General features: G+C 58.4%; 55 protein-coding genes (2 of these 55 cut by a window edge). 29 read left to right on the plus strand and 26 right to left on the minus strand.

Annotated elements, in window-relative coordinates; genetic code table 11:
- The 4 genes from G6L97_RS14650 to G6L97_RS14665 form a co-directional block, all read right to left on the minus strand.
- Window positions 1-1,474, minus strand: partial view of a sigma-54-dependent Fis family transcriptional regulator gene (locus tag G6L97_RS14650; RefSeq protein WP_174003157.1) — the 5' portion only. Its footprint begins 401 nt before the window's first position; 1,474 of the gene's 1,875 nt are visible here — the first part of the coding sequence; the start codon lies at window positions 1,472-1,474; its stop codon lies beyond the left edge, outside the window.
- 109 nt (window positions 1,475-1,583) lie between these two features.
- Entirely contained in the window at window positions 1,584-1,997 is a 414-nt protein-coding gene (locus G6L97_RS14655; protein WP_127966347.1) for a hypothetical protein, read from the minus strand.
- Between the two features lie 147 nt (window positions 1,998-2,144).
- The gene (locus G6L97_RS14660; protein ID WP_174003189.1) at window positions 2,145-3,038 is read right to left on the minus strand and encodes a lytic transglycosylase domain-containing protein; all 894 of its coding nucleotides are present in this window, start codon (window positions 3,036-3,038) and stop codon (window positions 2,145-2,147) included.
- Window positions 3,039-3,234: 196 nt separating this feature from the next.
- Entirely contained in the window at window positions 3,235-5,019 is a 1,785-nt protein-coding gene (locus G6L97_RS14665; RefSeq protein WP_003517811.1) for a methyl-accepting chemotaxis protein, read from the minus strand.
- A 444-nt stretch (window positions 5,020-5,463) separates the two neighbouring features.
- On the opposite strand from G6L97_RS14665, the gene G6L97_RS14670 reads away from it, so the two are divergent.
- The 9 genes from G6L97_RS14670 (at window position 5,464) to G6L97_RS14710 (ending at window position 15,092) form a co-directional block, all read left to right on the plus strand.
- Window positions 5,464-5,937, plus strand: coding sequence for a VOC family protein (locus tag G6L97_RS14670; RefSeq protein ID WP_025595986.1), 474 nt, complete (start codon window positions 5,464-5,466; stop codon window positions 5,935-5,937).
- 260 nt (window positions 5,938-6,197) lie between these two features.
- Window positions 6,198-7,541: an extracellular solute-binding protein gene (locus tag G6L97_RS14675; RefSeq protein WP_003517816.1), complete on the plus strand. Its 1,344-nt coding sequence runs from the start codon at window positions 6,198-6,200 to the stop codon at window positions 7,539-7,541.
- Between the two features lie 75 nt (window positions 7,542-7,616).
- On the plus strand, window positions 7,617-8,507 hold the full coding sequence (locus G6L97_RS14680) for a carbohydrate ABC transporter permease (RefSeq protein ID WP_003517818.1): 891 nt from the start codon (window positions 7,617-7,619) through the stop codon (window positions 8,505-8,507).
- A gap of 10 nt (window positions 8,508-8,517) precedes the next feature.
- Complete coding sequence (locus tag G6L97_RS14685; RefSeq protein WP_003517820.1) at window positions 8,518-9,405, plus strand: ABC transporter permease subunit; 888 nt, start codon at window positions 8,518-8,520, stop codon at window positions 9,403-9,405.
- A 41-nt stretch (window positions 9,406-9,446) separates the two neighbouring features.
- Window positions 9,447-10,568: a sn-glycerol-3-phosphate import ATP-binding protein UgpC gene (locus G6L97_RS14690; protein WP_025595982.1), complete on the plus strand. Its 1,122-nt coding sequence runs from the start codon at window positions 9,447-9,449 to the stop codon at window positions 10,566-10,568.
- 453 nt (window positions 10,569-11,021) lie between these two features.
- Window positions 11,022-12,350 (plus strand): LLM class flavin-dependent oxidoreductase, encoded by a 1,329-nt coding sequence (locus G6L97_RS14695; protein WP_003517825.1) that lies wholly within the window; start codon window positions 11,022-11,024, stop codon window positions 12,348-12,350.
- Between the two features lie 149 nt (window positions 12,351-12,499).
- A complete protein-coding gene (locus G6L97_RS14700; RefSeq protein ID WP_174003192.1) occupies window positions 12,500-13,495 on the plus strand; it encodes an aliphatic sulfonate ABC transporter substrate-binding protein in 996 nt (331 codons plus the stop codon).
- Window positions 13,492-14,361: an ABC transporter permease gene (locus tag G6L97_RS14705; RefSeq protein ID WP_003517829.1), complete on the plus strand. Its 870-nt coding sequence runs from the start codon at window positions 13,492-13,494 to the stop codon at window positions 14,359-14,361. The genes G6L97_RS14700 and G6L97_RS14705 overlap by 4 nt, the downstream gene beginning before the upstream one ends.
- Window positions 14,358-15,092 (plus strand): ABC transporter ATP-binding protein, encoded by a 735-nt coding sequence (locus G6L97_RS14710; protein ID WP_019566446.1) that lies wholly within the window; start codon window positions 14,358-14,360, stop codon window positions 15,090-15,092. Before G6L97_RS14705 ends, G6L97_RS14710 begins: the two co-directional genes overlap by 4 nt.
- A 25-nt stretch (window positions 15,093-15,117) precedes the next feature.
- On the opposite strand, the gene G6L97_RS14715 is transcribed toward G6L97_RS14710, so the two are convergent.
- The 7 genes from G6L97_RS14715 to G6L97_RS14745 all read right to left on the minus strand — a co-directional run bounded on the left by G6L97_RS14715 (window position 15,118) and on the right by G6L97_RS14745 (window position 23,353).
- Window positions 15,118-15,945: a carbohydrate ABC transporter permease gene (locus G6L97_RS14715; RefSeq protein ID WP_019566447.1), complete on the minus strand. Its 828-nt coding sequence runs from the start codon at window positions 15,943-15,945 to the stop codon at window positions 15,118-15,120.
- Window positions 15,942-16,826 carry a carbohydrate ABC transporter permease gene (locus tag G6L97_RS14720; protein WP_003517835.1) on the minus strand — a complete coding sequence of 295 codons (885 nt, stop codon included), beginning with the start codon at window positions 16,824-16,826 and terminating at the stop codon, window positions 15,942-15,944. Before G6L97_RS14720 ends, G6L97_RS14715 begins: the two co-directional genes overlap by 4 nt.
- 67 nt (window positions 16,827-16,893) lie before the next feature.
- Entirely contained in the window at window positions 16,894-18,168 is a 1,275-nt protein-coding gene (locus tag G6L97_RS14725) for an extracellular solute-binding protein (protein WP_019566448.1), read from the minus strand.
- A gap of 78 nt (window positions 18,169-18,246) precedes the next feature.
- Complete coding sequence (locus tag G6L97_RS14730; protein WP_019566449.1) at window positions 18,247-19,320, minus strand: ABC transporter ATP-binding protein; 1,074 nt, start codon at window positions 19,318-19,320, stop codon at window positions 18,247-18,249.
- A 7-nt stretch (window positions 19,321-19,327) separates the two neighbouring features.
- Window positions 19,328-20,839 (minus strand): arabinosylfuranosidase ArfA, encoded by a 1,512-nt coding sequence (gene arfA, locus G6L97_RS14735; protein ID WP_013761387.1) that lies wholly within the window; start codon window positions 20,837-20,839, stop codon window positions 19,328-19,330.
- 122 nt (window positions 20,840-20,961) lie between these two features.
- Window positions 20,962-21,891: an ArsR/SmtB family transcription factor gene (locus G6L97_RS14740; RefSeq protein WP_019566450.1), complete on the minus strand. Its 930-nt coding sequence runs from the start codon at window positions 21,889-21,891 to the stop codon at window positions 20,962-20,964.
- A gap of 169 nt (window positions 21,892-22,060) precedes the next feature.
- Window positions 22,061-23,353, minus strand: coding sequence for an ABC transporter substrate-binding protein (locus G6L97_RS14745; protein WP_019566451.1), 1,293 nt, complete (start codon window positions 23,351-23,353; stop codon window positions 22,061-22,063).
- Between the two features lie 112 nt (window positions 23,354-23,465).
- On the opposite strand from G6L97_RS14745, the gene G6L97_RS14750 reads away from it, so the two are divergent.
- Genes G6L97_RS14750 through G6L97_RS14765 form a run of 4 tightly spaced genes read left to right on the plus strand, consistent with a single transcriptional unit; the run spans window position 23,466 to window position 28,186 of the window.
- Window positions 23,466-24,530: a LacI family DNA-binding transcriptional regulator gene (locus G6L97_RS14750; RefSeq protein WP_003517845.1), complete on the plus strand. Its 1,065-nt coding sequence runs from the start codon at window positions 23,466-23,468 to the stop codon at window positions 24,528-24,530.
- Window positions 24,523-26,400 (plus strand): DUF2264 domain-containing protein, encoded by a 1,878-nt coding sequence (locus G6L97_RS14755; RefSeq protein WP_019566452.1) that lies wholly within the window; start codon window positions 24,523-24,525, stop codon window positions 26,398-26,400. Before G6L97_RS14750 ends, G6L97_RS14755 begins: the two co-directional genes overlap by 8 nt.
- On the plus strand, window positions 26,397-27,413 hold the full coding sequence (locus tag G6L97_RS14760; RefSeq protein ID WP_038493786.1) for a hydroxyacid dehydrogenase: 1,017 nt from the start codon (window positions 26,397-26,399) through the stop codon (window positions 27,411-27,413). Before G6L97_RS14755 ends, G6L97_RS14760 begins: the two co-directional genes overlap by 4 nt.
- Window positions 27,410-28,186, plus strand: a complete 777-nt coding sequence (locus tag G6L97_RS14765) for a sugar phosphate isomerase/epimerase family protein (RefSeq protein WP_038493790.1) — start codon at window positions 27,410-27,412, stop codon at window positions 28,184-28,186. The genes G6L97_RS14760 and G6L97_RS14765 overlap by 4 nt, the downstream gene beginning before the upstream one ends.
- Window positions 28,187-28,400: 214 nt before the next feature.
- Here the strand turns inward: G6L97_RS14765 and G6L97_RS14770 are convergent, their stop codons facing one another.
- The 4 genes from G6L97_RS14770 to G6L97_RS14785 all read right to left on the minus strand — a co-directional run bounded on the left by G6L97_RS14770 (window position 28,401) and on the right by G6L97_RS14785 (window position 32,683).
- Complete coding sequence (locus tag G6L97_RS14770) at window positions 28,401-29,477, minus strand: ABC transporter ATP-binding protein (protein WP_003517850.1); 1,077 nt, start codon at window positions 29,475-29,477, stop codon at window positions 28,401-28,403.
- An 88-nt stretch (window positions 29,478-29,565) separates the two neighbouring features.
- Window positions 29,566-30,441 carry a carbohydrate ABC transporter permease gene (locus G6L97_RS14775; protein ID WP_025595962.1) on the minus strand — a complete coding sequence of 292 codons (876 nt, stop codon included), beginning with the start codon at window positions 30,439-30,441 and terminating at the stop codon, window positions 29,566-29,568.
- On the minus strand, window positions 30,434-31,387 hold the full coding sequence (locus G6L97_RS14780) for a carbohydrate ABC transporter permease (RefSeq protein ID WP_003517854.1): 954 nt from the start codon (window positions 31,385-31,387) through the stop codon (window positions 30,434-30,436). Before G6L97_RS14780 ends, G6L97_RS14775 begins: the two co-directional genes overlap by 8 nt.
- Window positions 31,388-31,393: 6 nt before the next feature.
- Window positions 31,394-32,683: an ABC transporter substrate-binding protein gene (locus tag G6L97_RS14785; RefSeq protein WP_174003194.1), complete on the minus strand. Its 1,290-nt coding sequence runs from the start codon at window positions 32,681-32,683 to the stop codon at window positions 31,394-31,396.
- Window positions 32,684-32,802: 119 nt separating this feature from the next.
- On the opposite strand from G6L97_RS14785, the gene G6L97_RS14790 reads away from it, so the two are divergent.
- From G6L97_RS14790 to G6L97_RS14850, 13 genes are all read left to right on the plus strand, one after another.
- Window positions 32,803-33,501, plus strand: coding sequence for a TetR/AcrR family transcriptional regulator (locus G6L97_RS14790; RefSeq protein WP_003517856.1), 699 nt, complete (start codon window positions 32,803-32,805; stop codon window positions 33,499-33,501).
- 245 nt (window positions 33,502-33,746) lie between these two features.
- Window positions 33,747-34,889, plus strand: coding sequence for a Gfo/Idh/MocA family protein (locus G6L97_RS14795; RefSeq protein ID WP_003517858.1), 1,143 nt, complete (start codon window positions 33,747-33,749; stop codon window positions 34,887-34,889).
- A gap of 10 nt (window positions 34,890-34,899) precedes the next feature.
- Window positions 34,900-36,063 (plus strand): dihydrodipicolinate synthase family protein, encoded by a 1,164-nt coding sequence (locus G6L97_RS14800; protein ID WP_019566457.1) that lies wholly within the window; start codon window positions 34,900-34,902, stop codon window positions 36,061-36,063.
- A gap of 51 nt (window positions 36,064-36,114) precedes the next feature.
- A complete protein-coding gene (locus G6L97_RS14805; RefSeq protein ID WP_013761396.1) occupies window positions 36,115-36,936 on the plus strand; it encodes a sugar phosphate isomerase/epimerase family protein in 822 nt (273 codons plus the stop codon).
- 20 nt (window positions 36,937-36,956) lie between these two features.
- Window positions 36,957-38,192 carry a Gfo/Idh/MocA family protein gene (locus G6L97_RS14810; protein ID WP_019566458.1) on the plus strand — a complete coding sequence of 412 codons (1,236 nt, stop codon included), beginning with the start codon at window positions 36,957-36,959 and terminating at the stop codon, window positions 38,190-38,192.
- Between the two features lie 479 nt (window positions 38,193-38,671).
- Window positions 38,672-38,881 (plus strand): cold-shock protein, encoded by a 210-nt coding sequence (locus G6L97_RS14815; RefSeq protein WP_003517872.1) that lies wholly within the window; start codon window positions 38,672-38,674, stop codon window positions 38,879-38,881.
- Between the two features lie 109 nt (window positions 38,882-38,990).
- Entirely contained in the window at window positions 38,991-39,281 is a 291-nt protein-coding gene (locus tag G6L97_RS14820) for a hypothetical protein (protein WP_003517874.1), read from the plus strand.
- 27 nt (window positions 39,282-39,308) lie between these two features.
- Window positions 39,309-39,545 (plus strand): 30S ribosomal protein S21, encoded by a 237-nt coding sequence (gene rpsU / locus G6L97_RS14825; protein WP_003517876.1) that lies wholly within the window; start codon window positions 39,309-39,311, stop codon window positions 39,543-39,545.
- 30 nt (window positions 39,546-39,575) lie between these two features.
- Window positions 39,576-39,791: a hypothetical protein gene (locus tag G6L97_RS14830; protein WP_003517878.1), complete on the plus strand. Its 216-nt coding sequence runs from the start codon at window positions 39,576-39,578 to the stop codon at window positions 39,789-39,791.
- A gap of 147 nt (window positions 39,792-39,938) precedes the next feature.
- The gene (locus G6L97_RS14835; RefSeq protein ID WP_003517879.1) at window positions 39,939-40,223 is read left to right on the plus strand and encodes a hypothetical protein; all 285 of its coding nucleotides are present in this window, start codon (window positions 39,939-39,941) and stop codon (window positions 40,221-40,223) included.
- Window positions 40,224-40,313: 90 nt separating this feature from the next.
- On the plus strand, window positions 40,314-40,454 hold the full coding sequence (locus G6L97_RS14840) for a hypothetical protein (protein ID WP_003517881.1): 141 nt from the start codon (window positions 40,314-40,316) through the stop codon (window positions 40,452-40,454).
- Window positions 40,455-41,093: 639 nt separating this feature from the next.
- Window positions 41,094-41,387, plus strand: coding sequence for a hypothetical protein (locus G6L97_RS14845; protein WP_013761399.1), 294 nt, complete (start codon window positions 41,094-41,096; stop codon window positions 41,385-41,387).
- A gap of 13 nt (window positions 41,388-41,400) precedes the next feature.
- Window positions 41,401-41,712 (plus strand): hypothetical protein, encoded by a 312-nt coding sequence (locus G6L97_RS14850; protein WP_003517885.1) that lies wholly within the window; start codon window positions 41,401-41,403, stop codon window positions 41,710-41,712.
- 268 nt (window positions 41,713-41,980) lie between these two features.
- Here G6L97_RS14850 and G6L97_RS14855 read toward each other — a convergent pair whose 3' ends face one another.
- Entirely contained in the window at window positions 41,981-43,078 is a 1,098-nt protein-coding gene (locus tag G6L97_RS14855; RefSeq protein ID WP_041694625.1) for an acyltransferase family protein, read from the minus strand.
- A gap of 309 nt (window positions 43,079-43,387) precedes the next feature.
- Between G6L97_RS14855 and G6L97_RS14860 the strand changes: the two genes are divergently transcribed.
- On the plus strand, window positions 43,388-43,624 hold the full coding sequence (locus G6L97_RS14860; RefSeq protein ID WP_003517889.1) for an acyl carrier protein: 237 nt from the start codon (window positions 43,388-43,390) through the stop codon (window positions 43,622-43,624).
- 17 nt (window positions 43,625-43,641) lie between these two features.
- Here G6L97_RS14860 and G6L97_RS14865 read toward each other — a convergent pair whose 3' ends face one another.
- The 4 genes from G6L97_RS14865 to G6L97_RS14880 all read right to left on the minus strand — a co-directional run bounded on the left by G6L97_RS14865 (window position 43,642) and on the right by G6L97_RS14880 (window position 47,938).
- Complete coding sequence (locus tag G6L97_RS14865; protein ID WP_174003197.1) at window positions 43,642-45,600, minus strand: MacB family efflux pump subunit; 1,959 nt, start codon at window positions 45,598-45,600, stop codon at window positions 43,642-43,644.
- A 3-nt stretch (window positions 45,601-45,603) separates the two neighbouring features.
- Complete coding sequence (locus tag G6L97_RS14870) at window positions 45,604-46,827, minus strand: efflux RND transporter periplasmic adaptor subunit (RefSeq protein ID WP_127966341.1); 1,224 nt, start codon at window positions 46,825-46,827, stop codon at window positions 45,604-45,606.
- Between the two features lie 22 nt (window positions 46,828-46,849).
- The gene (locus G6L97_RS14875; RefSeq protein WP_127966340.1) at window positions 46,850-47,146 is read right to left on the minus strand and encodes a hypothetical protein; all 297 of its coding nucleotides are present in this window, start codon (window positions 47,144-47,146) and stop codon (window positions 46,850-46,852) included.
- 126 nt (window positions 47,147-47,272) lie between these two features.
- Window positions 47,273-47,938, minus strand: coding sequence for a hypothetical protein (locus G6L97_RS14880; RefSeq protein ID WP_174003200.1), 666 nt, complete (start codon window positions 47,936-47,938; stop codon window positions 47,273-47,275).
- Window positions 47,939-48,141: 203 nt separating this feature from the next.
- On the opposite strand from G6L97_RS14880, the gene G6L97_RS14885 reads away from it, so the two are divergent.
- Window positions 48,142-48,873, plus strand: coding sequence for a response regulator (locus tag G6L97_RS14885; protein WP_211391350.1), 732 nt, complete (start codon window positions 48,142-48,144; stop codon window positions 48,871-48,873).
- Window positions 48,870-50,132, plus strand: a complete 1,263-nt coding sequence (locus G6L97_RS14890; RefSeq protein WP_111789576.1) for an ATP-binding protein — start codon at window positions 48,870-48,872, stop codon at window positions 50,130-50,132. The genes G6L97_RS14885 and G6L97_RS14890 overlap by 4 nt, the downstream gene beginning before the upstream one ends.
- Before the next feature lie 45 nt (window positions 50,133-50,177).
- On the opposite strand, the gene G6L97_RS14895 is transcribed toward G6L97_RS14890, so the two are convergent.
- The 6 genes from G6L97_RS14895 to G6L97_RS14920 all read right to left on the minus strand — a co-directional run.
- Window positions 50,178-51,272, minus strand: coding sequence for a glycoside hydrolase family 88/105 protein (locus tag G6L97_RS14895; protein WP_112153402.1), 1,095 nt, complete (start codon window positions 51,270-51,272; stop codon window positions 50,178-50,180).
- Window positions 51,259-52,830 (minus strand): polygalacturonase PglA, encoded by a 1,572-nt coding sequence (gene pglA / locus G6L97_RS14900; RefSeq protein ID WP_174003202.1) that lies wholly within the window; start codon window positions 52,828-52,830, stop codon window positions 51,259-51,261. Before pglA ends, G6L97_RS14895 begins: the two co-directional genes overlap by 14 nt.
- Before the next feature lie 112 nt (window positions 52,831-52,942).
- Window positions 52,943-54,208: an ABC transporter substrate-binding protein gene (locus G6L97_RS14905; RefSeq protein ID WP_112154410.1), complete on the minus strand. Its 1,266-nt coding sequence runs from the start codon at window positions 54,206-54,208 to the stop codon at window positions 52,943-52,945.
- A gap of 43 nt (window positions 54,209-54,251) precedes the next feature.
- The gene (locus G6L97_RS14910) at window positions 54,252-55,352 is read right to left on the minus strand and encodes an ABC transporter ATP-binding protein (protein ID WP_035199333.1); all 1,101 of its coding nucleotides are present in this window, start codon (window positions 55,350-55,352) and stop codon (window positions 54,252-54,254) included.
- A 2-nt stretch (window positions 55,353-55,354) separates the two neighbouring features.
- Complete coding sequence (locus tag G6L97_RS14915; protein ID WP_019566471.1) at window positions 55,355-56,239, minus strand: carbohydrate ABC transporter permease; 885 nt, start codon at window positions 56,237-56,239, stop codon at window positions 55,355-55,357.
- Window positions 56,240-56,243: 4 nt separating this feature from the next.
- On the minus strand, window positions 56,244-56,736 hold the 3' portion of the coding sequence (locus G6L97_RS14920; protein ID WP_003517909.1) for a carbohydrate ABC transporter permease. It continues 389 nt past the right edge of the window; 493 of the gene's 882 nt are visible here — the last part of the coding sequence; its start codon lies off the right edge, out of view — the gene reads right to left on this strand; its stop codon occupies window positions 56,244-56,246.

The following is a 56,736-nucleotide window of genomic DNA, read 5'->3' on the forward strand; positions in this document are numbered from 1 at the left end:
GATAATAGAGGTCCTGCCGGAAACGGCCTTCCTTCACCAGTTCGGCAAGATCGCGGTGCGATGCGGACAGTACTCTCAGACGCACCGGCTTGGCTTTCAATGCGCCAACCGGCTGCACCTCGTTTTCCGAAAGCACGCGCAGCAGGCGGCTTTGAAGAGAAAGCGGCATGTCGCCAATCTCATCCAGGAACAAAGTGCCGCCACTTGCCTCCTCGATGAGACCGCGCTTGCCTTTCTGGCTGGCGCCGGTGAAGGCACCGGGCGTATAGCCGAACAATTCGGATTCGATCAGATGCTCCGGGATTGCCGCACAATTGACGGCGACGAAATTACCGTCGCTGTTGCAGCTGTCATGGATCGCCCGTGCCAGATATTCCTTGCCGCTGCCCGTCTCACCCTGAATGAGGATGGGAATATCGCGGGCGGCAAGCTTTGCTGCCCGCGCCTGCACCTTTTCCATCGCCGGATCGCCGTTGCTCATGTCCCTCAGCGCTCGCGGCAAGCGTGGCTCAGGCTTGACAGGAGCGCGAATGCTGACGGCGGGCGCGATCGCGCTGGCAAAAAGCACCAGACCGTTGCGGGCGCGCAAAAGCCGCTCGCCATTCGGCCGCCCGCGCATGAAGCGCGGCAGGTCGTCCACATCGATATCGAAGACCGAGGAAATCGGCTGGCCGAGAAAATCGCGGGTGGCAAGCCCGTGCATGTTCATGGAGCGCGCCAGCGCGCCGAAGCCACCATGGGTCATGCCGGTGATACGTCCGCTGCCATCAAGGGCGATCGCCGCATCGGGATCGACGTCAAGAAACTCAGGTGAACGGGCAAGACGCAACACCCAGTCATTGCGGGTGCGGGTCATGAGATTGGCAAGCTCGATGCGCCGCGCGGTGGAGGCAACGAGATGCAGCGCCAGTTGCTGGCTGGCCTTGGCCGTCGGCGAGCGCAGCTGGGAAATGTCGAGCACGGCGGTGAGATCGCCGAGCGTATCGAAGACGGGCGCCGCAGTGCAGGTCAGCCCGATATGGCTGGTATCGAAATGGTCATCCTGATGGATGATCACCGGCTCGCCGGAAACGAGGCAGGCGCCAACGGCGCAGGTACCGGCCCGGTTTTCCGACCATTCCGAGCCAAGGTAAAGCCCCGCCCTCCGCAACTGGTTGTCGAAGGTCGGGTCGCCCATGAAATCGACGGTAACGCCGCGCGCATCCGACAGCAGCAGGACGTAATTCTGCTCGGCAATCTGGTTGAACAGGGCTTCGAGACCGGAGCGGCCGATACGGATGAGCTCCTCGGCCTGCTCGCGATGCTCCCGAAGCTTCAGCTCGGGCACGATATAGGCTTCCTGCGCAATCGTTGGGTCGAGCTTGTAGTCATTGAGGCAGCGCAGCCAGGACTGGATGACCGGCGTATCACGCGGGCTGACCGCGCCCATGCCGACAAGTTCGATCTCCCGTATATGCGACAGCGTCGATACCATGCACGCATCCTCCGGCACGGATGGTCGCATATTAGGAGATCGCCCACAATCCACCTCTTACGGTGGTTCGGTCGTTCGAAGCGATGTAACAGTCTCGAATGCGACCGCCTCAGGTGTTTGGGCGATTGATAATGTTCTCGCAATTGGCCGGATTGCCGATGATTTCGCTGGTCTTGATGGTGGAAGCGGGATCCGCGGTGATCTTGATGATGCAGTCGCGGCGATGCTCCTTGATCTTCATGCCTTCCGTTTCCGATATCCGCACCTGCCCGTTCAAGGTGCGGATTTCCCGCTTGTTGGAGAGGCCGGCATAGGTCTCAACATCCACCTTCAGCCAATAGGATTCCGTCGCACCCTTTTCGATGATCACCTTGTTAGGACGGCCGAGTCTGGCGATAGCCGCATCCAGGGGCTGGCCCACGAGGCTCGCCACCGTTCGCGATGCGTCCGTCTGCCCGGTCGTGGCGCAACCAGAAATAGCGGCCAGCACGCCGACCAGACATCCCGTTTCAAGCCATCTCATTTTCAGTTTTCTTCCCTCACAGAATACCATCAGCCGACACGTTCCGTCGTCAGCGTTGCAATCTAGGCTCCATAATTTTGCTCTGAAAGGAGGTGCGACCCAGATGCTGATCAACTTGTTATGATCGACAGGGTCATACAGGTGTTCTCATCTGTTGCGGAACACGGTGCAGGGAATGCCGGCCTGGCGGATTTCGCCGCAAAGCTCGTTGGCCTGGCCGCGTGTATCGCGGCCGATGCGGGCGGCATAACGCGGGCGCGAACCGAAATTGCCGCCTCGCTGCCGCACGATCAAAGCCCGCTCGGCATTAAGCGGCCCGGATAGTTGGCCAATGGCACGGGTAAAAAGCCGGTTCGCCACCGCCGGATTATAATGCGCGGCAAGCTGCACGCCCCAGGGCGCCCAGTCGGCCGACGAGATGAGGACAGGATCGTTCATCGTTCGCGTATCGGCCAGACGCAGACAGGCATCGATGAAGGAGCGGGTCTCATCCAATGCCGGGGCCGCCTTTTCCGGCGGATTGTCCTTCCATTTCTCAACCGGATATCCCGTTATCGCAAACACATAATCCCGGGTTTCCGTCGGCAGCCGACCGGTCGCGATAAAATTCCGCAATCCCGCCTCGCCCGCATTATAAGCTGCGGCGGCGAGACCGAAATTGCCAAACTGCTTATTCAACTCGGACAGATACCGGGAAGAGGCCTCGAGTGCGGCGATTATGTTGAAGCTGTCTTTGAGACCACGCAGCTTTGCGGTTCCAGGCATGAACTGTGCTATGCCTTCCGCGCCCTTCGGGCTGACCGCATTGGCCCGGAACAGGCTTTCCCGCCAGATGAGCCGGGCGAAGTAATCCGGCGGAACGGCGTGGCGCCCGGCCAGAACCTCGATGGCGTGACAGAGGTCGTTATTGTAGCTTTCGACACGGATGCACAATTCCGGCGCGACATCATGGGTGTAGGCGCAGGAGACTTTGCCATCGGCCTTCTCCTCGGCCCCGGTCGTGCCACTGGCAAGCGCCAGCAACCACAGAGCAAGACTCACGCAGCGTGTCGATATCCCCGCCAAGCAAAACTCCCCGCAAATCCCACGCCCGATACGCCGATTATCAGGCATTCTGCAAGATATGCCCAGACCTATGGCTCTTCTTCAATGGAAGCTTCGGTTTGGGCCTTGCCGAGGCTTCCATGCGTCCAGAATAAAGGTCGCATTTCCGCGTCGGCAAGGCCATCTTGTGTGCTTAGAAGTCCTGCCAATCCTCATGTTCGACGGCAACTGCAGCGGAACCGCGCACCGCAAGCGGGCGGGATGCCGGGCGACGCGGAGTGGCAAAGGTAGCCTGCTGCTCGAAGCCGCTCCGCGACGACGATGTCGAGTGCGATGCGTCATCGAACCGGAATTGCCCTAAAAGCTCAAACAACGCTGCCGCTTCCCGTGCAAGGCTGTGGCTGGCAGCCGTCTGCTCCTCAACCATCGCGGCGTTCTGCTGCGTTCCCTGGTCAACGGTGTTGACCGCCTGATTTATCTCGGCGAGCGCGGTCGACTGTTCGCGCGCGGCATCGACGATCGCTACGACATTTGTGTTGATGTCGCGCACCTGTTCCGCGATTTCCTGCAAGGCAGAGCCCGCTTTGGTAACAAGGCCAACGCCGTTTTCAACCTGCGTACCAGACGCGTTGATCAGGCTCTTGATTTCCTTTGCGGCCGTCGCCGAGCGTTGCGCAAGTTCGCGAACTTCCTGCGCGACCACGGCAAAACCCTTGCCTGCTTCGCCTGCGCGGGCAGCTTCCACGCCTGCATTCAGCGCAAGCAGATTGGTCTGAAAGGCAATCTCGTCGATAACGCCGATAATATTCGAAATCTCACGCGACGATTTTTCGATCTGGTCCATGGCACTGATCGCATCGCGCACAACCTGACCTGAATGTTCGGCGTGGTCGCGGGCACGGCCGACGATTTTTCCAGCCTCTTCCGCCCGGCGGCTTGAATCATTGACGGTGGTGGTGATCTCCTCGAGGGCCGCAGCCGTCTCCTCGATAGAGGCGGCCTGCTGTTCCGTACGTCTGGCGAGATCGTCGGCCGCGGATCTTATTTCATTCGACCCCGAAGAAATGGCGCCGGCATTTTCAGAGACCAGCGTCATGGCCTTCTTGAGCTTTTTCGAGGCTGCGTTGAAGTCGGACCGCAATCTTTCAAGCGAGGGGATAAAGGGTTTGTCGATGCTCTGCGAAAGATCACCGTCAGCCAGATTGGTCAGGGACTGCGCGAGCTTTTCGACATTTTCAACACGTCCGGTCACGTCGGTGGCAAATTTGACGACCTTGAACACCTTGCCGGACAAATCGAAGATCGGATTATAGGAGGCCTGAATGAAAACCTTGCGACCGCCCTTGCCAAGCCGCATGAATTCATCTGCCACCAGATCGCCGCCGGCAAGCCTTTTCCAGAATTGCGCATATTGCGGGGACTGTGTGTAGGCGGGTTCGCAGAACATCGAATGATGCCTTCCCTGCACCTCGGCGAGCGAATAGCCGAGCGCCGCCAGAAAATTCTCGTTGGCCGTCAGGACCTCGCCGTTCGGAGAGAACTCGATGATGGCCTGCGCCCGCGACAGGGCGTCGATCTTGCCCGCATCTTCCGCCGCCTTCAGCTTGCGCTCGGTAATATCCGTGGCGATCTTGACCACTTTCACCGGCTTGCCGCGACGATACACCGGATTATAGGAGGCCTCGATCCAGACTTCCCTGCCACCCTTGCCAATGCGCTTGTACTGCCGCTGATCGAACTGGCCGGCCGAAAGCTTTGACCAGAAGGCCTTGTAGTCCTGCGATGACACGACTTCAGGTTCAACGAACATGCTGTGATGTCTGCCGACTATTTCCGCCAGCTCGTAACCGAGCGCACGACAGAAATTCTCGTTGGCGGCGAGAATCTTTCCGGCCATATCAAACTCGATGATGGCTTGAGATTTGGAGAGAGCGGCAAGAACCGCGAAAGCATTGGCACCACGATCAAGAAAACTCACGCGCGATCCTCCGATGGCAGCTGGACAGTTTCTACTGAAAATCGTTTACCAACAATATGATTACATTATTAAATAATATTTAAGGATAATCTTGACGTTGATCACGCGAGTTGATGGTACGGGCGAAATTTGGGCAATACGCGTCTTCCTGCCGCAAAAATCTGCACATTAGATCAAGCACGCGCTTCACGTTACAAAGAGACATTGTTTCATATTTATTCTTCAGAACGGGCGCTGCTGGGCCCGGCATATGATGCCTATCGCCGAAGGGTGAGGCGCTGGATTTAAATATCCATGCGCGTCGTGTTTGATCATCGCGCCGGCACCGTCATGACGCACAACCTTTATTCCTTTGCAAAATTGCACCTTCCCCCTCCTTTCGGAACGATCGGCGCATGGCGACATTGTTTACCGAATGGGGCTTTCTTTTGGGAGGAACACGCCGTGAAGAAGAACATGATCTGCATCTGGTACGATAGGGATGCCGAGGCCGCAGCCAGATTTTATGCCGAGACCTTTCCCGACAGCACCGTCAATTCCGTCTATCGGGCGCCGGGCGATTACCCCTCCGGAAAGGAGGGGGACGTGCTGATGGTGGAATTCACGGTGGCAGGCGTCTCCTGTATCGGCCTTAACGGTGGACCGACATTCAAGCACACCGAGGCTTTCTCGTTCCAGATTTCTACTGAGGACCAGGAAGAAACGGACCGATACTGGAATGCCATCGTCGGTAACGGCGGAGAAGAAAGTGCCTGCGGATGGTGCAAGGACCGATGGGGCATCTCCTGGCAGATCACCCCGCGGGTGCTGATGGAAGCAATGTCCGCCGGCGGCGCCGAGGCCAAACGTGCCTTCGCGGCAATGATGGATATGAAGAAAATCGACGTCGCCACCATCGAGGCGGCACGTCGGGGTTGATGCTAACAGATCATTCAGCGACAAGTAGCGAAGAAAGACATTTCAAGTAAAGAACTGAAAAACCACGGAAAATCAGATAAAACCCGTTTATCTGATTTTCCCTGGACGCCTATGCGTGCCTGTACCTTCACTCATCACAAAACGTTCAACAAAGTGTAAGCGATCCGTCAAAGACGGCTGCTAGCAGAGCCCGTGGCTTCGTGTTGGGGACGTGACGTCCTCGCCGGTCATGCCATTACTCCATCAACGGGGCTCAACTTATGAAATCTTCCGCTCTGACCTCTTTCGTGGCAGGCGTTGCCATTGCCGCCGCCTTCGGCGCCACGGCTGCCCACGCAGAAAAGACCAAATTCGAATTCTGGCACGGCCTTTCCGGCGATCTCGGCGACCGCGTTCAGGAAACCTGCAAGAAGTTCAACGACTCCCAGGCTGAATTCGAAATCGTCTGCACGTCGCAGAACGACTACGACGCCACGCTGCAGAACACCATTGCCGCCTACCGCGCCAAGAAGCAGCCCGCCATTACCCAGATCTACGATGCCGGCACGCTGGACATGATGTTGTCCAAGGCTTTCGTTCCCGCCAAGAAGCTGATGGCCGACAACGGCTACAAGATCGACTGGAACAACTATTTCCCCGGCATTGCCAATTATTATGCAACGGCTGACGGCGAGCTGAACTCCTTCCCCTATAATTCCTCCACCGCGGTCTTCTATTACAATGTCACCGCTTTCGAAAAAGCCGGCATCACCTTCAAGCCCGACACATGGGAACAGGTTGAAGAAGCCGCCCGGAAGCTCAAGACGGCCGGTTTCGAATGCCCGCTGGCCTTTAATTTCGACACCTGGATGCTGATGGAACAGTTCTCTGCCATCCACAACCAGCCAATCGCCACCAAGGGCAACGGTTATCAGGGCCTCGACGCCGAACTGACGATCAACAAGACGAAGTTCGTTGATCAGGTCAAATTCTTCAAGAAGATGCAGGACGAGAAGCTGTTCGTCGTCAAGACCAAGCAGCTCGGCATGGACATCCTGCCCGCTTTCACCTCGCAGACCTGCCAGATGTTCATGTCCTCGATTGCGGGCCACGGGACCGTCGGCAAGACCATGCCTGAGGGCGTGAAGTGGGACGTCGCCATGCTGCCGATCTGGAAGGGCACCGAGCGCCACAACTCGCTGGTTGGCGGCGCTTCGCTCTGGGTCATGGCTGGTCGTCCGGAAGCTGAATACAAGGGTGCGGCCGCATTCCTGAACTTCATCGCGCAGCCTGATATGGTTGAGTGGTGGTCGACCGTTACCGGCTACATCCCGGTCACCAAGACCGGCTTCGACGCCATGAAGGCCAACGGCTTCTACGACAAGGCGCCCTACAAGGGCCGTGAAAAGGCAATCGAAAGCCTCACGTTTACGCCGCCGTCCGAATATACCCGCGGCATCCGCCTCGGCGGCTTCACGCAGATCCGCAAGGAAGTCTCGACCTCGCTCGAAGCCATCTTCATGCAGAACGCCGATATTCAGACCGAACTCGACAAGGCTGTCGAGCGCTCGAATGCCGGCCTGCGCCGCTTCGAAAAGACCTATGCCGGCGCCAAGCTGAACTAAGCGGTCCTTTTCGCCTGGGTTTGCCCGTCTCCGCGCGGGCAAACCCTTAATGCCATTTTCTGTTTCGGATATTTCATGGAAAAGCGCGCCGTTTTCAAAAGCACATGGTTGCCGCTGCTGTTCGCATTGCCGCAGCTGGCACTGATCCTCCTGTTCTTCTACTGGCCCGTGGCGGCGGTGATCAACTGGGCCTTCACCCTCCAGCCGCCCTTCGGCGGCGCGGCAGAATTCGTTGGTTTCGCCAATTTCCAGGAAGTCTTTTCTGATCCATTCTACTGGCATTCCGTTACCGTCAGCCTGATCTTCGCGACCGTCGGCCCCTTCGTCGCCATCCTCATCGGCCTCACCCTGGCGCTCTCCGTCGACCGCCAGCTTCCCGGCTCCGGATTTTTCCGGGTTCTGTATATCCTGCCCTTCGCCATCGCAGGTCCCGCCGCAGGCATGGCCTTCCGCTTCATCCTGTCGCCGGAACGCGGGTTGGCCGCTTCACTCAACGCCGCCTGGCCAGATATCTGGAACCCGGCGAAATACGGCGAACATGCACTGGCGCTCGTCATCGCCATCTTTATCTGGAAATGGGCGGGCTACACCTTCATCTTCCTGTTTGCCGGCCTGCAATCCGTGCCCCGTTCGCTGACGGAAGCTGCGGCGATGGATGGCTCCGGCCCGATCCGCCGCGCCATAGACATTCAGGTGCCGTTGCTCGCACCCACGCTGTTCTTCCTGATGGTGACGATGATGACCGAGGGTTTCGTCGGCCAGGACACGTTCGGCATCGTGCATTCGCTGACAGCGGGCGGCCCCAACCGCGCCACCGATGTGATGGTTTACCGCATCGTCACCGAGGCCTTCGAAGGGCTGAACTATTCCGGCGCCTCGGCACAAACCATCGTCCTCATCGGCCTCATCATGGTCTTCACCTTCATCCAGTTCCGCTTCATCGAGCGGCGCGTCCATTACAAGTGAGGCCTGAGAGATGATACAGCGCACGCCCTATGCCGACGCCTTTACCTATGTGGTCATGGTCGCGGGACTTCTGCTTCTTATCGGCCCCTTCATCGTGGTATTGGCAGGCGCCAGCCAGACGGTGCAGCAGGTGAACCACACGCCCTTCAGCTTCATGCCGCAGGGCGAGCTTTTCAAAAATCTCAGCACCGCCTGGAACCGCGCCAATCTGGGCAACGCCATGTTCAACAGCCTGGTGATGGCCTCGCTCGTCACAGCGGGCAAGGTAGCCCTTTCCGCTCTGACCGCCTTCGCCATCGTGTTTTTCCGCTCGCCGCTGAAACACCTGTTTTTCTGGTCCGTCTTCATCACGCTGATGCTGCCGCTCGAAATTCGCGCCGTTCCGACCTATGCCGTGGCAGCGGATGTGTTCCAGCCGTTCCGTTACCTTATAGCGCTGGTGAGCGGTGTCGAAGTCAACATCGAATGGAACCTGCTGAATTCCTATGCGGGCCTGTCGCTGCCGCTTGTCGCCACGGCCACCGGCACCTTTCTCTACCGGCAGTTTTTCATGACCCTGCCTGATGAACTTGCGGAGGCGGCGCGCATGGATGGCTCCGGCCCCGTGCGTTTCTTTTTCGACGTGCTGCTGCCGCTCTCGCGCACCAACATGCTGGCCCTCACCACCATTCTCTTCGTCTCCTCGTGGAACCAGTATCTGTGGCCGCTGCTGATGGTCACCGATCCCTCCTACAAGACGGTGATGATGTCGTTGCGTGCCCTTTTGCCTTCGGAGGACGGCACGCCGGACTGGAACGTCACGCTTGCCGGTTCCCTAATCATCATCATGCCGCCGCTTCTCGTCGTGGCGTTCCTGCAACGCTGGTTCGTGCGCGGTCTCGTGTCATCCGACAAGTGACGACGCGACGCGTGGCTCTCAACAACAAGGTTATTAATATCATGGCTCAGATCGATATTCGGCAGGTCCGCAAATCCTATGGCAAGACCCCGACCCTGCACGGCGTGGATCTCACTTTCGAAACCGGCGAATTCGTCGTCATCCTCGGCCCCTCGGGCTGCGGCAAGTCCACACTTCTGCGAATGATCGCCGGGCTGGAGGATATCACGTCGGGTGAAATCGCCATTGGCGGGCGCGTCGTCAACACGCTGGAGCCGCGCGAGCGCGGTTGCGCCATGGTGTTCCAGAACTACGCGCTTTATCCGCATATGACGGTATCAGGCAATATCGGTTATGCGCTGAAGGTCGCAGGCGTTCCCAAGGCTGAACGCCTGCGCCGCATCGAGGAAACGGCCAAGATCGTTGGCCTTTCCGACTATCTCGAACGCAAGCCTGCCGCCCTTTCCGGTGGCCAGCGCCAGCGCGTGGCCATGGCCCGCGCAATCATCCGCGAACCGCAGGTATTCCTGTTCGATGAACCGCTGTCCAACCTCGATGCAAAGCTGCGTGTGACGATGCGCGCCGAAATCCGCAAACTGCACCAGCGCCTGTCGGCCACCTCCGTCTTCGTCACCCATGATCAGGTGGAAGCCATGACGCTGGCCGACCGGCTGGTGGTGATGAACAAGGGCAATGTGGAGCAGGTCGGTCATCCGCTCGATATCTATCACCGCCCCGCCAGCACCTTCGTAGCCTCCTTCATCGGCTCACCGGCGATGAACCTGTTCAACACGCGGGTGGAGGTCGAATCTCCATCCGTCATGCTGGGCGGCCAGCCGGTGAAACTCTTCCCCGAGACCGCGCTGGAGCTGCGCGGGCGCGACGTGACAGTCGGCATTCGCCCTGAACAATGCCTGGTCAGCATCGAGGGTGCGGGCGTGCCCGCAACCGTGGACTTTGTAGAAGAGCTGGGTTCCGGCCGCATCGTACATGCGGAAATCGCCGGCGAAACTTTCTCCGCAGCCATCGGCGAAGATCTGTTGGTCAAACCCGGCCAGCGCATCCACTTCGAACTGCCCCCGGCCCATCTCCACTTTTTCGATCCGGCCACCGGCAAGCGCATCGAAACGGAGGGTGCCATTGAGACAACCCGCATCGGCAACGAAAAGCTGCTGGCAGTTTGATGGCGGACGTTTGAGCACGGATCAGTCCGGCGCGGTTTGGGGGTGTCCCAACCACGCCGGATTTCCAAACGACGTTTTCGATCTCGAACTACGATTTCGAAATCATCCAATACATTAGCTATATCGACCAATATTCTGAATTTGCGCCATTTTCTCACTAGAATAATTGCGCGAAATACGTCGAAATTTGCTTGGCGATCACCACGGGAAGCACATCGCCTGCCGGATATTACGTCAACACGATGAGGCAAACCCGTTGCAGGCAAAGCGATCTTGCGAAATGAATGATTTCAGGAAAAATCTTTCTGTTTGGAAATCATAATCGCAATAGTCTTTGCCGCACAGAGCCGCCAGCAAGGCTATCGTCGCGATGAGGACCGAGCCGGTCTTCGATCCTTGGCGGCCGACAGACAAAACGCTCGGGTCAAAACTTCAACGAAAGAGTGAAGCCCAATGGCAAACGATCGCAAACTGCACCTCGGCGCCTTCATGCGGCCCGTCAGTCTTCACACGGGTGCGTGGCGTTATCCCGGATCCTTCCCGGACGCGAACTTCAATTTCGGCCATCTGGCGCGATTTGCGCAACAGCTTGAAGCCGCGAAATTCGATGCATTTTTCATGGCCGATCATCTGGCGGTGCTGAACATGCCGACGGAAGCACTGCGCCGCAGCCATACCGTCACGTCTTTCGAACCCTTCACCCTGCTTTCGGCGCTCGCCGCCGTCACCTCCCGCATCGGGCTGGTTGCCACCGCTTCCACAACATTCGATGAACCCTACCACGTAGCGCGGCGTTTCGCCTCACTCGATCACCTCAGCAATGGTCGCGCCGGCTGGAACATCGTCACCACAGCAAATCCGGATGCGGCGCTTAATTTCGGCCGGGACGAACAGCCTGACCACACGGAGCGTTATGGAAGAGCGCGGGAATTTTACGACGTCGTTACCGGGCTGTGGGATTCCTTTTCCGATGATGCCTTTCTCCGGGATGTCGATAGCGGGTTGTTCTTTGACCCTGAAAAAATGCATGTGCTTAATCACAAGGGACCGGAATTTTCCGTGCGCGGTCCGCTCAATATAGCGCGTCCGGTGCAGGGCTGGCCCGTCATCGTTCAGGCCGGGGCTTCAGAGCCGGGGCGCCAGCTTGCAGCCGAAACTGCCGAGGTCGTTTTTGCGGCAACACCCACGCTTGCGGCGGGAAAAGCGTTCTACAGGGACGTCAAGGACAGAACCGTTGCGGCAGGCCGTTCCCGCGACGGCATTGTCATCCTGCCGGGCGCTTTCGTTCTGGTCGGCGATAGCGTGGAAGAAGCCAAGGCCAAACGCGCCAGGCTCGACAGCCTCGTCCATTATGAAAGCGCGATAGCCTCGCTTTCGATTGCGCTCGGCCACGATGCTTCGAGTTTCGATCCCGATGGCCCCTTGCCTGACATTCCCGAAACCAATGCAAGCAAATCCAGCCGCGAGAGGGTGATCGAACTTGCAAGGAGCGAGGGGCTGACGGTGCGCCAGCTGGCGCAGCGGCTGGGTGGCTATGGGGGTCTCGCATTTGTCGGCACGGCAAAAACCATCGCTGACGAGATGGAACAATGGCTATACGAAGAGGGGTCGGATGGCTTCAACGTCACCTTCCCGTTCCTGCCTGCCGGACTTGACGATTTCACGACCCTGCTTGTGCCCGAACTGCAAAGGCGCGGCCTGTTCCGAAAGGACTATGAGGGAACGACATTGCGCGATCATCTCGGTTTGCAACGTCCGGCCAATCGTTTTTTCCCTGAATAACGCGCCGTCGCGCCGATCCGGCCAGCGGTAGGGAGATTTTCCACGCCCGCCCTGAAGTTTGGGATGAGGTTCCAGAAGGCTGGATTGACCTCATAAACGCCGGCCCATACCATTTAAATACACAAATTACATAAATTAGGTACACTATTATGAAGGCTAAACATTCTCGCCGCCAGATCCTGAAACTCAGCATTGCCGGGGCTCTCGCAGCACCCTTTGCCACGGGCAGCGCGCTGGCCCAGAGCTCACATGAGTTTCCTGCTGAGCTGAAGCTGGATTGGGGATTTTACTCCTCACACACGCTGCTGATAAAGAACAAGGGCTGGCTTGAGGAAGCGTTCAAGGATGTCGGCACCAAGATCACCTGGGTACAATCCCGCGGAAGCAACAATTCGCTCGAATTCCTGAAGGTCGGCTCGACGGATTTTGCCGGTTCGGCAGCACTTTCCGCATTTCTGGCCCGCGCCAATGGTGTGCCGCTGAAGGTGATCTATGTGGCAAGCTGGGGCGGTTCTTCCATCATACAGGTTCGCCCGGATTCGCCGGTCAAGACCGTCGCCGATCTCAAGGGCAAAACCATTGCGGTCACCAAGGGTACCGCGCCTTATTTCACCCTCCTGCGCGCCCTTGCCCAAAACAAGCTTTCGATCAATGACCTCAAGGTCGTGAACCTGCAGCATCCGGAAGGATTCAACGCGCTTCAGCAGGGACAGGTTGATGCATGGGTCGGCATCGATCCACACACATCCCAGGCAGAACTTGCCGGCGACAGGGCGATTTTCGATGAGCGTAGCTGGCGCGACGGCAGCGTCTTCAGCGTTTCCGAGGAGTTTCTGGCGAAATACCCGAAAGCGGTCGAACGCCTCCTCGGTGTCTGGGTCGAGACACAAAGATGGATCCGTGAAAACAACGGCGAATTCATCGATTTCGTCACGAAGGTCACCGGCAACGATCCCCAGATCACCAAGCTGACGATCGAAAAGCGCGACTGGAAGGATCCTGTTCCAGGCGAGGAACTGCTGAACTCGATCCGTATCGTGACCCCGTTGCTCGGCGACGATGTGCTGCGTCCTGGCGTCAATGTCGACAGCGTCCTTTCGTCGCTGATCGATCCGGCACCGGCGAAAAAGGCGCTGGGAGCATGAATTCTCATCCGCGCGAATTTCAGCGCGTGAAGCAGACTGCGAAACAACTCCCTTCCCGACTGCCGTTGGTGCAAAGAGTGGGGAATTTCCTGGGAAGGTTCGACCTGCGCGGCGCGATAGTGCCGGTCGGCTCATTGTTGCTGCTGGAATTCTTTGTGCGCGTGGGCTGGGTAAGCCCCTATGTGCTGCCGCCGCCCTCCGAGCTTTACGACACGTTTCTAAGGCTCGCCGAGGGTCCTTTGTGGACGAATGTCGCAGCCAGTACCGCCCGTGTCTTTGTCGGCTTCGTCATTGGCTCCCTTCTTGCAATCGTCGTCGGTTCGCTGGTCGGGCTGGTCGTTGCCGCCGAGCGTTACCTTGAACCGACGTTTCAGGCGCTACGCGCGGTTCCGAGCCTCGCCTGGGTGCCGCTGCTGATGATCTGGTTCGGCATTGGCGAAACCTCGAAAATCGTACTGATCGCCAAAAGCGCGTTTTTCCCTGTTTATCTCAACCTCTTCTCCGGCATCAGGAATGTCGACCGCAAGTTGGTGGAAGTGGGCGAGATGTATCGCCAGCCGTTGCCGGTGCTGGTTTGGCGGATTTTCATTCCCGCCTCCTTGCCTCATCTGTTCACGGGCTTGCGTTACGGCCTGTCGCTGGCCTGGCTAAGCGTTGTCGCAGCGGAACTTCTGGCGGCTTCCGAGGGCATCGGCTACATGCTATCCGATGGGCGGGAACTCTCCCGACCCGATCTGGTGATGATAGCGATTATCTGCCTTGCCGTCCTCGGCAAGATTTCCGACAGCCTTTTCAAGATAGTCGAGGAACGTTGCCTCAGATGGCGCGACACTTACCCCCTTCAGCAAGGAGGGCGCCTGCGATGAGTTTGCTCAATGTCGATGTTCGCGAAAAAGCCTTCGGAGACACGGTTGTCCTTCAGGATATTCACCTGACGCTCGGCGATGGTGAAGCGGCGGTTCTTCTCGGACCAAGTGGGTGCGGGAAAAGCACCTTGCTGCGCATCGCCGCCGGCCTCGACCGGCATTTCTCAGGCGCTGTGAAGGTTCAGCAGGCAAAGGAAGTTCAGGCATCGGACTCACCGCCCATCGCCTTTGTCTTTCAGGAACCCCGCCTGATGCCGTGGCTGACAGTTGCCGAAAACATCGGTTATGCGGCCGGCAAGAAATATGATGTCGAGCGGGTAGAAGGACTGATCAACGATGTGGGCTTGAGCGGCCATGGCGACGCGCTACCGAAAGCCCTTTCAGGCGGCATGGCGCAGCGTGTCGCCATAGCAAGAGCGCTCTATACCCGGCCGCGCATCTTGCTGCTCGACGAACCCTTCAGCGCGGTCGATGCTTTCACGCGGATGAAATTGCAGGACCTTGTCCTGAAACTCGTCGAACAGCGCGGCATTTCCTTCCTGCTCGTCACCCACGATATTGACGAGGCGCTTTATCTCGGTGACCGCATTTACATGATGGGTGCCCATGACGGCCGTATCCAGCAGCGGATAGAAGTGGACGAGCCGCGCCCGCGCGACAGAAGGTCGCCGCAACTCGCCACCCTCAAGAACGAGGTGCTGACTGCCCTGCACAACGCCCACGTCATCTGACTGGCACCGGCATCTTTCTCCGCCCTCACCCTTTCACGCCGGACGAAATCATGATGGCTTCCGTCACGCGCCGCTGGAAGATGACGTAGGCGACGATGACCGGCAGAGCCGCCAGCATGGCAATCGCCATCAGGCGTGCATAAACGATGCCGAAGGTGTCGTTGACCTGCGTGATGCCGACGGGGATCGTCATCATGTTTTCGGACGTGATGACGAGGAAAGGCCAGAAGAAGGCATTCCACACCGTAATGAAGGTCACGATCGCCATGGCGGTCGTAATGCCCCAGTTCAGCGGCAGAAACACCTTGAACAGGATCGTGTATTCGCCGCCACCATCCAGAACCACCGCCTCCCGCATCTCCTTGGGCACGCTGTCGAAGAACTGCTTGTAGACGATGATGACGATTGGCGTGATCAGCTGCGGCAGGATGATGCCCGCCCAGGTATTGATGAGGTTGAGGTTCTTCATCAGGATGAACTGTGTCACGACAAGCGTCTGCGCGGGCACCATGAAACTCGCGAGCACGATGCCATAGAGCAGTCGCCGTCCCGGAAAGCGGATCTGCGACAGCGCATAGGCGCATAACATCGAAATGATGAGCACAGAGACCGTGACGATCGCGGCGGTGCCAATGGAATTCACGTACCAGGTCAACAGCCGCGTATTGAAGATGGCATTCACATAGGCACCAAGCTGGAACTCATCAGGCAGTAGCGACGTGTTGCCCGCAACATTCTCGTCCGAGCGCAACGACGTCACGAACCCCCAGTAAAGCGGGAAAATCCATACCAGTGCTGCCGAAAATGTCAGCAGGGTCAGGATGACGTTCTCAAGTCTTTTGGTCAGGCTCATGAATTCCTCCGGATGCGTAGCAACTGGAACTGGAGAACGGATACGATGACGATCAACAGGAAAAGCACGGTCGCCACGGCCGATGCATAACCGCCATTGTTCATCTGGAAGGCTTCCCGGTAGACCTTAAGGAGAAGCACGAAACTGGAATTGAAGGGTCCGCCGCCGCTCAAGAGGTAGATCTGGTCGAATATCTTCAGTTGCAGGATCAATTGCAGCGTCAGGATCAGCGCGGTCACCGGCCACAGAAGCGGCCATGTGACGCGCCGGAACTTTTGCCATGTCGTTGCGCCATCAAGAGCTGCGGCCTCATAAAGCTCGGTCGGAATGTTTCGCAAGCCGGCAATGAAGAGCAGAACGTTAAAACCGTTCGTCCACCAGATGGTGACGACAGCGACCATCGGCATGACCCAATTGGGGTTCTTGAAAACCGCGACCGGTTTGCCCGCCAGCAACGAAATGACCGGTTGGAGAATGCCGAACTGCAGGTCGAGCATCCAGGCCCAGATTTCGGTGACGACCGAAACCGGCAGGACATAAGGCAGGAAAAACAGGCTCATGGCGATTGTCTGCTTGATGCCGGACAATCGGCTGACCGCAAGCGCAATCAACAGGGCGATGACCGTTGTTGGCACCACCGTCAGCAGCACGAAATAGCCGTTATTCTTGAGCGAGGTGACGAACAGGCGGTCGCTCAGCAATTTTATGTAGTTCTGCAGGCCGACCCAGTTGCCATCGCCGATCAGCGGCGCATCCGTGAAGCTGATGCGTATCATCTCGATCAGGGGGTAAAGAAAGAACGTGGCGAAGACCACGATGAATGGCGTCACCATCGACAGTGCGATCAGCGACTTCTTGCGCCGGTTTTCAATCATAGCCATGGAATGCCTCCGGGACCTCCCGCATTGCACGCTGCCCTCCGGCTGACAGCCAGAGGGCAGTCTCGGATTACTTGAGCTTGCCCTGAAGCTCGGACTTGATCTGCTCGACCGCATCCGCGCCGCTCATGTAGCCCTGGATGGCCGGAGCGATGATATTAAGCGCCGCATCGTAAGCGGGTGAGGCAACTCCGGTAATCGTGGTCTTCGGATCGAACACTGCCGCCTCCGCCAGCGAGGCATATGTGGCATTCGGCTGCATCGCCTTGTATTCACTGCTTTCGGTGATCGATTTATAGGCCGGAATATGCCCCGCATCGGCCCAGCTGATGGCGTGTTTTTCCATCCAGCCAATAACCGTCATGACAGCGGCGCGTTTCTCGCCGGAAACGGTCTTGTCACCCTGGTTGGGGATCGCAAAGGCGTGCGAATCCGCCCAGGTGGCGCGCTTGCCCATGAAAGGCGGAACTTCCACAGCGCTCCATTTGAAGCCGAGCTTGCCGTTCTTTTCCAGATCCTTGTAGGTCGGAACTTCCCAGACGCCATTAAGCTGGAAGGCGGATTTGCCAGCGGAGAAGAGTGCAACGGACGCAGGATATTCCGCCTGCTCGGGCGCCCATCCGTTTTCCCGCCATTTCGACATGGTATCGATCGCTTTGGCAGCCTTTTCGGCATTGTCGCCGGCAAGCACCTCGTTATTGGTGACCAGCTCGCCGCCCTGTTGTGAGAACAGTGTATAAAAGACACGCCAGACACCGGCTTCGCCACCCGACTGATAGGTAACCGGCGTCTGAACGCCCTTGTCCTTCGCCCAGGCCAGCGCCTTTTCGAAATCCTCCATCGTCTTGATACCGGTCAACTTCCCCTCGGCATCGAGATAGGGAGACCCTTTCAGAAGATCGGCGTTGTAATAGAGAATAAGGGCATGGATATCGAACGGCACCGCATAAAGCTTGCCGTCGTGGGTTGCCGCTTCGACGGGTGCGCTGAAAAAGTCGCTGGTCTTCAACCCGCCATCATCAAGGTCTTTTGTGGTAATTTCGCTCAATACTTTTTCATCAAGGCCGAGCGGCGCGCGCGACAGGTGATAGGTCATGACATCAGGCCCCTCACCCACGGCGGACGCCGTGCGTACCTTGGTATAGAACGGAACGCCCCACTCTAGCGTCGTTCCCTTGATCTGAATGTCAGGGTGCTCCTTGTTGAAGGCAGCAATCAGGGCTTTCATGCGCACGCCGTCGCCGCCCGACAGAAAGTCCCACCAGACGATATCCTGCTTCGCCAGTGCCGGCAGGGCGCTCAGGCCCAGAACCGTACCAACAAGCAATGTCTTGATCAGTCGCATCGTTCACTCCTCCCGTTTGTTGGAAACACCCCGTTCAAGGGGCGGTCTGCTACTGCATCGAAAGGCGCCTCCTCGCGCCTATCGCAACCTTTTGCCGTCGCTGCCGAAAACCATGATGTGATCGGGCGAAGCACTCAGTGAGACGGACCGGCCATCCAGCCGCTCGCGCGAGCCCTGCCGCTGCACGACAAGTTCTTTCCCGGCACGCGTTCGGGTATAGAGATAGGAAAGGTCTCCAAGCTCCTCCGCCACCTCGACATTGACAGGCAAAGCACCCTCTTGCGTGATCGCCAGATGCTCGGGCCTTATGCCGATTTCGACCCGCTGACCGGGGGAAACCGGATGCGAAAGCCGGGCTTCGAGGTGCTTTTCACCACCTTCAGGCGCAAGCATAACGATGCCGTCCCGCTGCCCGACGATGTCGGCAGCAAGGAAATTCATCGCGGGCGATCCGATGAAGCCAGCGACGAAACGATTGTCCGGATCGTCGTAAAGGGTGAGCGGCGCACCGGCCTGTTGCACGATGCCGCCCTTCAGCACGAAAATCTTGTCCGCAAGCGTCATGGCCTCTACCTGGTCATGCGTGACGTAGATCATCGTGGCGCCGAGCTTGCGGTGAAGCCGGGTCAGTTCCAGCCGCATCTGCACGCGCAGTTCCGCATCCAGGTTCGACAGGGGTTCATCGAAGAGAAACACCTTCGGCTGTCGCACGATCGCGCGGCCTATGGCCACGCGCTGCCTCTGGCCGCCGGAAAGCTGTGATGGCTTCTTGTGCAGATTGTCCTCGAGCTGGAGGATGCGGGCAGCTTCCCCCACTCTCTCATTCACCTCCGCTTTCGGCCGGCGGGCGAGACGCAGGCTGAAAGCCATGTTCTCGAACACCGTCAGATGCGGGTAAAGCGCATAATTCTGGAAGACCATGGCAACGCCGCGATCCGCCGGCTCGACAGCGGTGACGTCGCGCTCGTCGATGGCGATGTGACCGCCGCTGGTTTCCTCAAGACCGGCGATCATGCGCAACAGGGTGGATTTTCCGCAACCGGATGGCCCCACGAAAACCGCGAAGCTGCCCGTCGGAATCTCCATCGAAACGTCCCGGATGGCTGCAAAGGAGCCGAAGGACTTGGCGATATTGCTGAGACGGACACCCATCACCGCCTCACTGAACCTTCACGCGCAGAACATGATAGGACAGCGCCGGCACGGAGCCTTTGAGCGCCCCATCCTCGACACCAATGCCGCTGCCCGGCACCGGCACGACGCGGTCAGGTTGATCCGGACCGTTGCCGATCCTCAGATCATATCCCGCCATGGAAAGATGCAGGCTGAGTGACACAGGCGAAAAGCCGGTGAGACCGACATTGAGCTCTGCTGCTTCGGTCAGATGACGATTGAGGACAAACAGCGTCACCACGCCCTCGTCCTCATCAAACACGCCGGCGACATCGAGATATTTGACGTCATCGGCCGCGTTGCAGTCGTAGGTCGGGCAATCGACGGCAATGTTCAGTGCAACGCCGCGACCATAAAGCGAGGCGAACTGATAGGGATAATAGATGGTCTGGCGCCATGCCGGTCCGTTCTTTTCAGCGCGGATGGGGGCGATGACATTGACGAGCTGGGCAATGCAGGCGATGCGCACCCTGTCCGAGCGACGGATGAACTCGTTGAGCAACCCGGCCACGAAGAGAGCATCCTCGAAATTGTAGGTCTCCTCCAGAAGTGCAGGCGCTTCCGGCCAGTCCCAGCTCTTGATGCGTTTACCGTCGTCTTCGCGGATATGGTACCAAACATTCCACTCGTCGAAGCAGATGGAGACATCGTTCTTGGCGCGCTTCTTGGCTTTCACGTAATCGATGACACCGGCGATAGTCTGAATGTAGCGCCCTGTTTCTTCGATCTTGCCGAAGTAATTCAGCGTGTCGCGGCTGTTATTGCCGAAATATTTATGCAGTGAGATGTGGTCCACATTCTCGTAGCATTCTTCCAGCACCTCGCGCTCCCATTCGGGATAGGTCGGCATGCCGTCGTTGGAACTTCCGCAAACGATTGCCTCGATGGTGGGGTCGAAACCCTTGAAGGCTTTCGCGGTTTCGTTTGCCAGCCGGCCATACTCCACCGCCGTCTTGTGGCCAATCTGCCAGGGGCCGTCCATCTCGTTGCCGAGGCACCACATCTTCACGCCATGCGGCTTTTCGGCGCCGTGGCTGCGGCGAAGGTCGCTAAGCTCGGTGCCGCCGGGAAAATTCACGTATTCGAGAAAGTTGCGGGCATCATCCAGACCACGGGAACCGAGGTTGACGGCGAGCATCATCTCGATGCCTGCCATCGACGCCCAGTCTGCGAACTCATTGACGCCGATCTGGTTGGTTTCCTTGGAGCGCCATGCAAGATCAAGCCGCACGGGCCGTTTGTCACGGGGGCCGATGCCGTCTTCCCAGCGATAGGCCGAAACGAAGTTGCCGCCGGGATAACGGATCGCCGGAATCTTTAGATCCTGCACGAATTTCAGCACATCCTTGCGAAAACCGTTTTCATCCGCCTGCGGATGGCCGGGCTCGTAAATCCCGCCATAGATCGCCCGCCCCATATGTTCGATGAAGGCGGAATATAGGCGATCGTCGATACGCCCAATCCGGAAGTCCCGGTGGACTGAAACCCGCGCTTTCATAGGCTCTCCTCCCATGCGCATTTATATCTTAAAATATGATATAAACCATATTTCATAATATAGTTGCCAATGGAAGCCGCGCCTGTCAACCGCGAAAATCATACTTTATGAAATTGGCCCGATCAGTCTGCGGTGCGCAGACGCAATACGATGTCCTGATCGTAATTCCCAAAGCCCCGGCCGAAGATGTTGAGCCCGCCCGGATGCTTTGCATCCGCCTTTACCTCGATCCGCAGACGGATTGAGCGGTGGCTGGACAGATCTATATCCGCAAGCGTCACATCGGAAATGCGCGTACCATCGACATAGGTTCCCTGGGCAGTAATGCGCCAGGTTTTAAGCATTCCATACTGCGAGCCGGACAGTTTCCACCAGTCGGGCGTAAACGTACCGCGCTTGTCGCCGAAATCCCCGGGCGAGGTCCAGACCCCGATCTCCTTGCCGTTGACGGAGAGGGTAATGTCTGACGGCCAGTTGCTGTGCGTTCCTGGCACCTCGGAACTGACCTCCATCGAAAACTCGACTTCCTCGACGTTTCGCCCCTGTATCTTGGCATTATTGGGGAATTGGTACTCAACATGACCCGATGTGAACCACAAAAGTGCAGTCTTCATGCGGTCGGGATCCATGAAGGTATCAGGGACATCCAGAAGTCCGATAATGCCCTCCGGCGAACAGATGCCGCAAGGCGCGGTCACCGAACTCTGCGTATAGAGGCCGAGCGGCATGGCGACGGCAATGTAGTTGGATACAGCCGGCGTCTCGGGGCTTCGAAACGAAACGATAAGCTCGTCGCAGGTCGCAAAACAGATTTTCTGGCTGCCCTTGCGCGCCTTGCGCGTTTCGGTTCGCAGCAGCCCCGCCTCTTCAAGAACGGTCACACCGGCCGACACGGTGGACTGGGGAAGGTCCAGCCTCTGCGCGATCTCGTTGACATTGAGACCGTTGGCCTCGTGCAGCAGCTTCAATATCTGCACACGGATCAGCGACGCCGCCGCCTTCAAAACATCGAATTCTTTTTCAGCGTCAATAAGTAGGAAATTGGGAGCCATTGTCTAATCTTCAGATTTAGCGATCTAGATCAGAATTTCTGGCTTAAATATTTTATGCTGTCCAGCATTGTTTGTCGTGTCGATATATTCAAAGTCAGACACGCAAGGAAGGATTGCGAATGGAGGCAGCGCAGGCGGTTTCGATACCGCATGCGCTGCCTCTTTTTCCTTACCCGCGCTTGCGCAACGTGCGGGTGCCGGTATCGACAAGATTCTGCGCTGCCTCATCCACAGTGGCGCGGCCAAAGGCGAGTGAGTCGGCAATCGGACGCATTACCCCACGGTCGAACTCATTGGCGCCGATGGGGGCAGGCTCCGGATAGGTGTCGAGCTTGCCGGACAGGCTCTCGATGTAATCCACCGTCTTGCGTTCGGTCTCGTTGAGGCTTGGCAACACAGCTTCGCGCACCTTCTTCGCCGGCGGCACGCCGCGTTCGACGCCGAGAACCTTTCCCGCTTCCAGATCGTTGACAAAGAAGTTGATGAACTTCGCCGCAGCTTCCGGAGTGGTGGAGGTGGACGAAATGCACCAGATAAGCCCCGGCCGGTAATAATGCCCGGTCGGTTTTCCCGGTCCCTCACCCGGCAGCATGCCAATGGACAGCGTCTTCTTGTTGAGCGCCTGGTAACCGACAAGCTGGTTGGAATAGGCAAAGCCGATTGCGGAATTGCCAAGGGTCAGCGCGTTGGATTCGATGGTATTGTCATCGCGCGTCTGGATATCGGCAGAGACGCAAAGCTTGTTCTCGCGCAGATCCTCCCAATAGGCGAACCATTCCTTGGCATCTTCCTTGTTGAAACCGATGGTGCCGTCCTGGAACAGGAGCTTGCCGCGCTGGCGCAGCCAGACATCGAAGACGTAGTGATAACGGGCACCATAGGGCACCGCCCAATAATTGCGCCGCGCCGGAGCGTTCTTCTTGAAATCGCGCGCCAGTTCCGCCAGCCCCTTCCAGGTGATCTGCTCCTTCGGCACGGAGACGCCGGCCTCCTTCAGCGTCTCTGCATCATACATCATGCAGAACGAATTCAGCCCGAGACCGACGCCGTAAAGCTTGCCGTCGATGCGGCAAAGATCCACTTCGCTTTTGCCGAAATTGGAAAGATCAAGCGACGAGCCGACAAACTGGTCAAGTTCCATGCAGGCCCCACGGCCGGAATAATCGGCAATGGTGGAAGGCTCGAGCTGAAAGATATCGGCGACGTTACGTCCCGCCATGGACGTCGCAAGCTTGGTCCAATAGTCGGAACCGGCGATCATCTCGCCGCTGATGACCGTTTGTGGATCTGCCTTCTGGTAGAGGGCAATCACATCATTGGTGCGCTTGTTGCGGTCAGCCGAACCCCACCATACGCAACGAAGCCGGGTTTCGGCCGCCATCGCGCGGAAACCGCCCGCCGCCGCGCCAAGACCTGCCAGTGCCGCCGTCACCAAAAATCCACGTCTATCGATAGTTTGCATCTGCTCCTCCCGCGTTTTGCAAATTTCTCACTTATCACTTAAATTCTTGCAAATTTTCATTATTTGCAATATTTGCATCATAATAGAATTTTTTGCAAGCGCAGGAGACGACATGAACGATACGCCCGACATAAGCCGCCCGCGCCAGTCGGATATCGCCCAGCGTGCAGGGGTTTCCATCAGCACGGTCTCACGGGTTCTCGCCGGGGAAAAAGGCATCAGCGCATCGATCCAGACCAAGGTTCTGGGCGTGGCGGCGGAACTTGGTTATCCGCTGCGGCCAGTCACCAGCCAGACCGGCGGCATCTCGCTGGAGGGCAAGAAAATCCTCGCCCTCATGTCCGCCGAACGAGCGACCGGCGATATCGGCGCCTTTTATCACGATATTTTCGACATGCTGCGCAGCCTTGCGCAGACAGAGGGTTTCGAACTAGATATCCGGCTGCTGCACCAGAGGCAGATCGACGACGCCCTTACACAGCGGGTCTGCGAGGTCGATGGCCTTCTCGCCATTGGTCTTGACCCCGAAGAGGAGATCATCCACCGCATCACGCAGGGTGTGCTGCAACCGGTTCTCGTCAATAGCGCCGATCCCTCGATGATGCTGGATTGCGTCTCGCCCTCCAATTTTTACGGCGGGGCGATGGCCGCGCGGCGGCTGCTGGAACTGGGGCACCGCAAGGTCGCCTATATCGGTCCGCAACACCGTCACACTATAAGAGAGCGCATGCGGGGCTTTCGGCAGGTTATCATCGAGGAAGAGGGTGCCACCTATGAGGAGTTTCTGCTTTCCACGGCGGATAGCGGCTTCGGGCAGGCCGGTGATGCGGTTCGTCAGCTGCTGGCCAAAAACCCCGATCTGACTGGCATTTTCTGCATGAACGATGCGATCGCGCTCGGCGCGCTGGGAGCAGCACAAGAGCTTGGCCTCGGGGTACCGGACGATCTTTCCATCATCGGCTTCGACGACCTGCCCTTCGCCGAACTTTCCACTCCCCGGCTCAGCACAATCCGGGTAGACCGCCGCGAGATTGCCCGCGAGGCGGTGGAGCTGATGCGCCGCCGGCTGGCGGAGCCATCGGCCAATGCCCGGCAGGTTCAGCTGGGTGTACAGCTTGTGGAAGGACAGACCGCGGGTCGAGCAAAAAAGACGGGAAAGGCGGCGCGCGATGCATAAGCCAGCAAACCATGATCCAATGACCCGCTTCAATCCGCTTTACGGCAATCCACTCAAGACCCGCGCCGACGTCAGACGGGCATTAGACGACAGTTTCGCACCGCTGCTTCCCTATTTCTCAGAGAGCGGAGCAAGAGTGACGCTAAGCGGCACGGCCGCGCATTTCGACCGGGCAGCGGCCGATCTGGAAGGATTTGCGCGACCACTCTGGGGCATCGCGCCGCTTGCGCTCAGCGGCGATGCCTTCGCCCATTGGCCGCTTCTGGCCAGAGGCATCGCCAATGGCACCGATCCCGCCCATGCCGATTACTGGGGCGATGTGCGGCAGAAGGATCAGCGGCTGGTGGAACTGGCCGCCCTCGGCTTTGCGCTTCGGCTTGCGCCGCAACATCTGTGGGAACCCTTGTCCGAAGCGCAAAAGGCGAATGTGCGCCATTATCTTCTGGCGGCGCGCGAGCGCATCTATGCCGACAATAACTGGAAGTTTTTCCGGGTGATGGTCGATGCGGCGCTCGATCATCTCGGTATCGAATTCGACCGGAGCCTCACCGAAACATATCTGAAAGAGCTGGACGGATTTTACATCGCCGACGGCTGGTATCGCGACGGCAACTATCGCCGCATCGACCACTACATCGCCTTCGCCATGCATTTTTACGGGCTGATCTACGCGAAAATCAGCAAACCGGATGATGCATACGCCGAACGTTACCGGGAACGTGCCCGCCTGTTTGCCGGGGATTTCGCAAGCTGGTTCGATGAGGATGGTGGCGCGCTGGCCTTTGGCCGCTCCATGACCTACCGTTTCGCCTGCGGCGGCTTCTGGGGTGCCCTCGCCTTCGCGGATGAGGAAGCGATGCCCTGGGGGGAGATCAAGGGGCTTTATCTGAAACATCTGCGCTGGTGGGCGGGAAAGCCGATTGCCGACCGCGACGGCGTGCTTTCCATCGGTTACGCCTATCCGCAACTGACCATGTCGGAAAGCTATAATTCGGCGGGTTCGCCCTATTGGGCCTTCAAGGCTTTCCTGCCGCTCGCCCTGCCGGAAAGCCACCCCTTCTGGCAGGCGGAGGAAAAGCTGCCAGACACATCCACAAAACCACGGCCGCTCGTTCATCCCGGCATGGTGATGATGCGCAGTAAGAGCAACGTCACGGCGCTGACGAGTGGGCAGGAAAACCTGTCCATGCGCGGCGGGCCGGAGAAATACGCCAAATTCGCCTATTCCTCGCGTTACGCTTTCGGCGTGGAAGTGGACGAGCGCGGTTTCAAGACCAATGGTTTCGACAATATGCTGGCCTTTTCCGAAGATGGCCACCACTACCGGGTGCGCGAAACCAACCGCACTGTGCTCTTGGCTGGCACCAATCTTCGAGCGACTTGGAACCCATTCCCCGATGTCGAGGTCGAAACGACGCTGGTTGCCGCGGGAGAGTGGCATATCCGGTTGCACCGGATTACTTCCGCGCGGCCACTTTTGGTCACCGAAGGCGGCTTTGCGATAAACCGCAACGATGGCGACCGCGATGCGGTGACCGAAGACAGCGGCCGGGCAACGGCCGATTGCGGCACCGACATATCCGCGATCATCGATCTCGGCTCCAGCGCATCCCGCCAGGGCGTGGCGTTGAAGGCGCTGCCCAATACCAATCTCATCAATGCCAAAACCACGGTGCCGCAATTGCGGGGCGACATTCCAGCGGGCAAAACCCTGCTCGCCTGCGCCGTCTTTGTGGGACTGGCGGGACCTGAAAGCGAAACAGCTTTGGCGACAGTTCCCGCACTTCCGGACAGGGAAGCGCTTGACCGCCTGTTTGTTGAGCGCGGTGTTCCGGTAAGCAGCATGGCGGCGGCGGGAGAACCGCAATGATGAGCCCGCGTCCGCGTCTCAGCCTTGCCATGGACCCGGAGCGGACGCAGCATGTGCTGACGCCACAGGCGCTTGAAAAGCTGTCGCAGAGCGTCGACATCCTCGATACCCGGCCGGTCTGCGATTTTCACGACCCAGCTGTGACTGCCCAGTTGGAGAGAACAGATATTCTTCTGACTGGCTGGGGTTGTCCCGAGATCGACATGCGGGAACTGGCAATGATGCCGAACCTTCGGTTGATTTCACATGCCGCCGGGACGGTGAAATACTTCCTGTCCCAGGCAGTTTTCGAACGAAACGTTACGGTGTGCAGCGCGGCCGAGGCGAATGCGCAGCCGGTCGCGGAGTTTACGCTGGCAATGATCCTGCTGTCCGGCAAGCGTACCTTCGGTTTCCGGCGCATCTACGGAGAGGATCGCGCACGGCGAAACGTCGACCGCCTGCAGTCGCAGGTCATCGGCAATCTCGGCCTGACCGTCGGCATTGTCGGGGCGTCACGCATCGGACGTCGGGTCATCAATCTGCTGCAGCCCTTCGATCTCGATCTCATCCTTTTCGACCCGTTTTTAAGCGCGGTGGAGGCACAAAAGCTCGGTGTGCGTCTCGTATCGCTCCGCGAGCTTATGGCGGTAAGCGACGTCATTTCCCTGCACGCGCCATCCCTGCCGCAAACCCGGCATATGATCGGCGCCGATGCGCTTGCCCTGATGAAGGACGGAGCGACCTTGATCAACACGGCCCGCGGCGCGCTAGTGGACGAAGACGCCCTGCTGGCGGAACTGAAAACCGGACGCATAGAGGCCGTCATCGACGTGACCGATCCGGAAGTGCCGTCACCAGAGTCACCTTTCTACAGCCTTCCGAACGTGTTCCTGACGCCGCATATCGCCGGCGCCGTCGGCCTTGAACGCGCCCGGCTCGGCGACATGGCGATTGCCGAGATCGAACGCTTCTGCCGCGCAGAACCATTGCAACAGCAGGTACGTCCGGAACATCTGGAACTGATCGCATGAGAATTTTCGAGCCGGGCCTCTGCTCTGTCACCTTCAGGTCCATGACGCCGCAGGCCGTGATTAACCTTGCCGTTGCAAATGGCATCAAGGCGATAGAATGGGGTGCCGATATCCATGTGCCACCTGGCGACTTAGAAAATGCAAGGGATGTGGCGGCGCGTACGGTGAAAGCCGGTCTTACCGTCTCTTCCTACGGATCCTACATTTTCGCACCGGATTTTGCGCCGGAGGATGTGACCGCAGTTCTGGAAACCGCGAAAGCGCTCGGCACCGGCCATATCCGCATCTGGCCCGGCAGCCGCAAACGCCCATCCGCGGATTATTCACCAGAGGAACGCCGTGCGGCAACCGACGCGTTGGCGGCACTTGCCCGGCGGGCAGACGACTACGGAATGACAATCGGCCTCGAATATCACCCCAATTCGCTGACCGACACGCTGCCCTCGGCCTTGCAGCTCATGCAGGATTTGCCGATGCCTAACCTGTTCTTTTACTGGCAGCCAGCCCCAGGTCTACCGCTGGATGACGCCCTTGCGGAAATATCCGCGCTCGGCTCGCGCATCTGCCACCTGCACGTCTTCGCTTGGCTCGCCGATGCCAGCCGCCTGCCGCTCGGCGAGCGCGCGGACTATTGGCGGGCTTGCGTTGATGCCTTGCCAGCAAGCGACTGGATAGAACCGGCTTATGCGATGCTGGAGTTCGTCAAAGGTGACAACGTCGCCCAGTTCTCGGAAGATGCGGCGGTGCTGAGCGAGATTCTCGCCCGCTCTTAGAACCGCTTGTTTTTTATCGAAAACCGACGCGGCGGACTAAAATTCGCTATCCATCACAACCGCCCACTGCCCTCATCCCTGTACCCCCTATAGGGAACCAGCCAGCCCAAGTCTTTGGGCTGATTGATTTCATCGCCGCGCAGACGCGTCAGCTGGACTCCTGTGACAAGCACAGGAATAAGGGAAGGTCTGTTCCTCCCCCCGGTTTTTCCTCTTATATTCGCCGCCCATCCGCCCCGAACAGATGCGTCTTCGCCAGATCAAACGCAAAGGGAATGGTCTCGCCGATGCGGATATGGCGCTGGCCGTCCAGCAGCAGGGTAGCGGGCTGGCCATCTGGGGTGCTGGTATAAACCACCGTCGAGCCGCCGAGATGTTCAACGAGCTGGATGGACGCATCGCCAAGCGAGGCCGATTGCGCCTGTGGGTTTACGTGTTCGGGACGAATGCCGAAAGTGAGTGGCTCGCCTTCCTCAGCCGCGACCGGCTTTTCGAGCAGAATGCGCTGGCCGGCGACCTCGATGGTACGGTTGGAGCTGTCGCCTGAAGCCACTTTCGCGGAAAGGAAGTTCATCTTTGGCGAACCGATGAAACCCGCCACAAACTGGTTGGCCGGATTGTTGTAGAGATCAAGCGGGCGGCCGACCTGCATGATGCGGCCGTCACGCAGGACCACGATCTTGTCGGCCATCGTCATGGCCTCCACCTGGTCATGCGTCACATAGATCATGGTGCTGCCGAGCGTCTGGTGCAGCTTGGCAATTTCGACACGCATCTGCACGCGCAGTTCCGCATCAAGGTTGGACAGGGGTTCATCGAACAAAAAGATTTTCGGCTCGCGGACGATAGCCCGACCGATGGCGACACGCTGGCGCTGGCCGCCAGAAAGCGCCTTCGGCTTGCGCTGTAACAACGGACCGATCTGCAGGATATCGGCAGCTTTCTGCACCCGCGCCTCGACTTCCGGTTTCTTGTAACCCGCCGTCTCCAGCCCAAAAGCGAGGTTCTTGTAAACGCTCATATGCGGATAAAGCGCATAGGACTGGAACACCATGGCGATACCGCGCTTGGAAGCGGCTGTTTCGTTGACCCTTTCGCCATCGATGCGAAGATCACCCTCGGAGATTTCCTCCAGACCGGCGATCATGCGCAGAAGCGTAGATTTGCCGCAGCCCGAGGGGCCGACGAAAACGGTGAACTCGCCCGGCTCGATCTTGAGATCGATGCCGTGGACGACCGGAAAGGCGCCGAACCGCTTGACGATTTTTTCCAGAGTAATGCTGCTTGCCATGCTGTTTCTCCCGACCGTCGCGCTGCAGACAAGGCAGCCGCGACGGTGTTGATGTTCTGCAATTCGTTTTCGGTCCCGTTTCGTCCGTTCAGCGTTTCATTCCGGTGGTAGCGATGCCTTCAATCAGCAGCCGCTGGAAGAACAGGAAGAACAGGAAGACCGGTACCAGCGACAGGTTGGACATGGCGAAAAGCGACGTCCAATCCGAGCTGCCGGTGGAATCCACGAAGGATCTGAGGCCGAGCTGCACGGTGTAGGTGTTGATGTCGTTCAGATAGATCAACGGACCGAAGAAATCGTCCCAGGTCCAGATAAAGGAAAAGATCGCGGCCGTTGCCAGAACCGGCAGAGAGAGGGGCAGCATGATCTTCCAGTAAATGCGGAAGGGCGAGCAACCGTCCATCACCGCTGCCTCATCCAGCTCACGCGGAATACCCCGGAAGAACTGCACCATCAGGAAGATGAAGAAGGCGTCGGTTGCCAGATATTTCGGCACAATCAGCGGCAGCGACGTATTCACCCAACCCATTTCCAGAAACAGGATATATTGCGGGATGAGCACAACGTGATAGGGCAGCATCAAGGTGCCGAGCATCAGCGCGAACCAGAAATTGCGCCCACCGAACCGCAGGCGGGCGAAAGCGAAGGCGGCAAGTGAGCAGCCAACGACGTTGCCGATGGTGGCGAGCACCGAGATGAAGAACGAGTTCCAGAAGAATTGCCCGAAACTGACTTGGAGCCCGGTCCAGCCGCGAATATAGCCGCCGAAATCAACCGACGAAGGAATGAGCGAAGAGGAACCGAACAGCTCGTCCTGCGGGCGGAACGAACCCGAAATCATCCACAGGATCGGATAAAGCATCGCAAAGGAGGCAAGGATCAGCACCGCATGCAGCAAAACCGACATTAGCGGTGAGCGTTGCGGGCCTTGTCCCGGCCGGGGAGCGGTAACAGCGTCAGTCATCGTAATGCACCCAGTATTTCGCGCTGAGGAACGAGAAGGCCGTGAACAGCGCGATGATGATCACGAGAATCCAGGCAAGCGCCGAGGCATATCCCATGCGGAAGAAACCGAAGGCTTCCTGGTAGAGATAGAGCGTGTAGAACAGCGTCGAGTTGATCGGCCCGCCCGTGCCTTCGGAAATGATGAAGGCGGGCGTGAAGGCCTTGAAGGCATCGATCGTCTGGATCACGGCGTTGAAGAAGATCACCGGCGTCAACAGCGGCAGCGTAATGCGGAAGAACTGCCGCATCTTGCTCGCGCCGTCGATATCGGCGGCCTCGTACATATCCTGCGGGATTTGCCGGAGCCCTGCGAGGAAGATGATCATTGGCGAGCCGAACTGCCAGACGGACAGGATCACCAGCGTGTAGAGCGAGTAGTCCGGATTGGAAATCCAGCTCGGCCCCTCATAACCGAAAACCTGCCACAGGACCATGTTGACGAGGCCATCTGACGCGAAAAGCTGCCGCCAGAGAACAGCGATCGCCACGCTGGAACCGAGCAGCGACGGCAGATAGAAGATCGCCCGGTAAAGCGTGAGCCCCTTTATGCCGCGATTGAAGGCGAGCGCCACCAGCAGTGCAAAAATCAGCTTCAACGGCACCGAAAGCAGCACATAGGTAAAGGTGACCTGCATGGCGGCTGCGAATTTAGGGTCGGCAGTGGCGATGCGCACATAATTGGCCGCCCCCACCCAGTCCGGGGATTGAAGCAGGTCATAATTGGTGAAGGACAGATAAAGCGACACCAGCGCAGGCCCGAGGGTAAGACCGAAGAAACCGATCAGCCACGGCAGGAGAAACAGGTATGCGTGAACGTTGCGGTCCAAAAGCCGCTTCACGCCTGCCCGCTTCGGGAGAGCCGCGCCACGGCTCTCCTCCACGAGAGTTTCAGATCGAAAGGCCATCTGCCATCACTTCCGTTTAATGACGGTTTCGGATTCCTTGACGAGCCGGTCACCACCCTCAGCCGCCGAAATCTTGCCAAAGCCGATCTCTTCCGCTGTACGTTTCAGGACGAAGGCGAATTCGCCTGCACCCGGAGGGGGTGCCGGCGGCAGATCGCCAACGCCGGGGGTAATCGCGGCAATATATTCCACCATGCTCTTGCTGACGGCATCGAGCTTGGCGGTCAGCGCGTTACGCATCGCTTCCGATGCCGGAACGCCGCGCTCAACACCCAGAACATCGACGCCCTGTGGTTCGGCAACGAGAAAGTTGATGAAACCGACCGCCTGCTCGATGCCGGCACTGCCATTGGCGACGCTGATGAGCATGGATGGTTTCAGGTAGTGACCGGAAGGACCATCCTTCTTGCTTTTCGGATAGGAGGTCATAGCCAGCTTGGCTTTGTTGAGCGCCTGATAACCGACAAACTGGTTGGAATGGGCAAATGCCGTTGCCGCCTTGCCCGTCGTCAGCGCGTTGGTTTCAATATTCAACTGGTCGAGCGCCTGAATATCGGCCGGCACGCATGCACCGCTCTTGCGCAAATCCGCCCACATGGTGAACCATTTGGTCGCGTCGGTCGGATCAAAACCGATACCGCCATCCTGTGTGTAGAGTGATTTGCCGTTCTGACGCAGCCAGTTCTCGAAGCTCGGCTCGACGCCGCTGGCATCGGCCGTGGCGTAATAGCCGGGCTTGGGCTTGTTCTTGCTGAGCTTGGCGGCGTTTTCGGCAAACTCTTCCCAGGTCTGCCCGATCGCTGGCGGGGTCGCGCCGGATTTTTCCCAAGCCGCCTTGTCGAAGAAGACAGCGCTGGAATTCACGCCAAGATTAACCCCGTAAAGCTTGCCGTCGACCCGACCGGAGTCGATGTTCATCTTGCCGAAATCTTCTATCTTCAGGCCCTTGCCAATATAGTCATCAAGGGGAGCAAGGGCGCCGCGCCGGCCATATTCGAAGATGTAGCGATAATCCATCTGGATCAGATCAGGCGCGTTGCGGCCTGCCACCTGCGTGGCAAGGCGCGGCCAGTAGTCGCTCCAGCCGGCAAATTCCCCGGCAATATCGAGATCCGGCTTGATTTGCTTATATGCGGCGATCGCCTTGTTGGTGCGATCCGCACGCTCCTGCGATCCCCACCACAACATACGCAGCCGCGCGGCCTGAGCCTGCGCCGAACCACCTCCCAATGTTGCGAGTGAAAGGGCCGCAAGCCCTGCTGAAAGCACACTTCTCCTGTGAAGCATCACGGGCATTGGCAACTCCTCCCTAATTGACTGCCAAATTGATGATGGGGGTAAACGACTATTGCCGTTTTATAACTAATTGGTTACATGGGAACACCGATCGCCAACATTGTCAAGCGGGTGCTAAGATGGACGAAACGACGAAAAACCAGCTGCCCGATCCGGCCGTCGAGGAAACGCCTGCCCCCAAGCGCAAACGCGGGGCGGCACAGGTGCGAAACCCGGAGAGAACACGCGCCGCCATTCTTGAAGCCGCCCGCCGCGAGGTGGCCGCGAAGGGCTTGGCGGGCGCGAGAATCGATGTCGTGGCGCGGCGCGCCGGCACCAACAAGCGGATGATCTACCATTATTTTGGCGACAAGGACGCGCTTTATCTCGCCGTTCTGGAGGACGCCTATCGCCATATCCGCCACACCGAACGGCGGCTGGACCTGACCCGCAAGGCGCCTTCGGAAGGCTTGCGGGAACTCGCGCTTTTCACCTGGCATTATTTTCTGGATCACCCGGAATTTCTGAGCATTCTCGCAACAGAAAACCTCAACAAAGCCCGTTATCTCAGGCAATCCGCTACGATTGCGGCGATGCATTCGAACTTCATCTCCGAGCTTGAGGACGTGCTGCGGCGCGGCCGCGATACTGGCGAATTCCGTGACGGTCTCGATCCGATCGACGTCTATCTGACGATCGCCTCGCTCGGCGCCTTTTATCTTTCGAACCGATTCACGCTGTCGACGATCTTCCAGCGCGACCTGACCGACCCCGCCGAACTTGAACGCTGGGGCCAGCATATCGTCGATACCCTGCTTGCTGCGGTGCGGCCGGTCTGAGCCGTAAAAACCGAATTTCCCTTTAACAACAGCGACGACGCGCCATTCGCATCCGCGAAGCGCGTCGTTTCCTTTTGCGGCGCGGCACAAACCCGTGATTTCTGCCGCCGCAAGTGCATGTGAATTTCCTGCCAAAAACACCTTGACAGATCGCATCCTTCACGACCACAAATAACCAAATGGTTACAAATTGCCATGTTTGACGGAAGCGGCTTTCGGGAAAAGGCCGCCTTGGGAGGAAATTCATGAAACGTATCGGCGTCATCATGCACGGCATCACCGGCCGCATGGGTTACAACCAGCACCTCGTGCGCTCCGTTCTCGCCATTCGCGATCAGGGCGGCGTGGTTTTGAAGAGCGGCGAAAAGGTCATGCTCGACCCCATTCTGGTCGGCCGAAACGGTGCGAAAATCGAGGAAATCGCTAAAAAGCACAATGTCGCGCGCTGGACGACCGACATCGACGCCGCCCTTGCGAACCCGGATGACACGCTTTTCTTCGACGCCGGCACGACGCAGATGCGTGGCAGCCTGCTCGAAAAAGCCATCAAGGCGGGCAAGAACGTCTATTGCGAAAAGCCGATTTCCGACAGCGTGGCAGAGGCGCTGGCAATTGCCAGACTGGCCGAAAGCGCCGGCATCAAACACGGCGTGGTGCAGGACAAGCTGTTCCTGCCCGGCCTTCGCAAGCTGGCGATGCTGCGTGACAGCGGCTTTTTCGGCAAGATCCTCTCGGTGCGCGGCGAGTTCGGCTATTGGGTTTTCGAAGGCGATTGGCAGCCGGCGCAGCGTCCTTCGTGGAATTACCGCCTAAAGGATGGCGGCGGTATCATCCTCGATATGCTGTGCCACTGGCGTTATGTGCTCGATAATCTATTCGGACCGGTGAAATCCGTAAGTTGCCTCGGCGCCACCCATATCCCCGAGCGTTTCGATGAACAGGGCCACGCCTATGCGGCGGATGCCGACGATGCCGCCTACGCCACCTTCGAGCTGGAAGGCGGCGCCATCGCCCATATCAACTCTTCCTGGGCGGTGCGTGTGCGCCGCGATGATCTCGTCACGTTTCAGGTTGATGGCACGCATGGTTCGGCCGTGGCGGGTCTCACTAAATGCTGGACCCAGCACCGCACCAATACGCCGAAACCGGTGTGGAACCCTGACCAGCCCCAGACCATCGATTTCTACAAGACCTGGCAGGAAGTGCCTGACAACGTCACTTATGACAACGGTTTCAAGGCGCAGTGGGAAATGTTCGTGCGTCACCTCGTCGACAACGACCCATGGCCCTATGGGCTGATGGAGGGCGTGAAGGGCGTGCAATTGGCCGAACTGGGGCTGAGATCATGGAAGGAACGCCGCTGGCTCGACGTTCCCGCACTTTCCTGAGGAGGCGACAGTGAGCGAACTCAAGCTTCCAAAGGACGACCGCAGCATCGAGGTCTACAGGCTATCAGGCGCGCCGGTCGCCATTGAGAAACGAAGTGCGGCGGATTTCAATCGTGTCGCCTTCGCCGCCGCCCATGTGGTGGCCGATCCCCTCGCCGACAACGATCCATGGTTGACGCCCGCCATCGACTGGGACGCTACCCTGCGCTTCCGCCACCGCCTTTGGGACCTCGGCCTGGGTGTTGCGGAGGCCATGGATACGGCCCAGCGCGGCATGGGACTGGCGTGGCCGCAGGCGCAGGAACTGATCTCCCGTTCGCTGAAGGAAGCGGCCACCCGCAAGGATGCGCTGATCGCCTGCGGCGTCGGCACGGATCATCTTGAGGGCGGCGGATATGACCTGAACCAGATTATCGACTCCTACCTGGAACAGCTTGATTTTGTTCAGGGAGAAGGCGGGCGCGTGATCCTGATGGCAAGCCGGGCGCTCACCGCTGCCGCCCGCTCCCCGGACGATTATCTCAAGGCCTATGCCAGGGTCCTTTCCCGTGCCGAGAACAAGGTGGTTATCCACTGGCTGGGAGAAATGTTCGATCCTGCGCTTGAGGGCTACTGGGGTGCCCGCGACCATATGGCGGCGATGGACACCTGCCTTGCCATGATCGAGGAGAATGCAGACAAGATCGACGGCATCAAGATTTCGCTTCTATCCAAGGAAAAGGAAATCGTCATGCGCCGTCGCCTGCCCGCTGGTGTTCGCATGTATACCGGCGACGACTTCAATTATGCCGAGCTGATCGCCGGTGACGAAAAAGGTCATTCGGACGCGTTGCTCGGCATTTTCGATGCCATTGCTCCGGCGGCATCCAAGGCGCTCGCCAGCCTGAAGCGCGGTGCGGATAATGAATTCTTCGACATTCTGGAGCCAACGGTGGCGCTTTCACGCCATATCTTCAAGGCGCCGACCCGCTTTTACAAAACCGGCGTGGTGTTTCTCGCCTATCTCAACGGCTTGCAGGACCATTTCACCATGGTTGGCGGGCAGGAAAGCGCCCGCTCCACGCGGCATTTCGCCGAGCTTTTCCGGCTGGCGGACAAGGCCAATGTGCTTGCCGAACCGGATGTGGCGACGCATCGCATGAAGCAGTTTCTGGCTGTCAGAGGCATTGGTTAAGCGCGAGAGCGAAGGTGGCTGGAGGCCTTCGCAAAAGGGAGGAGTACCGTTATGGGCGTTGAGGGCCTTTCAATAAATTTTGCCACCGTGCGGCAGGGACGTTCCTTCGGGGCAATCGTGGATGCATGCCTTGCGCATGGCATCACCACCATCTCGCCCTGGCGCGAGCAGGTTCACGCTGCAGGCCTTGCTGAAGCAGCACGCATTGTCGAGCAGAACGGCCTTCGTCTCAGCGGCCATTGCCGGGGCGGCTTTTTCCCCGCCCCCGATGCAGAAGGCCGCAGCCGCGCCATTGAGGACAATAAACGCGCCGTGGACGAAGCCGCCGCCATGAAGGCAGATTGCCTGGTGCTTGTCGTGGGCGGCCTGCCCGCGGGTTCTCGAGACTTGAAAGGTGCACGGCAGATGGTGGAGGACGGCATGGCCGAACTTCTTCCCTATGCGAGGGCAGCCGGCGTGCCGCTCGCCATTGAACCGTTGCATCCCTTTTATGCCGCCGACCGCGCCTGCTTCAACACTTTGAAACAGTCGCTCGACCTCTGCGACCGGCTGGGTGCCGGAACCGGTGTGGCCATCGACGTCTATCACGTCTGGTGGGACCCGGAGCTGGAGGAACAGGTGGCGCGCGCCGGGCGAAACGGGCAGATACTGGCACACCATATCTGCGACTGGCTGGTGCCGACCACCGATCCGCTCAACGATCGCGGCATGATGGGCGATGGCGTGATTGACCTGAAGGCATTTCGCGCCATGATCGAGGCCGCCGGCTTTTCCGGTCCGCAGGAAGTCGAGATTTTTTCGCATCGTTGGCAGGCACGCCCGGTGGACGAGGTTCTGTCCACCGTCGTCGAGCGTTTTAAAACCGTTTGTTGATTGGGTTCGGGAGTAAGGAAATGCCTGAAAGGGTGAAACGCAAACGTTATGCACTGGTCGGCACCGGCAATCGTGGCACCACCATGTGGGGGCGCGAACTTCTGGCCGGGTGGAGCGACTATGTCGAACTGGTCGGCATTTGCGACCTGAACCTGATGCGCGCAGAACGGGCCCGCGCCATGATGGGGTCGGCCGCTCCGCTTTACGACGACTTCGACCGGATGATGGCCGAGCAACGCCCGGAACTGGTAATCGTCTGCACGCCCGACGATACTCATGACGACATCATTATCCGCGCGCTCGAGGGCGGTGCCGATGTCATCAGCGAAAAACCCATGACCACCACCCCGGAAAAGATTGACCGCATCCGCGCGGCGGAGGCCGAAAGCGGCCGCCGCGTCGACGTTTCCTTCAATTATCGCTTTTCGCCGACGGCGGCGCGCATCAAGGAGCTGATCGACGACGGCGCGATCGGCACCGTTACCTCGGTAGATTTCCACTGGTATCTCGATAACCAGCACGGTGCGGATTATTTCCGCCGCTGGCACGCTTTCACCGAACATTCAGGCAGCCTGTTCGTCCACAAGGCCACACACCACTTCGATCTTCTGAATTGGTATCTCGATTCCGACCCGGTGGAAGTGAAGGGCTTTGGGCAATTGCTGCATTATGGCAAGAACGGACCGTTCCGGGGAACGCGCTGTCGTACCTGTCCGCACAAGGACGAGTGCGACTATTTCATGGATCTCGGGGCCGACCCGTTCCTGGACGCGCTTTACGAGGACCCGTCGACTGTGGATGGCTATATGCGTGACGCCTGCGTCTTTCGCGAGGAGATCGACATCCCCGACACGATGAGTGCCTCGATTCGCTATGCGAACGGCGTGCAGGTCTCCTATTCGCTCAATACCTATATGCCGATCGAGGGACACCACATCGCGTTTAACGGCCATAAAGGACGCATCGAGATGCGCCAATATGAAAAGCAGCCGTGGACTGAGCCCCCAGCCGACGAAATACTGCTGGTAAAAAGTTTCGGTGGCGGTGTCGAGCGTATCTGGGTGCCGCATGAGCCGGGCGGCCATTATGGCGGCGACAATCGCATGCGCGACATGATCTTCAAGCCCGGTTCGAACGACCGGCTGCGGCAGCGGGCGGGTTCGCGCGCCGGCGCCATGTCCGTGCTCTGCGGCGTAGCCGCATTGAAAAGCGCCCGCGAGGGTGGTGCAGCGGCGGTGAAATCCCTGCCCATCTAGATATTTTCGGCCTGCGGTGCTTTCAACGTCGGTCCGCAGGCCGCAATTGCCAAAAAAGAACGGATAACATTCTGCAGATTACGCGCTTCCTCCATACCGGTAAAACGACGATCGGGGGAAGAAAGAGTTAATCATGTCCAGTTTCGAATCCTTCATTCCGCTCATCATCATCGGCACCAGCCTGATCCTTTTTTTCAAATGGGTGGGGCGTGATATGAACAGGGAAGAGAAAAAACCGAAATCGCGCCGCTGACGCAGGAAGAGACATCGGAACCGACAAGTGCAATCGCCAGATGGCGCATTTTTCCGCATCGGCCCATTGCAAAATCAAAAATTGAGGCTATATTCGGCAAATCGACAATTGCTTGTGACGTCGCTCCTGGGACTCTACGTTCCCGTCGGATTTCCTCTCAAATAATCGATCTAATTCCGCAAGGTATCGCGGAAACCAACAACGATTACTACGAAAGGAAATCGTTATGAACACTGGTACTGTAAAGTGGTTCAACGCCACCAAGGGCTTCGGCTTCATTCAGCCTGACAACGGCGGCACGGACGTTTTCGTTCACATTTCGGCTGTTGAGCGCGCAGGTCTGCGTTCGCTGAACGACGGCCAGAAGATCACCTACGACATCGTGCAGGACCGCAAGTCCGGCAAGAGCTCCGCTGACAACCTTCGCGCAGCTTGATTTGTCATCGGCCCCGCTGGCTACGCATGTACCAGCAGTGGCGCTGAGTGATTGTGAGAGGTCGGGTTAAATCCCGGCCTTTTGTTTTTTTGGCCATGGGGAGGCTCTCATGCGCAAAAATCCTTATCGTTCCGGCGATGCTATCTTTCTGAAGGCGGGCGTACTTGGGGCCAACCAGCCCAAAGGTCCAGGCCGGGTCGTAACGGCTCTGCCAGAGACACAACAAGGTGCGGTTCGCTACAGGGTGCGTTTCCAGCACGAGAACTTCGAACGTAATATAGCGCTCGATGAAATCGATGTGGCTGCGTCTTCATCGCGGCCCGTGGAAATCGAAGGCTCGTCTTCGCGCGTTGCGGGATCGAGCTGGATCAATTCGAATACGATCAGAATCAAAAAATAGCAGCGATGGCTGCGTTAAGGAGATAAGTTGCAGGTACTCGTCAGGGATAACAATGTAGAGCAAGCCCTCCGCGTCTTGAAAAAGAGGATGCAGCGCGAGGGTATCTTCCGTGAGATGCGCGCACGGGAATCTTACGAAAAGCCGTCGGAAAAGCGTATCCGCGAAGAAGCCGAAGCTGTGCGCCGCCACCGCAAGATGGCGAAGAAAAAATTGCAGCGCGAGGGATTGCTTCCTGCTCCCAAAAAGGTTGCCCGCGCTCGATAACTGTCAATTCGCTCCGCAAAGGAGAATGCCATGACCGCGACTAAAGAGGCTGTTTTCAAACCCGGAAAGCTGTCCTCGCAGGACAAGGCATCCATAACGGACAAGGCGGCGAAACAGATCATAACCGCCGAATCCGACCAGCGCGCCAAGAAGACGGAACGGCTTCGCCAACTTCGCGAAGCTCAGGAGGCGGCAATCGCCGCCCCTCCACCCACCCGCACCAAAAAGTCATCCGGCAAGAAATAACCCGGTTGCACTTTTTGACGTCGTCTTTCCGAAAAACTTCTTGAACCTGATACGCAACAGGCGCACGCTTCGCCTGTCAGCAATCCGCTGAAGAGTGCTGGTGTTTGAGGGCAGAGTGTCCTCGCCCCCAAACGAAAGGAGGACGAGATGTCTTCCGACTTTTATTCATCAAGCCTTTCACGGAACCTCGTCCGCACCGGCGGTTTGGGTTACCGGGAAAACGCATCGCTTCGCCTGCTTCTCAGTGCCGCCGAAGAAACAGCAATGCGCCTGGATCAGGATCGCGGCGCATCCTCCGGCTTTGCGGCGTTTCCTGATTTTGGCCTCCAGCCCGACATGGTGCGGAGAACCTTCTACGCAGGGCGTATCCGCCTCTCCAAACCGACCCTTCCCTTCGGGAAACTTCCGCTTAACGGACTGCCTTTCCCCTGACGATGAAACCGCCCCGCAGCCTGCCTGCGGCGCGCGATCATGCCCCGGACCACACAATATCCAATATCAGTTCAATACCAGGAGGACACCATGGCCAAGGGTCAAGTACGCAGCAACAAAGAAGTCCGCAAACCGAAGAAGGACAAGACGAAAGCTCCGGCTGCGGCACCAGCTGCCGGCACGCAGGTCAAGTTCGCAAACTCCACAACTGCGGATGGCAAGAAGAAGTAGGATTGTTCCGGACAGCCCGCTCATAACAGCGCGACGCCCCGGCACGAATTGCCAAACCGCGACCCGATACACAAAGGGTCGCGACAAATAAAACATGTAATGGAAATGCGGACTTGTTTTGGCCACATTGCTCTTCTATAAGGTTCATACAGCAACTGCTGGTGAGCGCAAAATATGTCGTTCGCAGTTGTTTCCGTCGCTTTAGACTTTTGACCACGGATGTACTGGCACTGGTGTTAATGGCGATATGAGGAAGGTCGGTGCAATATTGCCCCGGCCTTTTTTGTTGTCTGCCCTGGTGAGATAAAGAATGTCGCCGCACCGGTCACATACTCGTCAAGGGCTGTGGAATTAACTTGCCTATTGCGCGCAAAGAGCGCACCCTTCCCCATCGGTACTTAAAGGGCGTTACCGCCGTCAGGCATCCTTGCCGTCTCAAGCCCCATTTGCACATGCCTCCCTTCTACAGCGCCCCGTGCGGAATTTCCCAGGGCGCGTTGAGGCACATGCCCCCCGAAAACCGGCAACGGTCATCGACCGCACCGGCGTATCGTTTCAAAGCGTTGGAGCGTCCCGTGCAGCCTTTTAAGGGCGCGCGCGAGGCTTCGGCTTTCTGAACCAGTAAGAAAAGAGGCCATCATGTCTTCTGCGCCCCGTAACTGCCTGATCTCCTCTCAAGATCTCGAAATGCTCCAATTGGTCCTCGAGAGCATCGGTTTTAATCACCTCTCCGACGATGATGACAAAAAGCTCCATAACAGAGCCGCCCGCAAGGTTATTGAATTATATCAGGATGGCTTGACCGATCCGGCAGACCTCACCGACGAAATGCGTTTCCTGTTCGGCGTGCAGAAACACGACCGCATCAAGCCGTGGAAGCCGCTCCCCCGATATGCAATCCAGGGCCTGCCACTGCTTTACCACCGCCATTGAGGGGAGAGAGCAGATGCGCGAATATATCATGGTCAGCACCGGCCTGTGGCTGGGGCTATTTCTGACCTGGTACCTCGTCACCATGTACGATACGGCGGATAGCGTCTTTACGGCGAACACCGTTCCGTCACTACCGCTGCTGCTGACATCGGCCGAATGCGAGACCCAGTTCGGCATTCTTTTTTCGATGACCGAAAAGCTTTTGAAGGCAGGCGGGCCGATAGTTCCCGACGACTTGCGAAAGAACATAGAGCATTGCATTTCTTCCGATGAGGCAAGCCGCCTGAAACTCAAAGACAATCAACTTATCCGGCTTTTCCCCTGAAGCGCCTCCCGAAGCGGACGGTGTTCGCCAAAATCACTGGTAACAATAATGACTTGGCAAATGAGATATATCAGGAGAAACTGATTTAGTCGGACATCAGTCCGAGAGTTTGCGTCTGCGTGGAGGGTGAGTATGACGTATGACTGGAGCGGCCGCAGAATGCGCCGCATGCGTGCCGCGAAACTGACGATCATCAGTCTCGTCGCGGCCTTTGTTATCACGGCTCCAATCTTTGCGCATTACTGAAGCCCGCAGCGACAAGACGCGATCACACCGGTTGCCCGACCCCTGCCCGCTTTCTCAGGCGACCTTTGAGCCATGTCTGCACTGGCTGATCAAAATGGACTGTCAGGTACCATGACAGACACGTCGTCCCTATCAGGAAAGCGACACCGACCGGCAAAGCGATGTTTTCCCTATCAACGGCAGGCACCAGAAAATCCGTCCAGGCCAGCAGCGGAATATGCAGCACATAGACGGCGTAGGAAGCTGTGCCGAGAAACGTCGACAAGATTCCCACCCTGCGACCCGGCACTATCCTGCTGGCTACGAACAATACCGTCGGCCAGACGAGCAGAACCACCGCGAGATCAAAGAAGGGCCGAAGCTCACGCGAAATTGGCACGGCGAGGATGACGCAGACCAGCATAAGACAGAGGGCCGCCTGGATGGGCTTCAGCTCGGTTATGCGATTGCGGAAGCGGTAAACCAGCACGCCTGCGAAAAACGAGAAAAACACCCTTCCCATGCCGGCATACATTTCGTGCCATCGAAACCCCGCATGCAACTTCCCAAACTCAGCAGCCGCCACGACAAGGACGCAGGCGCTGACAGCCAGCACCACGATAGTCTGTTTCGTAGTCGCCCGCACACCCCACCGGCCATAAACCGCATTCACCACCAGCTCGTTGAAAAGCGACCATGCCGGGCTCACCAGAAACAATGCGCCGTTCAATGTAAGCGTGAAGGGTGCCGGAACAAAAAGAAGCCCGGTCAACAACGCGATCGCCAGCTCACCGGGATTGATGTGGCGATGAAGATCATCGATCGGCGTCGGCAGGCCCAACAGGTAGAGGCAGATGAAATAGGACGCCATCAACGCCAGCCCCAGCCCATACAGTGGATAAAGTCGCGCAAGGCGCGCCTTCATGAAGAAGCCTGGCGTAATCGCCCCTTCGCGCAGTTTCATGCTGTAGGCATGCGCCAGCACAAAACCGCTCAAGGCGAAGAACAAATCGACGGCGAGATAGCTCGAAGCGTCGTCTCTCCCGAAAAACTGTTCGGCATGGCGATGCACGATGAAGAGCGCAGCTACGCCCCTTATGCCATCGAGCAATATGAAGCGTTCCGGGGAAGACTGGACCATGGGCGTTGATGCTCGACAGGACTGGATTATAATTACTTCACGAAAACGAGGTTTACAGCGCAGCGGTTCATCGCATCCAGTCAAAAACTGTTCAACGTCAAACATACCCCGAATTCTTATGGGCACTTCCCCATGAGCCACGCTCTTTCGCAGCCGTCAAAGGCATGCTACGTCCGAATGCCATCGATGCTTTGACCTTCTGACTCTGTGTACCACGCCTCGCAAAAACCGGTTTCGATTTTAGCAAGTGTCCTGGGCGCAAATTCAAACGGGTTGTTCGGCGGCAAACAACTTTCGCGGAGTCCCACCATGTCCACCATCGCCGACCGTATTAAAAAAATCATCGTTGACCAGCTTGGCGCAGATCCCGGCACGGTTGTCGATGACGCCAATTTTGTCGACGATCTCGGTGCCGATTCCCTCGAAGTGGTTCAGGTTGTCATGGAAATCGAGGAAGAATTCGGAGTGGAAATCCCCGATTCGGCCGCAAGCACAATCCTGACCGTTGGCGACGCCATCCGCTTCATCGAAAAAAACAAGGCTTGACCGGCAGCGGCGGGATATCAACCCGCCGACAGGGCCGCAACAGGATCGAGGTTCGATGCGTTGCGGGCCGGCAGATAGCCGAAAACGACGCCTATCAGTGTCGAGCAGACGAAGGCAGCAATGATCGACACCGTGGAATAGACCATGGCGAAATTGCTGCTGAAGGCGGAGAAAAGCGCCCCGAAGCCGAAGCTGCCCAAAATTCCCAGCGTTCCGCCGATGATGCAGACGAGCACTGCCTCGATCAGGAACTGGCGCAGTATGTCACTGCGCCGTGCGCCGACTGCCATGCGCACGCCGATTTCCGATACACGTTCGGAAACGGAAACGAGCATGATGTTCATCACCCCTATGCCGCCGACCAGAAGCGAAATCACCGCGATCGCCGCAACCAGCAGCGTCATGGTCTGCGTTGTACTGGTGATGGTCTGGCGAATATCGTCAGTGTTGAGAATGTAGAAATCCCGCGTTCCATGCCGCTGGGTGAGAAGAACCGTCACCGCCTGTTCGGCAATTGCGGCGTCAATATCGTCACTCACCTGCACCGTGATGCTGCGCAGCGACAGGCTGCCGAGAAAGCGTGACTGGACGGCAGTATAGGGCAGATAAAGTGAAAGGTTCTGGCTTGAACCGAAACCGCCCTGCTGCGCCTGCGTGATGCCGACGATGCGGGCCGGCACCTTGCCGATGAGGATGACCTGACCGATGGGGCTGCCGTCGAAATCCGCAAACAACGATTTGCGGGTGTTCTCATCAATCACCACCTCCTGGGCTTTCTGCGCGACGCTTGCGGCATCGAAAAAGCGCCCTTGTGACAGCTTCGTGCCCTTGGCGACGAAATACCGCTCGCTGACACCATTCACAAGCGCATTTGCCTCCTTCGCGCCGAAACGCACCGTACTGGAGGTCGAGACCGTGGGCGTCACAGCCGCGACATAGGATTGTTTGGCAAGTGCCTCGGCGTCGGAGACGACCAGCGTGGTGATCTTGCCCGACCTTATGTCGCCAAAATCCTTGCCCGCGAAGATTTCCAGCGTGTTGGTGCCGAGGCTTGAGATATTCTGCAGCACGCGCTGCTGTGACCCCTGCCCCAGCGCCACGACGCTGATGACCGATGCGATGCCGATGATGATACCGAGCATGGTGAGAAAGCTGCGCAGCTTGTGCGCCTGCATCGACAGGAGCGCCATGCGCAATGCCTCCCGCAGCGAGGATACGAGACCAGCGAGACTGGAGGCCCCGCCGGAAACCATAGAGGGTTTGGCGTCATCCGTCCGAACCGGCGCGGCATCCGCCCTGCGGTCGGAAATGATGGCGCCGTCGCTGATTTCGACGATCCGTTCGGCACGTCGTGCAATTGACATATCGTGCGTGACGATAATGACAGTGCGCCCTTCGGCATGCAGCTCGTCGAGGATGCGCAACACCTCGTCGCCGCTCGCGCTGTCGAGCGCACCGGTCGGCTCGTCGGCAAGAATGATTTCGGCATCGTTCATAAGGGCGCGCGCGATGGAAACGCGTTGCTGCTGGCCGCCGGAAAGCTGGCCCGGACGATGATCGAGGCGGTCCGCCATGCCAAGGCGACCGAGCAACCTGGCGGCATCGCTCCTGCGATCGCTTTGTGACTTTCCGGCGTAGATCGCCGGAATTTCGACATTGCCGAGCGCTGTCAGTTCGACAAGCAGATGGTAACGCTGGAAAATAAAACCGAGGTTTTCTCGCCGCAATTCCGAAAGCTGGTCTGCATCGAGATTGCCCGTCTGCCGCCCCCTGATGCTGTAGCTCCCTGAGGTCGGCCGGTCGAGGCAACCGAGAATATTCATCAGCGTCGACTTGCCCGATCCGGAAGCGCCGACGACCGCCACCATCTCGCCGGCCTCGATGATGAGGTCGATATTCTTGAGTACGGTAATCGTACCTTCACCGGACGGATAATCCCGCCGCACGGATTTAAGGCAAATCAGAGGATCAGCCATTGTTCAAAAACCCATCGGCGGGCCACCAGGCCCCGGCACGGCGTTTTTGGTGGTGTCGATGGAAAGTTCGCCGGTCACCACGCGCTCGTTCTCGGCAAGGCCGGAACGCACTTCCGCCGTTACCTTGTCGTTCAGACCGATCTGGACCCTGCGTTCGGAAATTCTGCCATCGGTGTCTACCACACGCACGGCATAGTCATCGTTGGCGCCTTTGCTACCAAGGGCCGCCGCCGGAACGGTTAGCACGTCCTTGGCTTCACCAAGGACGATATGGACCTCCGCCGTCATATAGGTGCGCAACTTGCCGTCCGGGTTCGGCACTTCGAACACGCCATTATAATAGATCGCCTCCGACGACGAGGTGCTGGAAGAGGACGATGTGGTCGAGGAAGACGTCGAGGAGCTGAAGCTGGAGTCGCTGCGCACTGATTCAGGCGCCGGTTCAATGGACGTAAGCGTCGCGTCGTAACGCTGTTGCGGCTCACCCAGCACCGTGAAGTAAACTGGCAAACTGGCTTTTACGCGCGTCACATCTGCTTCGGAAATTTCCGTGCGCACCGTCATCCGGTCAAGCTGGCCTAGGATCACGATTGTCGGCGCGGACTGCGTGGCGTTGACGGTCTGCCCTTCCTGACTGACGATAGACAGAACAGTGCCTTCGATGGGCGCGGTGATCCTCGTATAGCCGAGATTGGCCTTTGCCGTTTCGACAGCGACCTGCGCCTCCTCGATCTGGGCGTCGATCGCTTCGATCTGCGCCTGGGTGACTGCGAGCGCTGCAGTGGCGCTTTCGAAATCCGCACGGGAGGCGGCATTTTTCGACACCATTTCCTGTTGGCGGACAAGGCTCTGGCGGTTGAGAACAAGTGTCGCCTGCTTTTCCACCCGCTGCGCCTTCACGTTGGCAAGCGCTGCCAGCGCCGTGCGCAGGCTGTTATTCTGGGTAACGGAATCGACCTCGGCAATGAGATCGCCCGCCTTGACCGTATCTCCAAGTGCGACCTTGACGGCGGTGATGCGACCGGAGGCCTGCGCGCCGACGGCGACCAGACGAACGGGTTTGAGCGTTCCAGTCGCCAGAACAGTCTGCTCGATATCACCGCGCTTCACAGACGAGGTGATATAACCGGGCGTTGCGGCCCGCGTATATTGTGACGAAAACCAGTAGCCACCCAGGGCGAGCGCGACAACCGTCAGCGCCACACCTGCTTTGCGAGCCATTTTCATCGTCCTGTCCTGTCCGGCCGGTCTACTCAAAAGAAGAAACCGACCTCATGCCGTGTTTCACAAGGATGAAGCCGTTGTCTGCTTCGATCCATTCATAGGCGGCAACAGACTTTCTGGCGGATGCCTTGCGGCAGGTGTTGTGACGACGCTTGCCGTGTGCATTTTCGCGCCGTTCCTTGGCACAGACGGGTTGGTGCCACTGTTCGTCCTGCCGGAATTTCGCCGCCGGATCTCGCACCGGCCTGTCACTGGCCGCAGCGACCGACCAGACGAAGCTCAAACCAAAAACCGTCGCCAGCATCAGGTAGAAATATCTCATCATCATCTTCTCGCTTGAAAATCACGCGGGGGATCGCAGGCGAGCGATCCCCCGGCTTCAGCCGTTTCCGGCTGATTTCCTCCTTTGCTGGGGGGCTATTAAAGGAGGAAACTTTGAAGAGTGGCGTCAGCCCCGCTCTGCCTGAGGCAGCGGCGGCATCATGTCGCCATGCGGAGGCTCGATACGACCGTCTCGTGCACGGCCATCATGCGGGACGGGAGGCGGAGGCGGCATCAATGCGCGTTCGAGTTGAGCAAGCTTCTGCACCTGCTGCGGCGAAAGTTTCGGTTTCAGCGTAGCCGCTGCGTCCTGAAGTGCTTTAGCCTGTTCTGCCTTTTTCATTGTGATGCCGGCCAGTTCCTCACCGGCAAGACGCGGCTCTAGCCCCGTCGCACCCGGTCCCTTCGGCGGCAATGGCTTGAGTTCCGAAGTGGGCAAAACAAGATCGATCAGCGCAGTGGCATAGGCGCGCCACGGACCAAGCTGTTCAGGTGTGACGCCGAGATAGATTTCCGCTGCCGATAGTTTCGTCGCCAACCCCAATATATCCGGGCCCAATATATCCGGCCCCATCATATCCGGGCGTAGCATCTCAGGCCCGGCCATCTTGCGGCCATGCGGCAGCCTTTGCTCCGGACCACTATTCGAACCGAAGTCAGGACTGGCCAGCGGCGGCACGGCCTGTTCCGATGCCTGCGGCACTGGTTCACCCTGCTCCGCAGCCCGGGAGGTGGCCGAAGCGCCAAGAACAGTTGTCACGACGACGGCGGTGGCGATTAGAGCGTTTCTCATCTTACCTTCCTTTTCGTTTTCCAACCTGAGAAGACGATAGGAGCTAAGCGTTTCCGGCTTTGGTCCGAATGTTGCGGGTCTTGTTCCACGCGCGGCCTATTTGTAACCGAATGTTGCCAGAGCGGCCGCAGCAAGCTTTCGTTGCAAAAATCCGCCGTTTCTTTGCGCCGCTTATGTATAGTGGCATCAAAAGGTTGGACGATATGGCGACAGTTTCGGTGACACATATTTTGATCGTGGATGATGATCCGGAGATACGCACATTGCTCGCGAAATATCTCGGCTCGCAGGGGTTTCGCGTTTCGATGGCAGCCGACAAGCGTGAGTTCGAAGAACAGTTCGCCTGCTCCGATCCGGATCTCATCGTGCTCGACGTGATGCTGCCGGATGGTTCCGGCCTCGATATCTGCCGCGATCTCCAAGGCCGCCGGCCGCGCACGCCCGTCATTCTCCTGACAGCGCTCAAGGAGGATGTCGACCGGATCGTCGGGCTGGAAATCGGCGCCGACGACTATCTTGGCAAACCCTTCAATCCGCGAGAACTGACGGCGCGGATCAAGGCCGTGCTGCGCCGCGCAGTACCTCAGGAAGTACCTCGCGGCTCATCCACCGCTTATGGTTTTGCGGACTTCACCGCCGATCCGGAACAGCGCTCCGTCATCCACGCCAGCGGTGAGAGGATCGAGCTGACGGGGGCGGAGTTCGATCTGCTGAAAGTCTTCCTCGACAGGCCCGGCCGGCTTCTTTCCCGCGATCAGCTGCTCGATCTTACGCAGGGCAAGGACCGGGGACCGTTCGACCGCTCCGTCGACGTGTTGATGAGCCGGTTGCGCAAGAAGCTCGAAACCGATGCCCGGGCTCCGATCTTCAAGACCGTTCGCAATGGCGGTTACCAGATGACGGTTCAGGTCAGAACCCTGCCGGTGCATCGATGAGCTCGCTCAGAAACCGTATCGCCGCACTGTTGATCGTCTCCATCATCGCGGTCATCGCGCTTGCAACTGTGGTGGCAGATCAGACATTGCAGCCGCCGCCGCCAGATGCCACCATCGAGCCCGTTGCCCGCAGCCTTGCCTTTGCCGTGACCATGGCCGAACGCGACCCCTCGCTGCAACAACCCCGCTATTTCCGCATCGAACAGAAGCCGCCTGAAGGTGATCTCGATGGAATGCTTTCGGAGTTTCTAGAAAAGGCCCTTGCACAGGTTGGCGAGCCGCGCACCGCAATTGTGATCCGCGCGCCAGGAAGTAGTGCCCCGGTGGCGGCTATAGCGCTGGAAAAAAGCGGATGGCTGGTCGCGGAAATTCCGCATATGGGTCCTCCCCCGGGCGGCTGGAAGATTTTCGGCATGTGGATCGGGCTGATCATTCTTGGCAGTGCTGCTGTTTCCATCTTTGCTGCCAGAAAGATCACCCGCCCCCTCGACATGCTGGAAAACGCCGCTGCAAGCATCGGACCCGATGGTTCGCTACCCCATTTGTCGGAAACAGGTCCGGGTGAAATCCGCGCCACGGCGCGGGCCTTGAACGAACTCGCCCGCCGCCTGAAGGCGGCAATGGAAAGCCGAATGCGCCTCGTCGCAGCCGCTGGCCATGACTTGAGAACCCCAATGACCCGCATGCGCCTGCGGGCAGAATTCATCGAAAACGACGAAGAGCGGGGCAAATGGCTGGCGGACCTCGAGGAACTGAACGCCATCGCGGATAGCGCCATTCTGCTTGTGCGCGAGGAAGTGAGCCAGGATACCGTCAAGATGATCGATATCGGCAGGCTTCTCGGCGAAATCGTCAGCGAACTTTCTGATCTCGGTTACGCTGATACCCTCGACTTTATGAAACCGGAAGCCGCCATGATCATCAAGGCCGCTCCGCTTGCGCTTAAAAGAGCCTTGCGCAACCTCATCCTCAATGCCGTCACCCATGGCAAAACGGCACGGATCGATCTAACCGAGGACGAGAGCGAGGTCGTCGTTACAATCCGTGATGAAGGCCCTGGCATTCCGCAGGAACTGATCGGCCGGGTTTTCGAGCCCTTCTTTCGGGTCGATCTCGGGCGGCGAAAGTCGATCCCTGGTGTGGGGTTGGGTCTTGCCATCGCCAGGGAAATCATCGAGCGCTTCGGTGGCACGATCACCATCGCGAACCACAAAAAACAGGGCCTGATCCAGACGGTGATCTTGGCAAAAGTGGCATGATCTCATGCCACAAAATACCCTATGACCGTTAAGATGACCGCGCCGTCATGCCAAAAGCAGGCTTTCGGCATAGGCCATCATCAGCGGCCCGACGCCTTTGGCGTCATCGGATACAACCGGCTCGGTCAGGTAATAATCCGGAGACCCATCGCGATAATTGCCCTCGAAACCGCCAAGGCCCGCGACATGCACGATGCCGGTGAGACGGACGATACCCTTTTCGTCCACCTTGAGCTGTCTCTCAAGCAGGGCATCAAGCGCGGACCGGCCCGCCGAAAGAGCCGCCTTTGCCTCCTCGCCCTGCAAAAGCCCCAGCCGCGCAGCCCGCAGTAAGGCATAGGCGAACATCGCCGAAGCGGAGGTTTCCTCGTAGTTTCCGGCAAGATCCGGTTTGTCCAGCACCTGCATCCAGAGACCGGTTTTAGTCTGCCGGGCAACAATACCGGCCAGAAGTAGGCCCGCGCGTTCCCGAAGTTCGATCGTTGCGCCATCAGCCGGCAACATCACCAACGCATCGACCAGCGCCATGGCGAGCCAGCCGACGGCGCGAGCCCATACGGCCGGGGATTGGCCGCTCACGGGGTCGGCCCAGCGCTGGTTGCGGCTTTCGTCATAACCATGGACATAGAGCCCACCGGCATCCGCCGTCAGCGTGAGTGCGGTTGAGAATTGCTGTAGCGCATCGTCGATCAGTTCGGCGTCACCAGTCGCCTGCGCATATTCGATCTGGAAAGGAAGTCCCATATAAAGGCCATCCAGCCAGACCTGATGCGGATAACGCTTCTTGTGCCAGTAATTACCGGAGCCCGTACGCGGATGGCTGCGGAGTTGGCCAGCAAGATGTTCCGCCGCAGCGAGATAACGCGGATCGCCCGTTTCCGCTGCCAGAGGAAACAGAATGCGACCGGCAAGGATGTGATCGATATTGTATTCCTGAGGATCGTAACCGGCGAGCACTCCGTCTGCCGCTATCTGGGTGTCAGCCAGACGATGCAGATGTTCGTTCCAGCGACGCTCGCCGGTCGCTTCGAACAGGTGCTGCAAACCCCGATAGACACAGCCATCCTCATAACACCAGCTTCCGCCCTTGTAGTGCCTATATCGGCTGGTGAATTGATCAAAATAATCAGTGGCTTTCATGGGTTTTCTCGATTGAAATCTGTGAATGGGAAATGCCAGAGGCGCTCAGCAGCGCAGGATCGTCGCAAATGATTTCAGCCTGTTCGAAAACGATCCCCTCATGCAGCATGGGGCGCACCCCATCGGCCATGATCGGCGGTGTGGCCACGGCTGCAGGATCACGCGAGACGATGGTGAGATTGCGAATGGCGATATTGCGGATTGGGGCCTCCGCTAAACCGAGAAAGACGCCGGCGGCATGTGCCAGATGGCGGATTTCCACATCTTCGACAGTAATTCCGTCGATAAACGGGGTCCCGTCGTCGACAGGTGCAGGGTCTCGCGACTGCACCCAGCCGTCATGCCCATCGGCATCGCAATGGTAATGGGCATTGGCGGAAAGCGCGGTCTGCACGCCATCCAGCAACACCCGGCGCATGGTGACATTGCTGACTGAACCGCCACGGCCCCGCCGCGTCTTGAGACGCAGGCCGCGATCCGTGCCAACCATGTCGCAGTCCTCTACCGTTACGTCATGCACGCCACCCGACATTTCCGAGCCGATCACCAGCCCGCCATGGCCGCGCTCCATCAGGCAATGGCGTACGCTGACGCCGCGTGTTTCCGCCAGATGGTCGTCCTCGCCGTTCGGCCCGCGTTTGCCTGCCTTCACAGCAATGCAATCGTCGCCCACTGAAAAGCGCACGCCTGATATCGTCACGTTGCGGCAGCTTTCCGGGTTGAAGCCATCGGTATTGGGGCTGTTATGCGGAGCGCTGATTGTGAGACCCGCCGCTGTCAGGGTCTCGCACCCCTGTGGATGGACCGTCCAGGACGGTGCATTGCGAATGGTGAAACCGAAAAGCCCGACATTGCGGCAGGAAACGAGATGCAGGCCGCGCGGTCGACGCGCGCCGTCACGGGTTTCTTTCGGCCAGCTCCACCAGTCGCCTCTGTCGCCGGAACCATCGAGAACGCCTGTGCCTTCGATCACGAGATTATCTGCGCCGATGGCATGGACCGGCGCAGCGAAACAGGCATCCGGTAGCCCTTCCCAACTGCCGAGCATGCGGCCCGTCTCATCGCGGGCAGGCAGGATCGGCCAGCCATTGCGGGTGGAGGGTGCGCGCAGCACGGCCCCTTCCGCAAGATGAAACGTCATGTCGCTTTTCAACCGCACGGGAAACGCTGTCCAAAGGCCGGCAGCAAATCGCAACGTGCCGCCCGCAGGCACGGCGGCAACTGCCTCTTCCAGAGCGCGGGCGTTGGCGCGTGCGCCGGCTTCGTCGTCAAGCGCAATATCCGGCGTCAGCGAAAATGCCATCGCCTCGACAAGCCCCGCGCAGGGCGCTGTCCTGAACTCCAGGCTTGCGAACCCATCCGCTTCGAACACATACCGCGTATCCGGACGCAGATCATGCAGCAGCGTCACCACGGTGGCGGTTTTTCCGGCTCGTAAATCACCATCTTGCGAAGTCAGCCGCCATGCCGTCTGCGGCAGGTGATATCGCGCACCGGGTACAGCGAGGCAAAGCGCCGCCGTTCGCGCCGAAAGCGCGATGATAGAGGGTTCGTTCATGCTCGTTTCTCGTTGTTCGTGCATGTCCCGCGAAAACAATCGGCGGGAATGCCCATGTCACCCGGCAACCGGATAAAGAGCCCGCCGCCGCAAGGGCGGCGGGCCATTGTCGTCAATCGAATTTGGCCAGAACGTCATTGGTGGTATCGATGATCTGCTCAGCCGCCTCTTCCGCCGTCAGCTGGCCATAGGCATATTCCTCCAGCGTATCGATGAAGCCGGAGCGGATTTCCGGATGTTCGTTGAAGGGCGAAACTACCGGTCCAGATGCCGTCATGACGATGGCGTTGGCGGCGCGCACTTCCGGCTCACCCTTGTCGCCCAGACGCTGCGCCGCAGCCTTGGAAGCAGGCAGGCCGCGAGACGTGCCAAGCGCATCGATGCCCTCAGGCTCGTTCAGCAGGCAGTTCAGGATTTGCGCGGCCGCTTCAGGGTTCTTCGAGTTTTTCGAGATCGAAAAGACCATGGAAGGCTTGCGATAAACGCCTTCCGTTACGGCATCGGCGAGCTTCAGCATCGGCACGGGTTTCAGCACCTGCCCATCCTTTAGGGGATCGGCATATTTCGAATAGGTGGAATCCCATTCATAGGAACCAGCGATACGGCCTTCGGACCAGGACGGCTTTTCATAAAGATTGACGTTGCCATCGGCCGCTTCCTCTTTCTGGGAGCGAATGGAGCCGGTTTCTACCAGCTTGCCGACGAACGAGATACCTTCCGCCAGTTCCTCCGACGTCCAGGCGACACGGTTGGTCTTGGGGTCGACCAGATCCTTGCCGGTTTTCTGCACCACGGCGAGTGTCACGAGAAGCTGGGCAGTCTCCTTTACGGCATTGAAGGTGTAATGATCCTTGCCGAGCTTTTCCTTGATGGTTTTTGTTGCCGCGAAGAATTCATCCCATGTCTTGGGGATTTCAACACCAGCCTTCTCGAAGGTGGTGGCGTTGAAAAAAAACACGCGGCCGGTGGTGGAGACTGAAAGGCCCTGAAGCACTCCGTTCATAGAACCCGCTTCCAGATCCGTCTCGGCCCATTGCGAAAGATCGAGAGGTTTCAGCTGACGCAGATCAGCAAAACCTTCACCATTCTTGGAAAACAGCGGCAGCCATGGCCAGTTCACCTGAACGATATCTGCTTCCGTCTTGCCTGCCATTTGCGTGGTCAGTTTTTCCAGATATCCGTCGAAGCCGGTAAACTCACCTTTGACCGTGTGGCCGTATTTTTCACCGCAGGCGGCAATTGCCTTCTGGGTGGCGACATGACGGCTTTCGCCGCCCCACCACGACATACGCAGTTCCGCGGCACCCGCCGCAGGCGCAGCCACGGTGGCCAGATAGGCAGCACCGGCCAGCATCGCCATTGTTCTCGTCATCTTCATTGTTCTTCTCCTCCTCGAAAAATCAGGCACGCTCGTCCCCTCCTCACAGCGAGACATTGCGGCCATCGGCCTTGTCGAAAATATGCAGCTTCTCGGGGTCCGGCTTCAGTCGCAGAATGCCGTCGCGCCCAAGCGCCTCGAATTCGGCTGCTCCCACCACGCTCACGAGCTTCTGTCCGCCCAGATCGGCATGCAGATAGACCTCGTGCCCCATGAATTCGGCGTTGGTCAGTTTCGCCTGCAGCGCCGGCCCATCGGCCTCACCGGCGAGCGAAAGATGCTGCGGACGGATGCCGATGACGGCGTCTGCCGGTCTGGCTGAAAGCCGCTTTTCCAGATGGTCGCCTATCGGAAGACGTTGCCCACCGATGACGAACTCCGCCCCGTCGATCGCCACATCCACAAGGTTCATTTCCGGCATGCCAATGAAACCGGCGACGAACAGATTGGCGGGCCGGTTGTAGAGTTCCTTCGGCGTGGCGACCTGCATGATGCGCCCGGCCTGCATGACGCAGATACGGTCGCCCATGGTCATGGCTTCCGTCTGATCGTGCGTCACGTAGACGACGGTCGAAGAGAGGCCCTCCGCCTTCAGCTGGCGATGCAGATCGGTAATGCGCACACGCATGGAAGCGCGCAGCTTCGCATCGAGATTCGAAAGGGGCTCATCGAACAGGAACACGCCCGGTTTCTTGATGAGGGCGCGGCCCAAAGCAACACGTTGCGCCTGCCCGCCGGAAAGCTGTTTCGGCAGACGATCCAGCAAGGGCTCGATTTCGAGAATGCGCGCGACATTGTCGATTGCCTTCTCGATCTCGGGCTTGGCAACACCGGCAATCTTGAGGCCAAAAGCAAGATTGCCGCGCACCTTCATATGCGGATAGAGCGCATAGTTCTGGAACACCATGGCAATGGAGCGCTTGCCGGGCGGCAGGTCGTTGACGCGCTGATCTCCGATGAGGATTTCACCGCCGGTGATTTCCTCCAGCCCCGCCACCATGCGCAGCGTGGTGGATTTGGCGCAGCCGGACGGGCCGACGAAGACCATGAACTCGCCGTCCTCGATTTCGAGATTGATGCCGTGCACGGCCTTGAAGCTGCCGCCATAGACTTTTTCGAGATTTTTAAGTTGAACGCTTGCCATTTTCAGCCCTTGACCCCGCCAGACGAGATCCCTTCAATGAAATACCGTTGCGCCGCGAAAAACACGACGAGCGCAGGCGCGATCGTCAGCACCGACATCGCCAGGATGCGGTTCCATTCGAAGGCTTCGGTGGTGTCGATGGAGAGTTTGAGCGCCAGGCTCACCGGATATTTATCGACCGAGGACAGGTAGATCAGCGGTCCCAGAAAGTCGTTCATCGTCCACATGAACTGGAAAAGGCAGACCGAGATCAGCGCCGGCGCCAGCATCGGCACGACGATGTAAACCAGCGTCTGCAGACTGTTGGCGCCATCCACACGGGCGGCTTCCTCCATATCCGAGGGCAGCGAGCGCAGGAACTGCACAAGCATGAAGACGAAGAAGGCATCACCGGCTAGTGCCGAGGGAACCCATAGCGGCAGGAAACTATCCAGCCAGCCGAGGTCACGAAACAGGATATATTGTGGAATGCGGGTTACGACATTGGGCAAAAGCAGGATGGCGATGACAGAGCCAAACAGGATTTTCTTCAGCGGAAAATCGAAGCGCGCAAAGGCATAGGCCGCCATGGTGCAGGAAATCGCCGTTCCGATGACCTTCGGCAGGATGATCAAGAACGAATTCCAGAAAAACCGGCCGAAGGTGTAGGGCGTGGAAGTCTCCCAGCCGCGGATGTAACCGTCCAGCGTTGGCGTCTCAGGAATGAAACCTGCACCGGAAAAGATCTCGGAATTGGTCTTGAAGCTTGCGCCGACCAGCCAGATCAGCGGATAGAGCATGATGAAGCCGACCGCGAACAGCAGCGTGTACCGGACAGAGGTCGATAACAGCCGGAGCCTTGCCCGGCGGGCGGCCTGCATGTCGTTTAAGGTTGCGATATCGGTCATGGCATCAATTCCGCTTGTCGCCGGCGTAATAGACCCACTTTTTCGAGGACCAGAAGGCCACGAGGGTCAGCACGGTGATGATGGTGAAAAGAACCCAGGCGATGGCGGAGGCATAGCCCATGTTGAACTTCTTAAAAGCCTCATCGTAAATATAGAGAGGCAGCAGATAGGTAGACTTCAACGGCCCGCCCTGGGTGATGATGTAAGGCCCGTTAAACTCCTGGAATGCCTGCACCATCTGCATGATCAGGTTGAAAAAGATGACCGGCGTCAGAAGCGGCAGGGTGATGAAAAAGAACGTCTTTACCTTGCCTGCGCCGTCGATTGCCGCTGCCTCATAAAGCGACTTGTCGATGGATTGCAGCGCGGCGAGAAAGATCACCATGGCCGAACCGAACTGCCAGCAGCGCAGCAGCGTAATTGTAAAAAGCGCATTGGCGGGATCGCCAAACCAGTCGACCGGCGACAAGCCGATTGCCGCCAGCGCCATGTTGGCC

The organism is Agrobacterium tumefaciens (genome assembly GCF_013318015.2).
Taxonomy (GTDB): domain Bacteria; phylum Pseudomonadota; class Alphaproteobacteria; order Rhizobiales; family Rhizobiaceae; genus Agrobacterium; species Agrobacterium tumefaciens.

What these genes read in the sequence shown, in the direction of transcription:
- G6L97_RS14655 (WP_127966347.1), bottom strand. Translation starts at nt 1,997, where the DNA reads ATGAGATGGCTTGAAACGGGATGTCTGGTCGGCGTGCTGGCCGCTATT.
- G6L97_RS14675 (WP_003517816.1), top strand. Translation starts at nt 6,198, where the DNA reads ATGAAATCTTCCGCTCTGACCTCTTTCGTGGCAGGCGTTGCCATTGCC.
- G6L97_RS14680 (WP_003517818.1), top strand. Translation starts at nt 7,617, where the DNA reads ATGGAAAAGCGCGCCGTTTTCAAAAGCACATGGTTGCCGCTGCTGTTC.
- G6L97_RS14685 (WP_003517820.1), top strand. Translation starts at nt 8,518, where the DNA reads ATGATACAGCGCACGCCCTATGCCGACGCCTTTACCTATGTGGTCATG.
- G6L97_RS14690 (WP_025595982.1), top strand. Translation starts at nt 9,447, where the DNA reads ATGGCTCAGATCGATATTCGGCAGGTCCGCAAATCCTATGGCAAGACC.
- G6L97_RS14695 (WP_003517825.1), top strand. Translation starts at nt 11,022, where the DNA reads ATGGCAAACGATCGCAAACTGCACCTCGGCGCCTTCATGCGGCCCGTC.
- G6L97_RS14700 (WP_174003192.1), top strand. Translation starts at nt 12,500, where the DNA reads ATGAAGGCTAAACATTCTCGCCGCCAGATCCTGAAACTCAGCATTGCC.
- G6L97_RS14705 (WP_003517829.1), top strand. Translation starts at nt 13,492, where the DNA reads ATGAATTCTCATCCGCGCGAATTTCAGCGCGTGAAGCAGACTGCGAAA.
- G6L97_RS14710 (WP_019566446.1), top strand. Translation starts at nt 14,358, where the DNA reads ATGAGTTTGCTCAATGTCGATGTTCGCGAAAAAGCCTTCGGAGACACG.
- G6L97_RS14715 (WP_019566447.1), bottom strand. Translation starts at nt 15,945, where the DNA reads ATGAGCCTGACCAAAAGACTTGAGAACGTCATCCTGACCCTGCTGACA.
- G6L97_RS14720 (WP_003517835.1), bottom strand. Translation starts at nt 16,826, where the DNA reads ATGGCTATGATTGAAAACCGGCGCAAGAAGTCGCTGATCGCACTGTCG.
- G6L97_RS14725 (WP_019566448.1), bottom strand. Translation starts at nt 18,168, where the DNA reads ATGCGACTGATCAAGACATTGCTTGTTGGTACGGTTCTGGGCCTGAGC.
- G6L97_RS14730 (WP_019566449.1), bottom strand. Translation starts at nt 19,320, where the DNA reads ATGGGTGTCCGTCTCAGCAATATCGCCAAGTCCTTCGGCTCCTTTGCA.
- arfA (WP_013761387.1), bottom strand. Translation starts at nt 20,839, where the DNA reads ATGAAAGCGCGGGTTTCAGTCCACCGGGACTTCCGGATTGGGCGTATC.
- G6L97_RS14740 (WP_019566450.1), bottom strand. Translation starts at nt 21,891, where the DNA reads ATGGCTCCCAATTTCCTACTTATTGACGCTGAAAAAGAATTCGATGTT.
- G6L97_RS14745 (WP_019566451.1), bottom strand. Translation starts at nt 23,353, where the DNA reads ATGCAAACTATCGATAGACGTGGATTTTTGGTGACGGCGGCACTGGCA.
- G6L97_RS14750 (WP_003517845.1), top strand. Translation starts at nt 23,466, where the DNA reads ATGAACGATACGCCCGACATAAGCCGCCCGCGCCAGTCGGATATCGCC.
- G6L97_RS14755 (WP_019566452.1), top strand. Translation starts at nt 24,523, where the DNA reads ATGCATAAGCCAGCAAACCATGATCCAATGACCCGCTTCAATCCGCTT.
- G6L97_RS14760 (WP_038493786.1), top strand. Translation starts at nt 26,397, where the DNA reads ATGATGAGCCCGCGTCCGCGTCTCAGCCTTGCCATGGACCCGGAGCGG.
- G6L97_RS14765 (WP_038493790.1), top strand. Translation starts at nt 27,410, where the DNA reads ATGAGAATTTTCGAGCCGGGCCTCTGCTCTGTCACCTTCAGGTCCATG.
- G6L97_RS14770 (WP_003517850.1), bottom strand. Translation starts at nt 29,477, where the DNA reads ATGGCAAGCAGCATTACTCTGGAAAAAATCGTCAAGCGGTTCGGCGCC.
- G6L97_RS14775 (WP_025595962.1), bottom strand. Translation starts at nt 30,441, where the DNA reads ATGACTGACGCTGTTACCGCTCCCCGGCCGGGACAAGGCCCGCAACGC.
- G6L97_RS14780 (WP_003517854.1), bottom strand. Translation starts at nt 31,387, where the DNA reads ATGGCCTTTCGATCTGAAACTCTCGTGGAGGAGAGCCGTGGCGCGGCT.
- G6L97_RS14785 (WP_174003194.1), bottom strand. Translation starts at nt 32,683, where the DNA reads ATGCCCGTGATGCTTCACAGGAGAAGTGTGCTTTCAGCAGGGCTTGCG.
- G6L97_RS14790 (WP_003517856.1), top strand. Translation starts at nt 32,803, where the DNA reads ATGGACGAAACGACGAAAAACCAGCTGCCCGATCCGGCCGTCGAGGAA.
- G6L97_RS14795 (WP_003517858.1), top strand. Translation starts at nt 33,747, where the DNA reads ATGAAACGTATCGGCGTCATCATGCACGGCATCACCGGCCGCATGGGT.
- G6L97_RS14805 (WP_013761396.1), top strand. Translation starts at nt 36,115, where the DNA reads ATGGGCGTTGAGGGCCTTTCAATAAATTTTGCCACCGTGCGGCAGGGA.
- G6L97_RS14810 (WP_019566458.1), top strand. Translation starts at nt 36,957, where the DNA reads ATGCCTGAAAGGGTGAAACGCAAACGTTATGCACTGGTCGGCACCGGC.
- G6L97_RS14815 (WP_003517872.1), top strand. Translation starts at nt 38,672, where the DNA reads ATGAACACTGGTACTGTAAAGTGGTTCAACGCCACCAAGGGCTTCGGC.
- G6L97_RS14820 (WP_003517874.1), top strand. Translation starts at nt 38,991, where the DNA reads ATGCGCAAAAATCCTTATCGTTCCGGCGATGCTATCTTTCTGAAGGCG.
- G6L97_RS14830 (WP_003517878.1), top strand. Translation starts at nt 39,576, where the DNA reads ATGACCGCGACTAAAGAGGCTGTTTTCAAACCCGGAAAGCTGTCCTCG.
- G6L97_RS14835 (WP_003517879.1), top strand. Translation starts at nt 39,939, where the DNA reads ATGTCTTCCGACTTTTATTCATCAAGCCTTTCACGGAACCTCGTCCGC.
- G6L97_RS14840 (WP_003517881.1), top strand. Translation starts at nt 40,314, where the DNA reads ATGGCCAAGGGTCAAGTACGCAGCAACAAAGAAGTCCGCAAACCGAAG.
- G6L97_RS14845 (WP_013761399.1), top strand. Translation starts at nt 41,094, where the DNA reads ATGTCTTCTGCGCCCCGTAACTGCCTGATCTCCTCTCAAGATCTCGAA.
- G6L97_RS14850 (WP_003517885.1), top strand. Translation starts at nt 41,401, where the DNA reads ATGCGCGAATATATCATGGTCAGCACCGGCCTGTGGCTGGGGCTATTT.
- G6L97_RS14855 (WP_041694625.1), bottom strand. Translation starts at nt 43,078, where the DNA reads ATGGTCCAGTCTTCCCCGGAACGCTTCATATTGCTCGATGGCATAAGG.
- G6L97_RS14860 (WP_003517889.1), top strand. Translation starts at nt 43,388, where the DNA reads ATGTCCACCATCGCCGACCGTATTAAAAAAATCATCGTTGACCAGCTT.
- G6L97_RS14865 (WP_174003197.1), bottom strand. Translation starts at nt 45,600, where the DNA reads ATGGCTGATCCTCTGATTTGCCTTAAATCCGTGCGGCGGGATTATCCG.
- G6L97_RS14870 (WP_127966341.1), bottom strand. Translation starts at nt 46,827, where the DNA reads ATGAAAATGGCTCGCAAAGCAGGTGTGGCGCTGACGGTTGTCGCGCTC.
- G6L97_RS14875 (WP_127966340.1), bottom strand. Translation starts at nt 47,146, where the DNA reads ATGAGATATTTCTACCTGATGCTGGCGACGGTTTTTGGTTTGAGCTTC.
- G6L97_RS14880 (WP_174003200.1), bottom strand. Translation starts at nt 47,938, where the DNA reads ATGAGAAACGCTCTAATCGCCACCGCCGTCGTCGTGACAACTGTTCTT.
- G6L97_RS14885 (WP_211391350.1), top strand. Translation starts at nt 48,142, where the DNA reads ATGGCGACAGTTTCGGTGACACATATTTTGATCGTGGATGATGATCCG.
- G6L97_RS14890 (WP_111789576.1), top strand. Translation starts at nt 48,870, where the DNA reads ATGAGCTCGCTCAGAAACCGTATCGCCGCACTGTTGATCGTCTCCATC.
- G6L97_RS14895 (WP_112153402.1), bottom strand. Translation starts at nt 51,272, where the DNA reads ATGAAAGCCACTGATTATTTTGATCAATTCACCAGCCGATATAGGCAC.
- pglA (WP_174003202.1), bottom strand. Translation starts at nt 52,830, where the DNA reads ATGAACGAACCCTCTATCATCGCGCTTTCGGCGCGAACGGCGGCGCTT.
- G6L97_RS14905 (WP_112154410.1), bottom strand. Translation starts at nt 54,208, where the DNA reads ATGAAGATGACGAGAACAATGGCGATGCTGGCCGGTGCTGCCTATCTG.
- G6L97_RS14910 (WP_035199333.1), bottom strand. Translation starts at nt 55,352, where the DNA reads ATGGCAAGCGTTCAACTTAAAAATCTCGAAAAAGTCTATGGCGGCAGC.
- G6L97_RS14915 (WP_019566471.1), bottom strand. Translation starts at nt 56,239, where the DNA reads ATGACCGATATCGCAACCTTAAACGACATGCAGGCCGCCCGCCGGGCA.